A 56,988-nucleotide genomic window follows, 5' to 3' on the forward strand; every position below is an offset into this window, starting at 1 on the left:
GCAACAGGCGCTTCCCTCGGCGCGGGGTCGGGCTGGAACACGCCAAGAGCCAGAACCACCTCATCCGCTTCGATCTGTTTGCCATCCTCTGTTTTGATCCGAACCCTGTGCGGCGCAGCAATAAGTTCGGATGCCGAAGATCGGATATGCTGCAAAGTCGATCCGGCACGCGCCTGTGCGATCGCGCGGCTCAGCTCATCGCGGACGTAAGTGCCATAGAGATGGCGCGGCGGAAAGCTTGCGGAGATATCCGCAGGCAGCGTCCAGCCATAGCGCGAGGCATTGTCGGCGAGCCAGCGCGTCAGATGGTCCGGCTCTTCCGGATGAATTGAAAATGTGCCGGCCGGACCGTTGAGGAGATGGACAGCCTCGGGCGTGCTATAGGCGACGCCGCGTCCAAGCTCCTCCCGAGGCTCCAGGATCGTGATCGATAGCGGCACTTCGGTCCGGTCGAGTAGCTTCAACGCCGTCAGCGCGCCGGCAAAACCGCCACCGACGATGACGATCGAATAGTGTGAGCGTAAATCCGCGTGCATGGCTTAGAAGACCTTGCCTTCTTCCAGATGCGTCGTCGTGCCGTTGATGTAATAGTCGCCAACCACGCGTGCTTTGTGCAGCAGCGGATTATGGTTGAGCACGGTACGGATATTGCGCCAGTGCCGGTCGAGATTGAGATGACGAGACGTCGCCGAACCACCGCCCAGTTCGAACACGTTGGTCGCAGCCGCAAGCGCCAGCTGTGATGCGACGATCTGGGTGCGTGCCGTCGTCAGAGCGCTTTCAACCAGAGCCGCCTCCAGCCTTTGCAGGTCATCACTGGCGAAGGCTTCCGCTGTCCGATCGAGCGCACGGGCGCTTTCGCGGATCAGCGTATCAACGGCAAAGGAGCCGGCGGCGATCTCGCCCAGTATCTTTTGTACGAAGGGATCGGCATTGGCCGTTTCAGCGGGGCTATGGGCGGCCGAGCGCGCCTGTTTGCGCACATAGTCCGTGCCCTCCGCAAGCACGCCGCGAACCGCACCTGCCATCGAGGCTGCCAAGTGAAGCTGGCGTAGCGTCGATGTATGACGGCCAATCAGCGTGTTCAGGCCGCGCGTCGAGATTTCATGCGGCAGGACCTCCACGTCCTCCAGCAGGACGCCGCCGCTTGCCGTCAGGCGCTGCCCCATGCCGTCCCAATCGTCGAGGATGGTGATCCCCTTGCGATCGACGGGCAAAAGCACGCTCGCGAGCTGATCTTCATCATTCCTGGCGCTGAACGAGGCGAAATCGGCAAAGGCCGTGCCGGTCGCGTACCATTTGCGACCGTTGAGCCTGTAGCTTTCCCCTGATTTGGTCAGCCGCGCCGTCACATCACCCGGGCGCCTGGTTCCCTGCTCGGTATGGGCGCCACCAAAGAGCTTGCCTCCCAGGACACGGGAAAGCTGGGTGCGGTCGAGCGCACTGTTGGGATTGAGCAGCAAGGCCTCGGTAAAATTGAAGTGGCTTCTAAGCGCATGGGCAACGTTGGAATCGGCAGCCCCGATCGCCATGATCATGTCGATATAGTCGGCCACCGAGCCGCCTGGCCCGCCAAGTGCCACGGGAATGCGCAGCGCGCCGAGGCCGGCCTCCTTGAACAGCCGGAAAGCCTCGTGCGGCAGCTCCCGTTCAAGATCCCGGCGCCCGGCCTCCTTTGAAATCTCAGCGGCAAGATCGGGTATCTTCGCCAGAAGTGCTGCTCGATCATTCGCGGCGGGAGCGGTTGGAATGGCGGATGAGGCTGTGTTCGGCATAGGGGCTCTTTCGGCGCCAGGAGGAAACAGGCCCCACCGAGGTGGGGCCTGAGGCATAATCATTCAGGCAACGGCGCGCGCAAGCGGCACGACGTTTTCCGCGCCGGCCGCACCACTAAGGGGGACACGGCCTTCGACAGGATGGCTCGGATCGTTGAAGCCCGGCGTCGACGGATGACCGGTCGCAACCAGCCGGTCGACCAGTGCTTCATCCCTTGCGTCGAGCTTGACGTCGAGGGCGCGGATATAGCTATCCCAATGTTCCTCTGTGCGCGGGCCGGTAATGGCGGAGGTAATCAATTTGTTGTTGAGCACCCAGGCGATCGCAAACTCGGTCGGCGTAACGCCCTTGGCCTTGGCGTGATCGGCGATCTCCCTGGCGATCGCGATCGATTCCGGGCGCCATTCGGTTTCGAGAATGCGCTTGTCGCCACGGCCGGCGCGGGTATCGGCGGCCGGCGCCTGACCCGGCTCATACTTGCCTGTCAGCACGCCACGCGCCAGCGGCGAATAGGAGACGACGCCGAGGCCGTAGTGATGGGCTGCCGGCAGCTGTTCGGCCTCGGCCGTGCGGTTGACGATGTTGTAGAGCGGCTGGCTTGCAACCGGGCGATCGATGCCAAGCTGATCGGCCAGATGGGAGATTTCGGCGATACGCCAACCGCGGAAATTCGAAACGCCGAAATAACGCAGCTTGCCAGCGCGGATGAGATCGGCAATGGCGCGCACCGGCTCTTCCAGCGGTGCATCGAAGACGGCGCGGTGGAAATAGAGAATATCGATATAGTCGGTGTTGAGTCGGCGCAGCGAATTCTCGACAGTCTCGATCACCCACTTGCGTGAATGGCCGCCAAGGTTCGGGCCCTTCTTGTGCGAGTTGACGAATTTTGTCGCGAGAACCCAGTGATCCCGGTGCGCCTTGATGCCGCGACCGACCACTTCCTCCGACTTGCCGTCGTGATAGACATCGGCCGTGTCGATGAAATTGATCCCCTGCTCGCGGGCCTTGTCGATGATGCGGAAGGCAACATCATCCGGTGTCGGACCACCGAACATCATCGTTCCGAGATTGAGCGGCGACACCTTCAATGCGCTGCGTCCGAGATAGCGATAGTCGACCATGATTATTCTCCAGTTCTATTGGGCGTGATGGCAGGCGACTGAGTGACCGTCGCCGAATTGCGTGTAGGTGGGGTCATCACTCCGACAGATGTCGGTCGCGAGCGGACAACGGGTGTGGAAACGACAGCCGGTGGGCGGATTGTGAGGGCTCGGCAGATCGCCACTAATCGGTGCTGCCTGCTTGCGCCGTGACGGATCGGGTACGGCGGCGAGAAGCGCCCGCGTATAGGGATGCTTGGCCTCGTTCCAGAGCTTTGCCGTCGGAGCGCTCTCGACGATGCGCCCGAGATACATGACGAGGACACGATCGGCGAAATAACGCACAACCGAAAGATCGTGAGAGATGAACAGGTAGGAAAGCGATAGTTCGGACTTCATCTCGACCAAGAGATTGAGGATCTGTGCCTGAATGGAGAGATCGAGCGCCGAGACCGGCTCGTCGCATATCACCAGTTCCGGCTGCAGGATCAGCGCCCGGGCAATGCCGATGCGCTGGCGCTGGCCGCCGGAAAATTCATGCGGATAACGATCGAGAGAATCGGCCGGCAAGCCAACATGGACGACCATCGAGGCAGCAATGGCCTCTCGGCTTTTGCGATCGCCGATGCCATGAACGGCGAGCGGCGCCGTCAGGATGGTCCGGATCGTCTGGCGCGGATTGAGAGAGGCAAACGGATCCTGGAAGATCATCTGGATATGCCGGCGAACAGACCGCAATTCCTTGCCCGTCATCGCGGCAACGTCACGCCCCTTGAACGTCACCTGACCGGATGTTGGATTGACGAGACGCATCAGCGATTTGCCGAGCGTCGACTTGCCACAGCCGGATTCGCCGACAAGCGCGACCGTTTCGCCCTCGACGATCTCAAGCGAGACATCATCCACGGCACGCACGGTTCCATCCATCGCCGGATAATGCGTCGAGAGCCTATCGACGGACAGAAGCGGCATAGGATGCCTCCGCAATGGCTGGAACATAGGGACAGGCAACCTCGCGCTCGGCCGAAAGCTGTACCAAAGCCGGGACGGAGGAACCGCATGCGGATCGCGCGACCGGACAGCGCGGACGGAACGCACAGCCCTCTTCTGCTGCCGCCGATACGATCGAACCCGGAATTTCCGTCAGCGGCCCATCGCGGTAATGATAATCGGCCTTCAGCCGCGGCGACGCCGCCAGCAGGCCTTGCGTATAGGGGTGGTATGGCGTTTCGAAGAGCACGTCGGGCAGGCCCTGCTCGATCTTGCGGCCGGCATACATCACGACGACCCGATCGGCCCATTGCGCGACGATGCCGAGATCATGGGTGATCAAAATGACAGCCATGTTCAGTTGGCTGCGCAGGCGATCGAGAAGCTGTAGCACCTGGGCCTGGATCGTCACATCGAGCGCTGTCGTCGCCTCATCGGCAATCAGCAGCCTCGGGCTGCAAGCAACCGCGATCGCGATCATCACGCGCTGGCGCATGCCGCCGGAAAGCTGATGCGGATAGTCGTCCACCCGCTTTGCCGCATCGGGGATGCTGACGAGATCGAGCAATTCGATCGCGCGCAGGCGGGCCTGCTTACGGCTTAGCCGCTCGTGGATGCGCAGGACCTCAACGATCTGATCGCCAATCCTCATCACCGGATTGAGCGAGGTCATCGGCTCCTGAAAGATCATGGCGATGTCACGCCCGCGAATGCTGCGCAGCTCTTTCTCGGGCAATTTCAACAAATCGCGCCCATCGAAGAGGATTTCGCCGCCTGTCTTGGCATGCCGTAGCGGGGCGAAAAGCCCAGGCTGAAATGGGCGAGATTGTTGAGATAGTTTGCAAGCTGCACCAGGATTGGATTGTCGAGGCCGAAACGCTCCCTTAGCGCAGCCATGGTCTCCACAGTCGCCGACCCTGCCTCTGCCGCCATGACATCAGCCGCATCTCCCGGCGCCAGCTGCAGCAGGAAGAAATTCAGGATGACGATGCCAAGCACGGTCGGCACCGCCTGAATGGCCGTTCGCCGTATTGTTTGTCCTATCCGCTTGTAAGCTGACATCGCAACTTCCCGGGCAGCGCCATGAAATTTGTAGACGCTGCATCGCAATAGTAGTTGACTAAATCTGTAGCTTTTGTCAAATCAGTATTGGTAAATATTTCCAGAAACCATCATTTCCGCCGTATGTATTAGTAATTTTTACCGACAAATATCCCATATGCACGTCAACTTTCCAAGTTGCCGGTGAGACGAGATAAAAAACCCTAAAGGATCCGCTTCTTCGGGAACATAAAACCAGGGACCGCCGCACAAGCAAAAGACGGTTCCATTTTGCTAGGCCAGACCCAGATGAAAAAATTTCCGGCAATCACCCGCCGCAATCTTCTGCTTGCTTCCGCAGCCTTCGGCGCGACCATCGCAGCCGGTCTGCCGGCCCTTGCCGCCCCTGCCCGCGGTGGCACGGCTGTCTTCCTTCTCTCGGCAGAGCCACCGGTCCTGACGACGATCGCCCATACGGCATTCAACTCGGTCTATGTCTCGCCCAAGACGACCGAAGGACTGCTCACCTATGATTTCGATCTCAATCCGCAGCCATTGCTCGCCACGCAATGGAGCGTGAGCGCTGATGGGTTGCGCTATACGTTCAAGCTGCGCGAGGGCGTCAAATGGCATGACGGCAAGCCGTTCACCTCCGACGACGTCGCCTTCTCAATCAAGACCCTCAAGGATGTGCACCCACGCGGGCGCAACACCTTCCTCAATCTTGTCGAGATCGAGACGCCCGATCCGCTGACCGCGATCCTGGTTCTCTCCAAGCCCGCGCCTTATCTGATCACGGCCCTGGCCGCATCCGAATCCCCGATCGTGCCGCGCCATCTTTACGAAGGCACAAAGATTGCCGAAAATCCGGTCAATCTGGCGCCCGTCGGCACCGGTCCCTTCAAGTTCAAGGAATGGGTGCGCGGTAGCCATATCGTTTATGAGCGCAATCCCGACTACTGGGATCAGCCTCGGCCCTATCTCGACCAGCTGATCGTCCGCTTCATACCGGATGCGGCCGCGCGGTCCATCGCAATCGAGACGGGTGAAATCGATCTGGCGCCATCGACACCGGTTCCTCTCAGCGATCTTGAACGTTTCAAGGACCTGCCGAATCTGGCGTTTGAGAGCCGCGGCTACCAATATTCCAACGGCGTCAGCCGTATCGAATTCAACCTGGAGCGCCCGGTCTTCAAGGACATCCGTGTGCGGCAGGCCTTCGCACACGTTATCGACCGGAAGGTGATCCGAAACACCATCAACTATGGTTATGGCGAGCCGATCCCCGGGCCGATAAATCCCAATCTGACGAAGTGGTTTGTCGCCGATTTGAAGACCTATCCGATCGATCTTGCTGCCGCCGAGAAGCTGCTCGACGAAGCCGGCCATCCCCGCGGTTCGGATGGCGTGCGCCTGCGCGTCAGCCTCGATTACGTGCCGAGCGGCGAACCCTACAGCCGCGGCTCCGAATATATCCGCCAGGCCCTCGCGAAGGTCGGAATCGACGTTACCGTGCGCAGCCAGGATTTCGCCACCTACACCAAGCGCATCTACACCGACCGCGATTTTGATTTTGCCTATGAGGGCATGAGCAATCTCTTCGACCCGACGGTCGGCGTGCAGCGGCTTTACTGGAGCAAGAACTTCAAGCCCGGCGTGCCGTTCTCGAATGGGTCGGCCTACAGCAATCCGAAGGTCGACGCCCTGCTCGAAGCCGCCGCAATCGAAGTCGATCCAAAGAAGCGTGTCGAGCAATGGCGCGAGATCCAGCAGATCCTGGTCGAGGATCTCCCCGCGATCGACATCGTCAGCCAGCCGGAATTGACCATATACAACAAGCGCATAGCCGACCACACGCTGGGTGGCGAGGGCGTCGGTGGCAGCCTTGCCTACGCTTACATCGCCTCCGCCTGAGGGCAGCAGCCAAAGCTCGAACCATCGAAAGCAAGCGAACGCCATGTCCATCCAACACGCGCCCGGCTCCATCGTAGGGCTTCCGAAATTTCCCGCACCGACGGATTTTCCGGACAGTCCTTTGTCGCAGGCTCTGGCGACGCAACCGGTTCTGCTCGGCCTGTTTCTGCCGATCCAGGCCGGCGGCTGGACGCAATCGACGCTTGAACGCTCGACCGACTGGCGCTTCGATTACAACAAGGCGCTGACCTTGCGGGCGGAAGAGCTGGGTTTCGATCTGGTCTTCGCGCTGTCGCAATGGCTCCCGAAAGGCGGCTACGGTGGCGTGTTCGATGGACAGGCGCTCGACAGCTTCGTCTCGACGGCCGCCCTTGCGGGCCTCACGAAGAAGATCATGCTGATTTCGACCATGCATGTCCTTTACGGACCATGGCACCCGCTGCACCTTGCCAAGTTCGGCGCCACCCTCGATCACATCACCGGTGGCCGCTGGGGCATCAATGTCGTCACCGGGCACAGAGCCGTCGAACACGAAATGTTCGGATGGCCGCGCATCGAGCATGACAAGCGCTATGAGCTGGCGGCGGAATTCCTCGAAGTCGTGCAGCGCTTGTGGGGCGACAATGAAAATTACTCCTTCGAAGGTCAGAGCAGCTGGAAACTCGGCGGCGGCTTTGTCACACCGAAGCCGAATTTCGGCCGGCCGATCCTGGTGAACGCCACCGGCTCGGATGCCGGCATCGCCTTTGCCGCCCGCTATTCGGACATCGTCTTCATCACCAGCCCGACGGGCGCCGATATCGACAGCGCTTTAGCCTCCCTGCCCGCCCATACGAAGAGAGTGAAGGATGCAGCCACGGATATCGGCCGCACTGTGCGCACGCTCTTGAACCCGATGGTCATCTGTCGGCCAACCGAGAAGGAAGCCTGGGAGCTCGCCGACCGCATCGTTGCCCATGGTGACCAGCGCTCACCGCAGGGCTTCCAGTCATTAAGTTCCGACGCGCACGCCTGGAAGGGCCGCGACGCGCAAGACCCTTATCGCTTCATCGGCGGCAATATCCGCGTCATAGGCTCGCCGGAACAGGTGGTCGATCAATTCGTCAAATTGAAAGCCGCCGGCGTCGACGGCCTGCAGCTCAGCTTCTTCGATTTCCGCGACGATCTGGAATTCTTCGGCAGCGACGTGCTGCCGCTGATGAAACAGGCCGGCCTGCGCAACTGAAAGGGACGATCATGACCAGCAATGCCATTTCCGAAATCTGGTACACGCGTTGCCCCGTGCCGACGCCTGTCGGTCTTGCGGCTCAGCTCGGCTATCTCGAAGAGGGTTTCCGCGCCGAGGGCGTGACGCTGAAATCGATTATCGATTCACCTGACCGCAACATCCGCCAGAGCCACTTCAACCATACGCTCGACTGGTCCTTCCGCCATGGCGGCAACGTGCCACCCATTCGCGCCCGCTCGGAAGGCCGCCGCACGCGCCTTGTCGGCATCACCTGGACGGACGAGTTTCAGGCGATCATCACCCTGCCGGGAACCGGGATCAAGACGACGAAGGATCTGAAAGGCCGCCGCTTCGGCATCGCTCGCCGTCCGGAAGGGATCGTCGATTTCATGCGCGCAACCGCGCTGAAAGGCCTAATCTCGGCGCTATCGCTCGAAGGCCTGTCTCAGACGGACGTGGAAATTATCGAGATAGCGCTTGCCGATTCAGTGCTTGCGAGCCAGGAGGGGCCGTCGCTCTTCGGCCTGAAACGCCGGCAGGCCTACGGCGAGGAAATTGCTGCCCTGCTGCGCGGCGACGTCGATGCCATTTATGTCAAGGGAACCGCTGGCATCAATGTCGCCAATCTCATCGGCGCTGTTCAGGTTGCCGAGTTCGGCTTTCATCCCGATCCGAAGATCCGCATCAATTCCGGCTCGCCACGCGTGCTGACCGTGGATGAACTGCTTGCCGAGGAGCGTCCCGATCTCGTTCGCAAGCTCATCGAGGCGATCTTCAAGGCCAGCGCCTGGGCGCAGGCCCACCCCGAAGAAACGAGACGTTTCGTGGCACGCGAATCCGGCGCGACGGAAGAGCAGGTCCTGGCTGCCAATGGTGCGGAGGTTCACCGACATCTGGGCCTCGGACTGGAGCCGGAGCTTGTCGATGCCGTCGAGCACTACAAGAACTTCCTGCGCGACTTCGGTTTTCTGGCCGCGGATTTCGACATCGCGGATTGGGTGGACCGCCGGCATATCGATGGCTTTGCGGCTCGCGCAGTTGCCTGACGAAAGGCGACACGACCGATATGACTGAAGAGCTTCACCATGTGATCGGCAGGGCGAAGCGCCTTGCCGATGATTTTTCGGCGACAGCCGCCCATCATGATGCGACCGGTGCCTTTCCGTTTGAAAACTTCGACAGGCTTTTCGAGGCCAGTCTTCTGGGATTCGTGAGCGCGCGGGAATACGGCGGCCTTGGCGAGGGCCTGACCGCGGCCCAGGCCGTTATCAGCGAGATAGCCCGCGGCGAGCCCTCGACCGCCCTCGTGCTTGCCATGCATTACAACTCGCATTTTACCATCCGGCGCTTCGGCGAATGGCCGCCCCATCTTGCGCAAAGAGTGCTTTTAGCCAACCAACGCGGGGTCGCGCTGATCAACAACGCACAGGCAGAACCGCGTATCGGCTCTCCCGCCCATGGCGCCCTCCCCGAAACGATCGCCCGCCGCGATGGTAATCGCTGGCGCATCTCCGGTCATAAGAGCTACGTCACCGGCATCCCCGTCTTGAAGTGGGTCTCGCTGCTTGCCGTCACCGACGAAGAACAGCCGCGCCGCGCCTCGTTTCTGGTGCCAACGGACGCACCCGGCCTGCGTATTGAGAAGAGCTGGAATGCCGCCGGCATGCATGCAACAGCAAGCGATGATATCATTCTCGATGACGTGTCGATCCCGTTGGATGACCTCATCGAAGGCCAACCGGCCGCAGAGCCAATCCGGCGCGACGAGCACGCGGCCGCCTTCTTTTTCGGCCTGATCGGCGCCGTCTATCACGGTGTGGCAAGGTCGGCGCGCGACCGTCTGATCAGCTTCGTCAGCCAACACGCCCCGGCCAGCCTCGGCGCACCCATTGCCACGGTGCCACGCATCCAGGATGGACTTGGCGACATAGAGGTGCGGCTTGCCACCAATGCACGCTTGCTGCGATCGCTTGGAGAGGATGTCGATGCCGGCAGGCCTGTGGGGATGGACGGCATGAATGTTCGTCACGTCGTCATCGACAATGCCGTTGCCATCACCAGCCTGGCGCTCGACCTTGCCGGTAATCCAGGCCTCAATCGCGACTTCCAGCTTGAACGGCACCATCGCGATGCGATCACCGCCCGCTCCCACGCGCCGCAAAGTCACATGATCCGCACGATCGCGGCAAGGAATGCATTGAGCCGGCTGAATGTAGCCGGCTCCTAGTTCCACCGCTTAGGCGCTCGGGCTAAGCCAGATCTGGCCAAAACTGTTGTTGATCCCCTGCGCACCCGGCGCAAAATTCTTCACACGCTTGTTGGCGACGATCTGCGCGCCTGCCGCGACCAGATCAACCGACACCACGTCGTCATGAATGACGTGCTGGAATTTGTACCAGATCTGACGGCGCTTGGCTTCATCCGGCTCTGTCGCGGCTGCCTCCAGCAGCGCGTCGACCTCCGGGTTCGAGTAATGGCTGGCATTGGAGAACACCAGGCCGATCTTGAAGTTCTTCGACCAATAGGCTCGCTGCACCCCGAGCGTCGGGTCAAAGGTGTTGGACAGCGACTCGATGACCAGATCCCAGGCACGATCCGTGTAGACGGTCTTCAGGAAGGTCGCGAGATCGAGCTTGAGGATTTCGGCATCGATGCCGACAACGGCAAGCGACTGCTTGATGAAATCGGCATAGGAGGGCTGCAGGAAGGAATTATAGGCGAGCCGCAGCTTGAACCGCGTTCCGTTGGCACCGCGCGGATAGCCGGCATCGTCCAACAGCTTGTTGGCAAGCTTCGGATCGGGCTCGCGCGCCTTGATGCTCGGATCATACCATTTCGGCAGTGCGGTGCTGATCGGACTGGGCGAGACCTGGCCGTAGCCAAACAGGGCGATATCGACAAGCTTCTGCAAATCGATGGCATGCGCGATGGCGAGGCGCACGTCCTTCTTGGTCAGGATCTCGTTCTCGTAGTTGAAGAACAGCTGTTGCTGCGGCCCCGAATAGGCATAGGTCGTGGTATCGACCACAAGATTGGCATTGGCCTTCAATCGCTCGATGTCCGATAGAGGAACCGGGTTCGCCCCGATGTCGATCTCGCCGGTTTCCAGCGCTGCGGCTCTGGCCGCCGGATCAAGGATAACCCGCAGGACGATGCGGTCGAGATAGGGCTTCGGCGCATCCCAGTAATCCGGATTGCGATCGAAGATCAGATGGCTGCCGGGCACCCATTCCTTGAGAATGAATGGACCTGTGCCGATCGTCTGCGCGAGGGTCGGCTGCTCGGTCGGCTTGAAGGTCTCGTAGACATGTTTCGGCACGATCGGCGATTCCGAACTGCCGAGCGCCGAGATCAGATAGGGCGCCGGCTTGGAAAGCACGATGATGGCCGTTAGCGGATCGGGTGTCTCGACCGATGTGACGTTCTGATAGGTGATGCGCCCGCGCGGATGCGCTTCCTTCAGGCGAAAAATCGTGAACTTGACGTCCTCTGAGGTGAAATCCTTGCCATCATGCCACTTGACGCCTTTGCGGAGCGCGAAGGTATAGCGCAGTCCGTCGGCACTTGCAGACCACGACGTCGCCAGGAGCGGAGTGGGATTGAGATCATAGTCGAAATCGAGCAACCCCTCGTTCACCTTGGGCCCGATCGCCTGGCCTGTGCCTGAAGAGGTGTTGATGGCAATCAGCGCGGTGGGGTCGGGGTAATAGGCCCAGTTGAGGGTTCCGCCACTGACCGGTATGTCTGCGGCATCTGCGAGTTGCGGAATACCGAACGCCAGGCCGGCGCCCCCGAGCAGCAGCAATTGGTGAAATTGGCGGCGATTGATCGACATTGGCTTTGCTCCGATGGATTGGCATAGGCTTTGGGCTCAGCGTCCCATTCCCTGCAGGATTCTTGGGAAAGTCCGAAATCCAAAGGCAGTTTTTCTAGCGCACGACGAAAGCAATCCTTCGCGCGGCGCAAGATATTTGCCTGAAGGTCGGAACGGCTCCGCGCCATGCTCCCTCTCATCGAAAGGCTGGAAGTTAATTCCCTCTGCTCCAGTAATATTAGTCTACAAATTCTGTAGGGAATTGATGTTACGCACTAGCGTGCATGGCCTTCCAGAACGAAAGCCCAGCCGCATGACAATTTCGAAACGACAGCTCAATCTCAATGTCGGCATCAACACAACAGGCTATCTTGGCAATGCCTGGCGGTATCGCACCGGCAGCCGACATGACATCAACGATCCCGGCTATTATCGGCGGCTGACCGAGCTGGCGCATAAGGGGCTGTTCGACGCGGTGTTCTTCTCGGACCACCCCGCATTGATGACCGATCCGAACGGGCGCCCGTTCCATACCATCGATCCCCTGATCCTATGCACGGCCCTGGCCGCACAAGTGCCCGACATCGGCTTCGTCGCAACCATGTCATCAACCTATAATTCGCCCTATAATCTTGCCCGGCGCACCCAGTCGACGGACATCATTTCCGGCGGTCGTCTGATCATCAACATCGTCTCCTCCTTCAACCCGAATGTCGCCGCCAACTTCGGAGCAGAGCCATTGCCGCCGCGCAGCGAGCGCTATGCGAAAGCATCCGAATTCCTCGATGTCGCCAAACAGCTCTGGTCGAGCTGGGACCCGGCACGCGAGGGCGATATTCCCGAAAGCTGCTTCTGGGATGCGGCAAGCGCACAGGCAATCGACCATGCTGGAGATTATTTCACGGTGAAGGGACCACTCAATGTCCCGGTCGGCCCCCAGGGCCATCCCGTGATCGCGCAGGCCGGTGCTTCTGAAGGCGGCATCGAACTTGCCGCCCGGCATGGCGAGATCATCTATTGCAACATTCTCTCGCGCGCAGCAGGCCAGGCTTTCGGCAGGAAAGTCAGACATCGCGCCATCGAACTTGGACGAGATCCCGCCGGGATCCGTATCGTCCCGGGTCTTGTCGCTATCCTGGGGGAAACCCGGGCCGAGGCGCTGCGCAAGCACGAGCTTTTCAGCGGCACCGGCTCGGAAGACGGACTGCTCGCCCGCTTTGTCAAAGACAACGGCATCGATCCGCATGATTTCGATCCGGACGCCGTTCTGGAGGCCGAGCGTTTCATCCCCGATCCCAACCGTATCCAGGCTGTCGGAATGGGCCTTGGCCTGTCCGATCTACTCGCGCATGAAAAGCTGACGGCGCGCCAGGCCGTGCGTCGCTCCGAAGGCCATCACCGGCTGGTGCTCGGCACGCCGGAAGAGGTCGCCGACGCCATCATCGATCTATGGGCAGACGGGACAGTCGATGGCTACACTCTGCAGCCGCCGCGCGCACCCGATGATATCGAAGAGTTCGTCGACAAGGTCGTCCCGATCCTTCAGGAACGGGGTGTCTTTAGAACGTCCTATGAGGGCAGAACGATTCGAGACCGCTATGGTTTACCCCATCCTTTCAAAAGCAACAGCAACCGATCTGATCACGCATCTCGAGAAGAGTCCGCAATGGCCGCATATGCTCGTCGTCGTCAACTATGACGAGAATGGTGGCCTATGGGATCATGTCGCACCGCCCAAGGCTGACCGTTGGGGTCCCGGTTCCCGTATTCCAGCCATCATCGTCTCGCCCTATGCGCGGCATGGCTATGTCGATCATACGCCAATGGACACGACCTCGATCCTGCGTTTCATCACGCGCCGTTTCGAGCTGCCGACACTCCATGGCATCACCGTTCGCGACGCAGCCGTCGCCGCCCACAAGCAAAAGCCGCTCGGCGATCTGACCAGCGCACTCGCGCTCAAGGATAAGTGGGAACAGCGCTGATGTACGCAGAGGCGCTCTGTCCGGCAATACGAAGCCGTGCGACAAAAAAGCTGCGAGCAAGGGGTAGGACGCGATCAACAAAAGCGGAAGCTTCTTGGTGAGTGCCAGAAGAACTTTACGCGGCCTCTCGTTTCAGGCACACTGACCCTGTCACGCTTGGAATTTACTGATCCCATTTTTGTGAATTCACGCGGTTGAGCGTCGATGTGTGGCTCGGTCGCTATCACTCGCCCCGGAGGCTCCCCCTTGCGGGGCTTTTTCTTGAAGCGTGCTCTACGATTTCCACGCAATAAATTCTGGGAATCTGCCCGCAGACATACCAATGTTGAGAACGCTTGCGAAAATCTGAATCGTCAAGCAGCTCTTTCGCGGCTGCAACTGCGCATTGAGGCACAGGCCGTTCGCCAGAAGTCCAGCCGTTTCGATCGGCTCGGCGACTGGTGTCCGAAGGACCTCGGGAAGCGAAATTCGAAATCGCAGCGGAGTTCTACAATCGGGCCGGAGAACTGGGCAAAGCTTCGAGCGTGGACATCGCCGTGCATCCCAGTTCACACCACAATACGCTACTGTTCGACCGCGCCGACTATGATCGGATCTTTTCGCTCATCGACAGGAACCTCGTCGGCTGGGTGCCAGATTCCGGCCATATCTTGCGCGGCCATGAGGATATCCTCGATACGCTCCGCACCTACTGCGAGCGCATCCGCTATTTACACCTCAAGGACGTGGATGCAAACGGGAAATGGGCCATGCTTGGTAAGGGTATATGCGATACCGCCGCAGTGATCGACATCGTCCGAAGCGCACCGCATTTCAATGACTGGTTGGTCCTGGAAGAAGAATCAGACATGGCTGCGGCCGACCCCGCGATCGCAGTAAAGACAAATCGTGAAACAATGCGCCGATATGGTGTCTGAGGAAGGGTAAAGTCCGGGAGACAAGCGGGTGCGCAGGGCGGGTGGGGCAAGAGCGGCCAGCATTGTTTGCCGATCTTAAATGCTGCGTGAATACCGCCTACTTCCAGGGAATATGGTTGCCGGTGATTGTTGGAAGCGGCATGGCTTCCACCTTTGCGCCTGCCTTGTTCGGAACGATCTGGCTGACGCGTGAAAAGCCTGCTCGCGATGCGGCTGTGTCGAGGCCCTAACCGAGCGCCTGACTGGCAAGAGCATATTTAGCCATCATACTGGCAACAGCCTTGTTTCTATCGGAGGGATGCGTTCCAAGCGACATGGTCAGGACGGTATCGCAGACGATCATGCCACTCTGGGAGACGTAAGATGCAAAGTCGCCGCTCTCCATATGGGTATCGAGGCGCAGAAACTGACCGGAATGGCTGCTTACATGCGGCGCGACCACGGCAATCGCGTCGGCGTCATTGGACGCAACGACCGGGCCGACGACATGGCTGCGTCCGAAGGGGCGGCACAATGCGAAAGCCTGCAGATCCGCGCCGCGGAACAGACCATACCCGATCGATTGCTCGTTGAGACGCCTGACCAGCTCCGAGCGGTCGACACCGAAGGCAATGGCATCAAGCCGAAGGATCGCAGCAAGATCGCCAGGGCCAAGCTGCCGCACCGTGCCTTCCGAAGTCAACGGTGCAAAATCCTTTGCGATCCGTGCCTCCCCCTGACATTGGTAAACCGTCTTTTCCGGCTTGAAATCCAGCGAAAGATACAGGCGGCGCGCCGCCTGGGTCGCACTGAGGCTAAGGCGGCGTCCCGCTACTTTGTCCAGGATCCGGCTCATAAGCCATTGGCCGGTACCATTGGTCTGCAGCCGCGGAGAGGTAATCACCATTCCGACGGTGGCAAACTCGTCTCCGTGCGGAAACCACATGGCAGATCCCATGACGCGACCGATCTCGTCGAGCGCGACGATGCCTCTACCCGTCTGCCGCAGAAATTCCCAGTCCTCGGCTCGATGCGGCCACCGCACCGAGATCGACAGCGCGTGCAACTGATCAAGTTCCACGTCCTTAATGTCGCCGATATGCATGGAGAAAGCATCGACCCGCAAGCTGTCTGATACCTTCACTGGACCACCTCAAAACTTGCTATCCATAGTCATACGCCAAAACAGAGGCGCTCCCCGCCGATAAGGATAGGCGACGCCCGTCGATACAATTAGCTCGAATTGCCTGTGTCCGCACAACAATCGACTGAAACACCTCGACATTCGGCATGCAATTATGAATGCAGCCGCCATGCTATGGGGGAAATATCCACAATTTGCCGCAGCCGCTGAGGAGCATATGGACACGGTTGAAATCCTCGCTCGTCTTGTCGCCTTTCCGAGCGTCGTCGGCACGCCGAATGACGGCATAGTCGACTGGATCCGGACGTATCTGCAAGATCTCGGAATCCACGTCACCGTGCTTCCAGGGCCTGAGGGCGACAGGTCCAACATCTTTGCCACGATCGGCCCCAGGGATGTCGCAGGTTATATTCTGTCCGGACATATGGATGTCGTTCCCGCCGGAGAGCCGAGCTGGACCTCGGAACCTTTCGCGCTCAGACGGGAGACAGACCGGCTCTACGGGCGGGGAACGACGGATATGAAAGGGTTTCTTGCCGCCGCACTCGCTGCCGCGCCGGAGCTAGCCAGGGCAAACCTCGCTCGCCCCATTCATCTGGCATTCTCCTATGACGAAGAAGCGGGATGCCGGGGCGTACCGCATCTTCTGGCGCAGATGAAGGCGCTTTGCGCACATCCGCAAGGTGCCATCATCGGCGAGCCAAGCCGCATGCAGGCCGTGCGCGCCCATAAGGGGAAAGCGGCAGCACGCGTCACGATCGGCGGACGGGCGGGCCATTCGTCTCGTCCGGATCTGACACTCAATGCCATTCATGCCATGTCGAAAGTGCTCAGCTCGGCGGTCGATGAAGCTCATAAACTGACGCTCGGCCCCTTCGAACCCGCATTCGAGCCGCCCTATTCGACGCTTCAGGCTGGTATTATCTCCGGCGGACGGGCGCTGAACATCGTTCCCGACAATTGCCGTCTCGACCTTGAGGCACGCGGTATTGCCGATGTGGCTCCTGAAGAGCTGCTTGCGCCGATCAGGCACAGCGCGGAGATACTTAGGCAACAGGGCTTCTCCGTGGACTGGACCCCGCTCAGCGCCTATCCCGCGCTCTCGCTTGCCAAGGATGCGCCGCTCGCAAGCCTGCTGGAGGAGATCACCGGCAAGCCGTCGCTTGCCGCGGTCAGTTACGGAACCGAGGCTGGCCTATATCAGGCAGCCGGCATCGATGCGATCATCTGTGGGCCTGGTGATATCGAGCGCGCTCACAAGCCGGACGAATACATCCTGGACGGCGAACTAGAGGAATGTCGCCAGATGATATCGGCGCTGGCTGCGCGATCCTGATGGAGCAATTGCCGTGACGTTTCTCTTCAATTCGGATGCCAAGCGCGGAGCGATCTTCGCGCGCGCCTTCGCCGAGGAACTGCCGGATCTGGCATTTTCCACGGATGCGGCGAGCGTCGATCCTGATGAGGTTCGTTTCCTGATCACCTGGACAGTGCCGGACGACCTCGCCCGCTATCGCAATCTGGAAATCCTGTTTTCGATCGGTGCCGGCGTCGACCAGTTCAAGACGGATCTCGTGCCCGAGCATGTGAAGATCGTCCGCATGGTCGAGGATGGCATCGTCAGGATGATGCAGGAATATGTGACGCTTGCCGTGCTCGCGCTGCATCGCGACCTCCTCTCCTATCTTGCGCAGCAGCGCGTCGGGGAATGGCGCGGCCTGCCTCAGCGTCAGGCACATGAAAGACGGATCGGAGTTCTGGGATTGGGAGTTCTCGGAACAGCCGTGCTCGAGCGGTTGAAGCCCTTCGGCTTTCCGCTCGCCGGCTGGAGCAGATCGCCCCGGACGATCGAGGGTGTCGAGTGCCATCACGGTGAAACCGGCCTCAGAACCATGGTGGCGGCGACGGACATTCTCATTTGCCTGCTGCCTCTGACGCCGGAGACCACGGGGTTCCTGAACGACACGCTTCTTGGCAGCCTTCCCGCGGGAGCCATGCTCGTGCATGCCGGTCGCGGCCCGCAGCTCGATGCGCACGCGCTGATCGAAGCGCTCGATACCGGCCGTCTGGCAGCTGCGGTGATCGATGTGACCGACCCTGAGCCCCTACCCTCGGAGCACCCTTTGTGGAGACATCCTAGGATCATGCTCACCCCGCATATCGCCAGCGTGACACAGCCCGATACCGCCGCACGCGCGGTGATCGACAACATCCGTCGTTATCGCGCAGGCCTGGATCCCATCGGGCTGGTCGACCGGCGGCGCGGATATTGAAATCATAGAAACGAAAGGCTCGACATGACCCTCCTCAAGACCGTTATCACCAATCCCGGTTCGACTCCGCGCGAATCCAAGGCCTTGCCGGAAAGGCTGATCGCCGGCGATCCATCGTTCAAGACCTGGGCACAGGATGAGGCGAAAGACGGTGCGGTGCGCACTGGCGTCTGGGAGGCAACGCCCGGCGAGACCCGGTCGATCAAGGGCGAGACCTTCGAATTTTGCCATATCCTCTCGGGTGTTGTCGAAATCACCCCCGATGATGGAGAGCCGGCGGTCTACAGGGCCGGTGACAGCTTCGTGATGAAGCCGGGCTTCGTGGGCAGGTGGAAGACGATCGAGACCGTTCGCAAGATCTACGTGACGGTGGGATAAAAGCTGCCGGCCGCCGCAACAGAAATCACTGTTCGCTCTCGCTAAAACGCAAGATTCGTCGGCACGCCCGCCGGCATACGAAGCAAGCTGCTCGTAAGCCGGCGCTAGGCTTTGGCAAATGCCTCAGAAAGAGCTTCCCATGAGCTTGAGTTTCGATCCTGACACATTGCCATTGCCGATCGGCCACTTCATCGGAGGGGAACTCATTGAAGCTCCCGGCGCGATAGAGATGCACAGGCCGTCCGATGGCAAGCCCTACGCAGGCTGCCCGATTGCAGGCCCCGAGATGGTGGACCGTGCCGTCGAATCGGCCAAGGCGGCATTGAAGGCAAGCAACTGGAGCGGCCTGCGCCCACGCGAACGTGTCCGCGTAATGCATGCCTGGGCAGACCTGATCGAAACGGAGACGGAGACGCTCGCTCGAATGGAGGCTCTATCCTCCACCCGGTTGATCAGTCAGTTGGCGGCCGGCGACATAGCGGTCACCGCAGAACAGATCCGCTTCTTTGCGGAATTCGCCGACAAGGAGGGCAGCGATGTCGTCCCGACCGATGACAAGACCTTCGGCATGATCCTCAGCGAACCCTATGGCGTCGTCGGCGCGATCACGCCCTGGAACTTTCCGGTCTCCATGGCCGGCTGGAAACTGGGCCCCGCGCTTGCAGCCGGCAACGCAGTCGTCCTCAAGCCTTCCGAAATGACGCCATTTTCGACGGTCTACCTGGCCGGGCTCGCCGTGAGGGCAGGATTGCCGGCCGGTCTCTTCAACGTCGTCCTCGGCGACGGGCTCGCCACCGGTACGGCGCTCACCGGCCATCCCGAAATCGCCAAGGTCAGCTTCACCGGCTCGACCCGAGCGGGATCTGCAATCATGGAGAATATCGCCCGTACCGGTATCAAGCCCGTGACCTTAGAGCTTGGCGGCAAGAGCCCGCAGATCGTCTTCAAGGATGCCGATCTCTCGAAAGCGGCCGATGCGATCGTCGGCAGCGTTCTCTTCAATGCCGGCCAGGCTTGCGTCGCCGCGACGCGCGTGATCGTGGAGGCAAGCGTTGCCGGCCAATTTACGGAAGCCCTCATCGCGCGGATGGCGGATATCGGGCCTGGCCCCACCTGGGATGAGGCGGCGCGCTATTCGCCGATCATTTCCGAGCGCCAGCGCGACCGCATCGACGCGATCGTCGCCGCCGCGATCAAAGAAGGCGGCCGCTGTATTGCCGGCGGCAAGCCAATGGACAGGCAGGGCTATTTCTACGAGCCAACGCTTTTGACTGATCTCGATCCGTCGTCTCCGGCCATTCTTGAGGAAATCTTCGGGCCGGTCCTGACGCTGCAGACCTTCGAGGACGAGGAGGAAGCGATGGCGCTTGCCGATCACCCGACCTATGGGCTTGCTGCGGGCCTGTTTACATCGGACCTGTCGCGCACCATCCGTCTCAGCCGGCAGATCCAGGCAGGCACAGTCTGGGTCAATCGCTACAGCCGCTCGCGGGATCACATCTTGCCGACCGGCGGCTACAAGCGCTCCGGCATCGGCAAGGACCTAGGGCGCGAAGCCTATCTTGCCAATCGCAAAACGAAGAGCGTGCTCATCAGCCTTTGAGGGACCCATATCATGAAGACCTACTCCATCGCTCTGATCCCCGGTGACGGCATCGGCAAGGATGTGACGGACGCCGCCTGGTCGGTGCTGCAAGTTGCCGCCAAGGCTGGCGGCTTCGCACTGAATGGCACCGAATTTCCGTGGTCCTGCCAATTCTACAAGCAGACGGGGCGGATGATGCCTGAAGACGGGATCGAGACGCTGAGAGCGTTTGACGCCATCCTGCTCGGCGCCGTCGGCTGGCCGGCCGAAGTACCGGATTCGGTCTCCCTGCACGGCCTGTTGCTGCCGATCCGCAAGGCCTTCGTGCAATATGCCAATATCCGGCCGCACCGGCTGCTGCCGGGGGTGCAGGGACCGTTGCTGGCGAAGACATTCGACATTCTCTGCATCCGCGAAAACACCGAGGGCGAGTATTCGGGCGCCGGCGGCCGCGTCCATCAGGGCACGGCTGATGAAGTCGCGGTGGAGACGTCGATCTTTACCCGCACGGGTGTCGAACGCATCCTGCGCTTCGGTTTCGAGCAGGCACGTGCGCGGCGCGGCAAGCTCGCCTCCGTCACCAAGTCCAATGCCCAGAAATATTCCATGGTGTTCTGGGACGAAATCACGTCCAGGCTTTCGGCCGGGTATCCCGATGTCGAGGTTACGAGCTATCACATCGACGCCATGGCGGCCCGCATGGTGATGGCGCCGGAAAGCCTCGATGTCGTCGTCGCCTCCAATCTGTTCGGCGATATCCTGACCGATCTTGGCGCCGCCATTCAGGGCGGCCTTGGATTTGCGGCTTCGGCCAACATCAATCCGCAGCGCAACGCACCTTCGATGTTCGAGCCGGTTCACGGTTCGGCCCCGGACATTGCCGGGCGCGGCATCGCCAATCCGATCGCCGCCATCTGGTCGGGAGCAATGATGCTCGATCATCTGGGCGAGAAGGATGCGGCCACCCGCATCATCGCGGCCATGGAGGCGTCAACCGCGCGTGGCATCGGCACCGTTCCGGGCAGGGATCGGACAGAAACCATCACCGCCGGCATCATCGCCGCGCTTTCCTGATTGCAGAGGATCTCATGTTGGATTTGAAAGACACACGGCTTTTCCAAGACAAGGGATTGATCGACGGGGTCTGGATCGCGGCTGCCTCAGGCGCGACCGTGGATGTTCACGACCCGTCCAGACAGGCTGCAATCGGCACAGTGCCCGATATGGGCGGCGTCGAAGCACGCAATGCAATCGCTGCGGCCGAGCACGCGCAACGCAGCTGGAGGCGCAAGACCAATGCCGAGCGTGCCGCGCTTCTCGAAGCCTGGCACGGCCTCATACTTGAAAACGTCGACGATCTCGCCCTCATTCTGACGACGGAACAAGGCAAGCCGCTCGATGAAGCCCGTGGCGAAATCCGCTACGGTGCCTCATTCGTCAAATGGTTCGCCGAGGAAGCGCGCCGCATCAACGGCCACACGATCCCCTCTCCAACACCCGATCGCCGCATCATCGTGCTGAGAGAGCCGGTAGGCGTGTGCGGCATCATCACGCCCTGGAATTTTCCGAGCGCCATGATCACCCGCAAGGTCGCGCCGGCTCTTGCCGCCGGTTGCACGGTCGTTATCAAGCCCTCGGAATTCACGCCCTATTCCGCCCTTGCTCTCGCAGTTCTGGCCGAGCGCGCGGGCATCCCGGCAGGCGTCATCAACATCGTCACCGGCATGCCGACGGAGATCGGCAATGAGATCATGCGCAATGAAACCGTGCGCAAGATCTCCTTCACCGGCTCGACCCGGGTCGGAGCACTCCTGATGCGCGGCGCTGCTGACAGCATCAAACGCCTCAGTCTCGAGCTCGGCGGCAACGCGCCCTTCATAGTCTTCGACGACGCCGATCTTGATTTGGCCGTCGAGGGTGCGCTCGCCTCCAAGTTCCGCAATGGCGGCCAGACCTGCGTCTGCGCCAACCGGCTCCTCGTGCAATCGGGCGTCTATGACGCTTTCGCAGCGAAACTGAAGGCAAAGGTTGATGCGATGAAGGTTGGTCCAGGCACGGAAGCCGGCGTATTGATCGGCCCGATGATCAATCGGGCGGCCATCGAGAAAATCGATCGGCATGTCCGCGACGCGCTGTCGAAGGGCGCAACGATCATCACCAACACCCGGCAGCTGCCGGACGGCGGCCAATATACGGCGCCCATCATCCTGACCGGAGCGACGACGGAGATGGAGCTTGCCGGCGAAGAGACCTTCGGACCGGTGGCGCCGCTCTTCCGTTTCGAGACCGAAGAGGAGGCGATCGCGATCGCCAACGGCACGCCCTTTGGCCTCGCCTCCTATTTCTACACCGACAATCTCAAGCGCGCCTGGCGCGTCGGCGAGGCTCTGGAATTCGGCATGGTCGGGCTCAATACCGGCTCCGTTTCCATGGAAGTCGCGCCCTTCGGCGGCATCAAGCAATCAGGCATCGGTCGCGAGGGCGCACAGGCCGGCATCGAGGAATATCTCGAGATGAAGAGCTTTCACATGGGCGGGCTCGCTTGAGGCCGCCGGCTTGCCTCTCTCCGATCAATCATGATTGCGATGCAACGAAAGTGGTGCATAGATCGGGATCGGGCACCGGCTAACAAAATCCACCAGCGGATGTCGGGCGGTCTCGGAATAGGGAGTCGACATGATCATTCGGTTTTGGCGGGCGGTAGCGGGTTCTGACGACGTGCTGACCGCCTATGCGACACATCTTGAAACGACGACTTTCGTTGAAATGGCGCAATTGCCCGGCCACCTCGGCGCAACCCTCACCCGTAAGGTGCGAGGTGAAAACAATGAACTGGTGGTCATGAGCTTTTGGGCCGACATGGCCTCCGCCGGCCATTTCGGCAAAGGCGATTTTGACGATGCAGTGGTGAAGCCGAGCACGCAGAAACTGTTGCGCTCCTTCGATCTGAAGGTCGAATATTTCGAGACTGTGGTTTCGACCGGGCTCTTCGCCGGTCAGGATTGCCCGCCTGCCGACGCATAGGGCAGGCACCTAGGGCCTGACGACTTTCATCACCCTAACCTGTCCAGCATCTTGTAGTAGAGGCCCACCAGCGGCAGGAACCACGGCTTGCCGAAATGGCCGGGCACGGCCGGCCAGTCGACATCCTTCATGGGATTGCGATCTTCGCGGCCAAGCATGGCATCGGCCATGATCATGCCGAGATGGGTCGACAATTGCGCGCCATGGCCGGAATAGCCCATCGCGTACCAGGCACCGTCATGATAGCCGGCGCGCGGATAGCGGTCTTTCGTCATGTCGACGAGACCACCCCAGCAATAATCCACATCGATGCCGGCAAGCTGTGGAAAGATTTCAGCCAGACCCGCTTTCAGGATCGCGCCGCTCTTTGCGTCGGAACGATGGTCTGACGCGGCGGAGAATCGTGCCCGACCGCCGAACAAGAGCCGATTGTCGGGCGAGAGGCGGAAATAATTGCCGATATTCATCGAGGTGACGCAGGTGCGGTTTCCAGGCATGACCGACGCGATCTCATCCGCCGTCAACGGCCGGGTTGCGATCAGGAAGCTGCCGACCGATATGATCCGTCGGCGGAAATAACCGAAATTCGGGGTCGTGTAGGCGCCGGTCGCCACCAGCACGTTGTCGGTGGTGATTTCGCCGCGTGAGGTCATCAGCCGATGCTTGCCCTTCTCCTGGATCTTGTTCGTTACCGGTGCTCCTTCGTAGATGATCGCGCCGTGACGGGCAGCCGCATCCGCAAGGCCGACAGCGTAGCGGCCCATGTGCATCATTGCGCTCTTCTTGAAAAGCATGGCTCCATGGAAGGATGAGCCGACCTCCTGTTTGAGATCGCCTGGCGTAAGCAACGCCGTATCGGGATCGACCTCGGTATGGACCTCTTCGAAATTACGGGCGATTGATGCGAAATGCTGCGGCTTCGAGGCCAGTTTCAATTTTCCGGCCCGGCGAAAATTGCAATCGATTCCCTCCTCGGCAACGAGGGTCTCGATCGTGTCGATGGAGGCGTCAAGCGCCTTATAGAGTGCGATCGCCCTGTCCTTGCCAAGTTCGGCTTTGGCGGCCGGATAACTGTGGGCGAGACCATTGTTCAGATGGCCGCCGTTGCGGCCCGAGGCACCCCAGCCGACGCGCTCGGCTTCAAGGACGACCACGCTCGCACCCGCCTTTGCCAGCTGCCGCGCTGCGGACAGTCCAGTGAACCCGCCTCCTATGACACAAGCATCATATCGCCCCTCGACCGGGCCTTGATGGCCTCCCGCAAAGGCCGGTGCGGTATCGTGCCAATAGGAGACGAATTTCATGAGGCTATCCTTCCCTTATAGCCCAACGACGCCGGGCAGCCCGGATATGTCTGCTATCTCCACATAGCCGTAATAGGGATTGGCGGGCTCATGGCCGCGATTGACCCAGACCTTGTTCTTGATGCCGAGATCATGCGCCGACATCAGGTCGTAGCGGAAGGAGGACGAGCAATGCAGAATATCCTCCGGCCCACAGCCCAGCATGTCGAACATATATTCGAAGGCCTTGAAGCGGGGCTTGTAGGCATTGGCCTGCTCTGCCGTATAGACGGCATGGAAAGGCGCACCGAGCTTGTCGACATTCGACATGATCTGGCTGTTCATCGCGTTGGAGAGGATCACCAGTGGGATCTCCTTGGCAACTTTCGCGAGCCCGGCTGGCACATCCGGATGCGGCCCCCAACCGGGTACACGCTCATAGATCGCCCGGGCGTCCTCCGCGCGAAACTTCACGCCGTTTGTACGGCAGGTCCGCTCGATCGAGTTGTGAACCACATCGGCGTAGGGCTTCCAGTCACCGAGAATCTCATCCAGCCGATAGGCGGCGAAATTCTTGGTGAACTGCTGCATCTTCGCGTCATCGAGCTGCGAACCGTAAATATCGCGCGCCGCCTCGGCCATCTCGAAATTGATGAGCGTGCCATAGCAATCGAAGGTGATGTATTTCGGCCGGAAAGGCGCCATGTCCGTTCGTCCTCTATCTAAAAGGCATCTGCGTTCTGAACTGAAACGATCATAGGCTGAAGTCCTGCGGTGCACATGATCGAATTGGCAGCTCCGCGAAGCATATTCTTTCGTATGCGCGGCGTGCTTTGGCAGAGTGTTGCAACGGACACACATCGACATGCTGCTTGGACATCGTGTGAGAAGGCTCGAATAGATATCGACAGCATAAGATGCGGCCAATCGTATCCGCTACGGCGAAAGATATCACAACGAGAGGCGGCTTCAGATGATCTGTCGTGCGGGGATCGCCGAGACTTGAGGCAAGGAAAGGGTGCCTCATGCCAACGGATGACATCAAACTGGTCAGCTTCACATTGGAGCATATAGACGGTGCACTCGCTCTGTCACGTAAGGCGCAATGGCCTCATCGCGCTGAGGACTGGCGCGTGGCACTGGACTTGAGCCGTGGCCTTGCGGCGGTCGACAAGGCCGGCCGTGTCGTGGGTACGACCCTGATGACCCCTTATGGAGAAGATTGCGCGACGATCAACATGGTGATCGTCGATGAGGCGCTGCGCGGTCGTGGCCTTGGCCGCAAGCTCATGGATGGAGCAATGGCGCTCGCAGGCGATCGATCCATAAGACTTATTGCGACGGCTGACGGATTGCCGCTCTATCGCAAGCTCGGCTTTGTCGCCGAAGGCGAGATCTTTCAGCATCAGGGCCATCTCGCCGATCTTGCGCCGCGTGGAGAGGTAGAGACTGCAGAGGCCGGTGATTTTTCAGTCATTACGGCGCTTGATCACGCAGCCTTCGGCGCCGACCGCAGCACATTGATCCACACGCTCTCGAACATCGCGGAAATGATTGTCATTCGGCGCAATGGCCGCATCGAAGCCTATGGCGCAATGCGCGCGTTTGGTCGCGGCCATGTCATCGGGCCTGTGGTTGCAGCGAATGCCGACGATGCGACGTCGTTGATAACGACGCTCGCGCTTCGCAGGCCGGGCGACTTCCTGCGCGTCGATACAAACGAAGGCTCGGGGCTGACGGGGTGGCTCGCCAAAATCGGCCTTAGCCATGTGGGTGGCGGCATCGCGATGCGGCGGCCGGCCAACAAGGCGGCGGTCAGCCAGGACGCAAGAATATTTGCATTGGCCAATCAGGCTCTCGGATAATCTGGAGATCATCATGCTCGCCAACTCGCTCGTCGAACTCGATCGCGCGCACCTCATCCATCCGGTTTCATCCTATCGCGGCCATGAAAGGCTGGGTGTGCGGGTCTTGCGATCGGCAAAGGGTGCGACGGTCACCGATGCGTCCGGCCACCAGCTTGTCGACGGGTTTGCCGGCCTCTGGTGCGTGAACGCGGGCTATGGGCATGAGAGCATCGTCGAGGCTGCTGCCCGTCAGATGCGGGAGCTACCCTATGCGACCGGCTATTTCGATCTCGGCTGCGAGACGGCCATTCGTCTCGCCTCCGAACTCGCCGATCGCGCGCCAGGCGACCTTAATCACGTCTTCTTCACACTTGGCGGATCGGATGCCGTCGACAGCACGGTGCGCTTCGTGCGCTATTACTGGCATGCCAAGGGGAAGCCGGAGCGCGACCAGTTCATTTCGATCGAGCAAGGCTATCATGGCTCTTCGACCGTCGGCGCTGGTCTCACGGCGCTGCCCGGATTCCACGCAGGCTTCGGTGTCCCCTTCGATTGGCAGCACAAGATCCCCTCGCCCTATCCTTATCGCAATCCGGTCGGCGAAGATGCCGACGCCATCATTGCTGCGTCGATTTCGGACCTGAAGGCGAAGATCGAGGCAATCGGCGCAGAGCGCGTGGCGGCATTTTATGCCGAACCCATCCAGGGCTCCGGCGGCGTCATCGTGCCGCCAACAGGTTGGCTCAAGGCGATCCGCGATCTCTGCAGCCAGTACGGCATTCTCTTCGTCGCCGATGAGGTCATCACCGGCTTCGGCCGGACCGGTCCCCTCTTTGCCTGTTCGCACGACGAAATCGTCCCCGATTTCATGACGACCGCCAAGGGCCTGACCTCCGGCTATGTGCCTATGGGTGCTGTGTTCATGTCCGAGCGCGTCTATAATGTCATCGCAGACGCCGCCGGAGATGCGGCGGTCGGCCATGGCTATACCTATTCTGCCCATCCCGTCAGTGCGGCGGTCGGGCTTGAAGTGCTGAAGCTCTATGAAGGCGGCCTTCTGGAAAACGGCATTAAGGCAGGCGCGCGTCTGATGGCAGGGCTCGAAAGCCTCCGTGTCCATCCTCTGGTCGGTGATGTCCGCGGTCGCGGGATGCTGGCGGCCGTCGAGCTTGTCGTCGACAAGGTCAAGAAGACACCGTTACCAAGTGCTGCCGCGCCGGCTCGCAGGATTTTCGATCGCGCTTGGGATAATGGCCTCGTCATCCGCGCATTCGCCCATGGCGTGCTTGGATATGCACCGCCGCTTTGCTGCACGGATGACGATATTGACGCGATCCTGGAGCGCACGCGAAAGACGCTCGACCAAACCTTGGATGATCCGGACGTCAGGCAAGCCATGCGTTGAAGCGGCACATGCCGGTCTCATTGCCGAAATGTCGGACGGAGCCAGAAATTCGAAATTTTGTGCTGTGGCACACCATCGATTCGGCGAATCCGCCATTCAGGAACTGCCAAACTGCTTCCTAGAGCGGCTGAAAACCGGCTTTTCCAGGTCTTGGCAGGACAATTTCCGCCCTTTGGGCCAGAATTTTATGCTGCGAGCGGTTCGGCCGCCGGCAGATCATGAAGGAGAGCATGACTTGGCCAGAGATTTTCAGGACTTCAAATATCTTACCTTCGACGTCGTCGGCACGCTCATCGACTTCGAGGGCGGCATCAAGGCTTGCCTTGCCGAGATTGCCGCGGAAGCCGGCATCTCCATCGATGGCGAAGAAGCGTTGAGGCTTTATCGCCAGGCACGCTACAGCGAGGATGCGGAGCTTTTTCCGGACGATCTCACGCGCGTCTACATGGCTATTGCACCCACACTTGGCCTGCCGGCGGAAGATCGCTACGCGCGGCGGCTGCGCGATTCCGTGGCGAGCTGGAACGCGTTCGACGACAGCGCGGCGGCACTTGCCGAGCTCAAGAAAACACATCGCCTCGTCGCAATGACAAATGCTCGCCGCTGGGCGCTCGATCATTTCGAAAAGAAACTGGGCTCGCCGTTCTTTGCGACTTTCACCGCAGACGATACCGGCACGGAAAAGCCAGATCCCGCCTTCTTCGAACAGGTATTCGAATTCGTCACCGACAAAGGGGCAAGCAAGAACGATATCCTGCATGTCGCGCAAAGCCAGTATCATGACATTGGCATTTCTCGAAAACTTGGTCTCGCCAATTGCTGGATCGAGCGCCGTCATGCGCAGGACGGCTACGGTGGGACGATAGAGCCCGAGACCCTCACCCAGCCCGACTATCATTTCACATCGATGGCGGCCTTCGCCTCGGCAGTTAAGGAAGGGCTGGTCGACAGAGGTTAATGCGAACCCGGGAAAGCTCGCGGAAAAGACGGGCACCCATCAAATCAATAGAAAAGGGGAATGAAATGATCGACAAAATCCTAAACTGGACCAGCGCGGATGACGCAATGGTAGAAAATGCGATCAGGCGTGGCGCAACGCGGCGCGATCTCCTGAAGCTGATGCTGGCAGGCGGCGTTGCCGCATCGTCAGCCGGTATCATCCTCGGCCGCGCCTCGCAGGCCGTGGCCGCAACGCCCGTTTCGGGTGGAGTCTTCAAGGCGGCCGGCTGGTCGTCGTCAACCGCCGACACGCTGGATCCCGCAAAGGCCTCGCTGTCGACCGACTACGTACGCTGCTGCTCGCTCTACAATCGCCTGACCTTCATCGACAAGGCCGGCGTGACACAGATGGAGCTTGCCGAGAGCATCGAAAGCAAGGACGCCAAGACCTGGACGGTGAAATTGCGCAAGGGCGTCACGTTCCATGACGGCAAGGATCTGACGGCGGATGACGTCGTCTTCTCGATGAAACGTCATCTCGATCCCGGTGTCGGCTCGAAAGTGGCCAAGATTGCCGCGCAGATGACCGGCTTCAAGGCCGTCGACAAATCGACGGTCGAAATCACGCTCGCCGACCCGAATGCCGACCTGCCGACCATTCTCGCCCTGCATCACTTCATGATCGTTGCCAACGGCACGACCGACTTCTCGAAGGGCAATGGTACCGGAGCCTTCGTTCTTGAAACCTTCGACCCGGGCAACCGCTCGGTCGTCGTCAAGAACAAGAACTACTGGAAGTCTGGTCAACCCTATCTCGACTCGTTCGAATTCTTCGCGATCAGCGATGACAATGCGCGCGTGAATGCCTTGCTTTCGGGCGACATCCATCTTGCCGCCGCCATCAATCCTCGCGCCGTGAAGCTGGTCGACGGCCAGTCGGGCTTTGCCCTGTCGAAAACAACGAGCGGAAATTACACCAATCTCAACATGCGCCTCGACATGACGCCGGGGAACAAGAAGGACTTCGTCGACGGGATGAAATCTCTGGTCAATCGCGAGCAGATCGTCAAGTCGGCGTTGCGCGGCTTTGGGGAAGTGGCCAACGACCAGCCCGTCTCTCCGGCCAACATCTATCACAACAGCGATTTGAAGCCGAAAGTCTTCGATCCGGACAAGGCAAAGTTCCATTTTCAGAAGGCGGGCGTGCTCGGGCAGTCCATTCCGGTCATCGCCTCCGACGCGGCCGGTTCGTCGATCGACATGGCAATGATCATCCAGGCTGCCGGCGCAGACATCGGCATGAAGCTCGATGTCCAGCGCGTTCCGTCCGACGGCTACTGGGATAATTACTGGCTGAAGGCGCCGATCCATTTCGGCAACATCAATCCACGGCCGACGCCCGACATCCTGTTCTCGCTTCTTTATGCCTCGAACGCACCGTGGAACGAGAGCCAGTACAAGTCTGAAAAATTCGACAAGATGTTGATCGAAGCCCGTGGCTTGCTGGATCAGACCAAGCGCAAGCAGATCTACAACGAAATGCAGGTGATGATCGCCGACGAGGCGGGCACCATCATCCCGGCCTATATCTCGAACGTCGATGCCATCTCGAGCAAGGTACATGGATTGGAAGCCAATCCGCTCGGTGGCATGATGGGTTACGCGATGGCGGAGTATCTCTGGCTCCAGGCCTGATCGCTGCCGGACACTCCTTCCCGGGACTGCCGAGGCTGTCCCGGGAGACCTTCGTCCCGCAAACGCCATTCGTTTCGAAGAACGCCGCAGGAGCACTTTGTTTGAGATCCGAGGTTTCCCTTCTTGTCCTAAACCGGCTCTTCATAGCGATCATCACCTTGCTGATCGTGTCTTTCGCCGTGTTCTTTGCAACCAGCATGCTGCCAGGTGACACCGCCTCCATCCTGCTCGGTCAGGCGGCCACACCCGAGGCGGTTGCTGGCCTTCGCAAGGCCATGCATCTCGATGAACCTGCAATCCTGCGGTTCATGGGCTGGCTAATCGGCCTGATGAAAGGCGACCTCGGCACGTCCTATGCGAACAACATGCCCGTGACGAAGCTGATCGGCAGCCGCCTGGTGGCAACGCTGGAACTTGCCGCTATCACGACGGTCGTTTCGGTACCGCTCGCGCTCCTGCTCGGCATTACCTCGGCCATGCTGCGCGGCTCCTATTACGATCGGCTTGTCACGATCATTTCGATCGGCGTCATATCGGTACCTGAATTCATGGTCGCAACGCTTGCCGTGCTACTATTCGCCGTCTATCTGCGCTGGCTGCCGGCCCTGTCTTCCATCAACGAAGCACATACATTCTTCGACCTTCTGAAAATCTATGCCATGCCGGTCATCACGCTCACTTTTGTCATATCGGCGCAAATGATCCGCATGACCCGGGCGGCGCTGATCGAAACGTTGAAGACGCCTTATGTGGAAATGGCTCTTCTCAAGGGCGCCTCGCGCAGCCGCATGGTGTTCAAACACGCATTGCCCAATGCGCTTGGGCCGATCGTCAATGCCATTGCGCTGTCACTCTCCTACCTTGTCGGCGGCGTGATCATTGTCGAGACGATCTTCAATTATCCTGGCATCGCCAAACTGATGGTGGACGCGGTCTCGACGCGGGACCTGCCGCTCATCCAAAGCTGCGCGATGATATTTTGCCTTGGTTATCTCTTGCTGATCACCGCCGCCGACATCATTGCAATCCTGTCGAATCCGAGGTTGCGATGACGACGAGAACTTTGCTTCGCCGCACTCCATCCATGCTTGGCTATAAGGTCAGCCCCGTCGGCATCGTCGCCTTCGCCATCATCCTCTCCTGGACGATCGTCGCCCTCTTCGCGCCCTATATTATTCCATATTCCGTGGGAGAAATCGTCGATACAGACTATTTTGGCCCGATGAGCCACCAACTATGGCTCGGCTCGGATTATCTCGGCCGTGACATGTTTTCGCGTGTTCTCATGGGCGCGCGCTATACGGTCGGCATTTCATTGGCTGCGGTCGCGCTGTGTTGTTTCTGCGGCGTAACGCTCGGCATGCTGGCCGCCGTTATCGGCGGATGGTTTGACACGGTCCTCAGCCGGTTTCTCGACGCTCTGAACTCCATCCCAAGCAAGCTTTTCGGCCTGGTCGTCGTGGCCGCCGTCGGCTCCTCCATTCCGGTGCTGATCATCACACTCGCCGTCGTCTATACGCCCGGCGCCTATCGCTTTGCCCGGGCGCTTGCCGTCAATATCAACACGATGGATTTCATCACGGTTGCGCGGACCCGCGGCGAGAGAGTCGGCTATATTATCGCCTCTGAAATTCTGCCGAACATTATCCGGCCGGTTCTGGCAGACTTCGGCCTGCGTTTCGTCTTTGTCGTACTTCTCCTGTCCGGTCTTTCCTTTCTCGGCCTCGGGCTGCAGCCGCCCTACGCCGACTGGGGAGCCCTGGTCCGCGAAAATATCGGCGGCCTTCCCTTTGCTGCACCTGCCGTAATCGTGCCCTCATTTGCCATCGCCAGCCTCACCATCAGCGTCAACCTGCTGATCGACAACTTGCCACGCAAGATCAGAGACAGGAGCGTGTGACGATGGCCAATCTCGTTGAAATCAGCAATCTCAAGGTCGAAGCCAGGACGGATTCCGGCCGCATCATCGAGATCATCAAGGGCGTCAGTTTCGATATCGCCAAAGGCGAAATTGTTGCTCTCATCGGCGAAAGCGGCTCCGGCAAGACGACGATCGCGTTGACCCTGCTGGGGCATGCGCGAGAGGGCTGCCGCATCTCCGGCGGCAAGATTGAGGTGGACGGCCAGGACATGGCCGCTCTTACGGAGAGCGAACGCTCGAACGTAAGGGGTACCACGGTTGCCTATATCCCGCAAAGCGCGGCAGCGGCGTTTAATCCAGCCACGAAGATCATGGAGCAGGTGATCGAAGTCACCCGCATTCATCGCCTGATGCCTCCTGAAAAGGCGCGCCAGCGCGCAATCGAGCTCTTCCGGGCTCTTTCCTTGCCAAATCCGGAAACGATCGGCGAACGATTTCCGCATCAGGTCTCGGGCGGCCAGTTGCAGCGATTGGCCGCCGCCATGGCTTTGATCGGCGAACCCAAACTTGTCATTTTTGACGAACCGACCACCGCACTCGACGTAACGACGCAGATCGACGTGCTGAAGGCATTCAAATCCGTCATCCGTGCAGGCGACATTGCCGGCGTTTACGTGTCGCACGATCTGGCGGTCGTGGCGCAGATCGCCGATCGCATCGCCGTGCTCAAAGGCGGTGAAATCCAGGAATTGGCGAAAGCCGAGGCGATTCTGACGCGGCCGAGCCATCCCTATACGCGCGAGTTGTTGGCGGCCTTCGAGCCGAAGCAGGCTATCCGCGACAGCAAAACAGGCGAGCCGATTGCGCCCGTGTTGAGGATCGACGGCCTCGTTGCGGGCTATGGCGATATCCAGGCCAACGGCCTGCCGGCGGTCTGTGCGGTTCAATCCGTGAGCCTTGAGGTGGAGAAAGGCAGAAATCTCGGCATCATCGGAGAGTCCGGATGCGGAAAGTCGACGCTCGCGCGTGCGATTGCAGGAATATTGCCGGCCGTGTCGGGCACCATCGGCTTCAATGGCAGCGACATGAATCGCACCGCCAAATTGCGCACGCGCGATCAATTGCGGGAGATGCAGATCGTCTTTCAATATGCCGATACGGCGCTCAATCCGGCCAAGTCGATCGCCGATATTCTCGAGCGACCCTTGGTCTTCTATCACGGTATGGATCGCAAGGCGCGGGAGGCAAGAGTCGATCAGCTGCTTGACATGGTGCGATTGCCCCGCGCGCTTCGCTATCGCTATCCCTCGGAATTATCGGGCGGCCAAAAACAGCGTGTGAATTTCGCCCGCGCCCTTGCCGCCGAACCACGCCTGATCATCTGCGATGAAATTACCTCTGCCCTCGATACTGTCGTTGCCGCCGCGATCATCGATCTCCTCAAGGAGCTGCAGCGTGAGCTGCATCTGTCCTACATCTTCATCAGCCATGACCTCTCGGTTGTCGAGGCGATCTGCGACGAGATCGTCGTGATGTATGGCGGTAAAAAGGTGGAACAGATCACGCTCGAGACCACGAATGCGCCTCGTCACCCCTATTCGCAACTGCTGTTCGGGTCCGTTCCCAAGCTTGATCCGACCTGGCTTGACAATCTTGTCCAGGATCCGGAGCTCAAGCGCGAATATGGTCACGGCTAGCCAATGCCGTGATGCTGGATGCCGCTTACATCGGAAACAGGCTAGTGAGCGGCATATGCGACTTGACGATCGGTGATTTGAGCACGACGAAGCTGAAATACTTGTCGATGCCGATATCCATGTCGGTCAGCCGTTCCATGACGGTCTGGTACTCGCCGATCCCGGCGGTGACGAACTTGATGAGATAGTCGTAACCGCCCGACACGAGATGGCACTCGATCACCTGGTCGATTTTCTCGACCACGTTCAGAAAGCGGGCAAAGTCGATCTGTCTGTGGTTCTTCAGGGTGATTTCAGTGAAGACGGTCAGTGTCTGGCCGAGCTTGGCAAGATTGATCTGGGCCGAGTAGCCTTCGATATATCCTTCCGTCTGGAGCCGCTTGACACGCATGAGGCACGGGCTGGGTGAAAGAGCGACGAGCTCGGCCAGTTCGACATTGGTGATGCGGCCGTTTTTCTGAAGCTCGTAGAGGATTTTGATGTCGATCCGATCCAGTTTCATAAGAGAAGTCCGCCGTTGAAAGGGTGCCAGAAGCACGGCACAAAATGCTGTTGTCGAGGAAGACAAAGCCTAACACATCACTCGATCATGTCTATCCGGAAGACAAATCTGCTTTGCAGCACAATAGTTTATATCACGGGTCATTCGCGGCATAAAATTCGGCAGCCGGGCAATCTCCAGCAACGTTTGGCCAATCAATCCATTAGATTTGAGAGGAATCTGGAGATCGCCTATGCCCGCACCGCTTTGCCTCATCGAAAGCTCGACCGAGTTGCCGAAGTTCGCCGACGCAGTGATCATCGGCGGCGGTATTGTCGGCGTTTTCGCTGCATATTATCTGGCGAGATCAGGCTTGCGTGTCGCTCTCGTCGAAAAGGGGCTGATCGGCGCGGAACAATCCAGCCGCAATTGGGGATGGTGCCGGCAGCAGAACCGCGATAGCCGCGAGCTCCCGATCGCCACGAAGAGCCTCGATCTCTGGGAAAAATTCGCGGCCGAAAGTGGCGAGAATGTCGGCTTCCGCCGCTGCGGGCTATTCTATCTCAGCAATGACGAGCAGGAGATCGCCGACTGGGCACGCTGGCACGATTTTGCCAGAACGGTCGGTGTCACGACCCATATGCTCGACAATGCCGCTGCGACCGAACGCGGCCGCGCGACCGGACGCATCTGGAAAGGCGGCGTCTTCTCGCCGACCGATGGGATTGCCGATCCAGCCAATGCGGCACCCGCCGTCGCGCGCGCGATCACGAAGCTCGGCGGTACCATTCATCAGAACTGCGCCGCGCGCGGTCTGGAAACGGAAGCGGGGCGCGTCAGCGGCGTGATCACAGAAAGCGGCTTAATCCGCACCAAGACCGCGATCCTCGCCGGCGGCGCCTGGGCGTCATCCTTCTGCCGGCAATTGGGGATCCGCTTTCCCCAAGCCTCCGTTCGTTCGTCCATACTGGCCGTTTCCGCCGGCGCCGGGGAATTGCCGGATGCCTTGCACACCAGCGGCGTATCGGTCACGCGCCGCGGCGATGGCGGCTATACGCTGGCAATCAGTGGCCGCGCCCGGGTGGATGTGACGCCACAACAGCTGCGCTTCGCATCGCAATTCATTCCGATGTTTCTCAAACGACGGAAAAGCCTTTCGCCGGGCGGGGTCGAAGGTTTCCGCTCGGGCCACGAAACCTTGAAGCGCTGGCGGCTCGATCGACCGACGCCGATGGAATACATGCGTATCCTCGACCCCAGACCGGACCAGGCCACGATAGAACTGACACACGCGCGGGCTCTGGAACTATTGCCCGAGCTGCACAAGGCCGAGATCACAGCCGCTTGGGCGGGATATGTCGACAGCACGCCGGACGGCGTCCCCGGTATCGGCGAAATTGCCACGCTGCCGGGCTTCATTCTCGCCGCTGGATTTTCCGGCCACGGCTTCGGCATCGGCCCCGGAGCGGGGCATCTGATTGCGGATATCGTCACCGGCGCCAGGCCTATCGTCGACCCCCAGCCCTATCATCCAGATCGCTTCACCGCTTCCGTCTGGGGCAAGGTTGCCGATTTCTGAGGGCAAAGATGGAACAGGTGGCTTATCTGCAGCCCAATAAATATGATAAATATACTCTTGTTTTCCGTTCGCTTGCAGGGCAATACCGGCGCGGACATTTTCGTCCGAGTTCGTCTGACTGCAAACGATCAGGGTATTTTCCGTGACCATATTGAAATCACTTTTGGCAATCTCAGGGCTTTGCGCCGCCATTGGACTTGCCGCGGCGCAGCCGGCCGCAGCCGCGACGAGTTATCCTTTGACCATCGATAATTGTGGCGCAAAGGTCACGTTCCAGAAAGCGCCGGCACGGGCGATCGGGCTTGGCCAGAACAGCGCGGAAATTCTCCTGCTGCTCGGTCTTGAAGACAAGATGGTCGGCACCGCCTTTTGGCCAAGCAAGGTCCTGCCGCAGCTCGCCGAGGCGAATTCCAAGGTCAAATTGCTGACCGTCGAATTTCCGACCTTCGAATCCATTCTTTCGGAAAATCCCGATTTCGTGGCCGCCGCACTGCCGAGCCTGATGGGTCCTAACAGCAAGGTCGCGAAACGCGAAGACTTCGATAAGGTCGGCATTCCAACCTATCTTTCGCCGAGCACCTGCCTCAGCACGGCCGTGGTCAAGGATCAGTACGGCAGCCGTGGTCAGCTGTGGAATATGGATCTCCTCTACAAGGAGATCGACGAACTCTCCCAGATTTTCGATGTGCCTGACCGGGGCCAAGCGTTGGTCGCCGATTTCAAGGCACGCGAGGCCGCTCTTCGCTCAAGTGTATCAAAAGACGGCAAACAACTCTCCTACGTCTTCTGGTTCTCCAGCCAATCGCCCTCCTCCGACGCCTATCTCGGCGGCAAGAACAGCGCGTCCGGCTTCATCGCCGATCTGCTTGGCGGTCGCAATGCCATCACCGCGGAAGCCGAATGGCCAACGCTTGGTTGGGAGAGCATCATCGCAGCCAATCCGGATGTCATTGTCGTCGCCAGCCTCGATCGCAATCGCTGGGAGCTCGACAAACCCGAAGCTAAGATCAAGTTCCTGACCACTGATCCCGCCGTCAGCCAACTTCCGGCGGTCAAGAACAAGGCCATCGTCATTATGGACGGCCAGGCGATGAACCCGGCGATCCGGACGATCTATGGCGCCGAACAGGTTGCCCAGCAGCTCAAGGCTCTTGGTCTGCTGAAGTGACATGCAAACACCGCAACCTCCGGCAGCTGGCCATCTTCGGCCTGCTGCTTTTGGCCTCCCTTGCAGCGATCAGCTTGATCGTCGGCATCAGCGTTGGCATTGGCGATCTGCCCATCCCGCTTTCGACGACATTCTACGCCATCACCAATCGGGTGGGATGGACGGCCGTCGAGCTCAACCGCATCCACGAGACGGTTATCTGGGACTATCGGCTCAGCCGGGCATTGGTAGCGGCCTTCTGCGGCGCGGGCCTTGCATTGTCCGGGGCGATCATGCAGTCGCTTCTGCAAAACCCGCTGGCGGAACCCTATGTGCTCGGCATTTCGGCAGGCGCCTCGACCGGTGCCGTCGCGGTCGTCATTCTCGGCGCCGGCGCCGGCGCGGTTTCCCTGTCGGCAGGGGCCTTTGCAGGGGCTTTTGTGGCCTTTTTTCTGGTAGCACTCCTGTCCAATGGCACGCGCGGCGGCGCTGATCGAACGATCCTGGCGGGCGTCGCCGCCTCGCAGCTGTTCAACGCCGCAACGTCCTATGTCGTGACGACATCGGGAAGCGCACAGCAGGCGCGCGATGTGATGTTCTGGCTGCTCGGCAGTTTCGGCGGCGTCCGGTGGCCCGAGTTTATGCTGGTATCGATAGTGGTCGGCGGCGGGTTGATTGCCTGCCTGCTCTACGCGCGCGTGCTGGATGCTTTCGCTTTCGGGGACGAGGCCGCCTCGTCTCTTGGCGTCAACGTCGCGAGAGCGCGGATCGGGCTGTTCGCCCTGACTGCGATGATGACAGCGACGGTCGTCAGCATGGTGGGTTCGATCGGCTTCGTTGGTCTTGTCGTACCCCATGCGGCTCGCTTTATCGTCGGGCCGCTCCATGTTCGGCTGCTGCCGGCCTGCGCCGTGGTCGGAGCCATCTTCATGGTGCTGGCGGACATCGCGTCGCGTGCACTTGTCCCCCAGCAAGTCCTTCCGATTGGGGTCGTGACGGCATTGGTGGGCGTCCCCGTCTTCTCCATCATCCTCTACCGGTTTCAGCGCGCGTCATGAGTATCAGGGCCGAGAATATCATCTGGAAAATCGGCACGAAAACCATACTCGATCGTGTCTCCCTCGATATACCTCAGGGCAAAATGCTGGGTCTGCTCGGGCCGAACGGTTCCGGCAAAACATCACTGCTACGTCTGCTGGCCGGGCTGAAGCAGCCGCACGCCGGGCATATCACCCTCGGCCAGACGACGCTCAACACCATGTCTCGCCGCGCGATCGCGCGTCGCGTCGCTTTCGTCGAGCAACACAGCGCGACCAACGCCAATCTCAAGGTGATTGACGTCGTAAAACTCGGCCGCTTTCCACACCGATCGATGTTTTCCGGCTGGACATCAGCGGATGACGAAGCCGTCGAAAGTGCCCTCTCAAGGGCCGCCATGAAGGAGAAGCGTCATGACCGCTGGCAGAGTCTGTCCGGCGGCGAAAAGCAGCGGACACATATCGCCCGAGCTCTCGCCCAGGCTCCAACGGAGCTTATTCTGGACGAGCCGACCAACCACCTCGACATTCAGCACCAGATCAGCCTGCTCCGGCTTGTCTCCGGCCTACCGATCACCAGCGTCATCGCGCTTCACGATCTCAACCACGCCGCCATGTTTTGCGACCAGTTGATTGTCATGCAGCGCGGCGCGGTTGTCATCTCAGGGCCACCGGAAGACGTGGTGACGGAAGATTTATTGAGAGACGTCTTCGCCATCGAGGCGTGGGTGGAGATTTCGCCTCATCATGGACGACCCCATATTCACTACCTTCGATGACAAAGGCGATTGTCGCGCTACACCCTTTCACGCAAGACGCAGCCAGCTCTTCATGCTTCTGCCGACTGCCCCTAATGCTTGGGGGTGAAGTTCGAGGCGACGCGCGGAATCCGCTGGTCTGGCAGGCAGATATGGCGTGGATGTCATGTGCCGGTGCGAACTCTGCAGAATGGCTGAGACGATACCCCCAATCTCGTGTCTGCCCATGTGAAGGATCGTGCACCTGAGGATGCCAATACGGATAAGGACGGATGGGCAGATGTCGGAGCCGGAATCCTGACATGGACATCTCTTTGGCGGCTGGTGCCGGCGAATGGCACCCAAACCCTGGTCGCTGACCGTAACAATCCGCGCTAGCCGTTTGAGTTTGCTCAGGCGAGTGTTGCCTATCGCAACAAGCTCATGCCTCATTCGGCGTAAGGTCAGTTTTTGGACTTAACCATCGGTCGAGCCCATTCCTTAGCGCAGAAACTGCAGAGCTGCTGGCGACGTGAAGAGATCACGGCAATCTCATGTTCAAAATCGCAGCTCTACAGCCTTCTCAGATCTCAATTTCGACAACGGAAGCGAGGCCGGCATATCGACTGCAAGTGGGAAGAGCTCTGACTCATATCCGTGGTCTTGACAGGACTCGAAGCTGCGATCGACCAATTCGAATTCTAGTTTAGATCGCATCCATGCGAAACGTCGCGAGATCCCAGCACCGATAAAGGAATAGGTTGCGGTCCTCGCTAATACGACCTTGGCGAAATGTTTATTCACGTTGAAATCGCCGTGGCGCGCTCAATGTCGTTTATCCAAGGGATTCTTGCAGTTCGCGAACTGCGCTTTTTGCTCGACTTGAGACAGAGCCCCAGCGGACGTATTTCACAGTCGGATCAGAATCTCATTCAACAGCGGCAATCAGGCAGCCGAACTGGCGCGTGTGAGCTTGGCAATCCTCTTCACGTGGTTGACCGCAGCGGTACCGCCATCCGTCTTGGTGAAGAGATCAAGCTTTTCATCGTCATCATTGGCGACAGGCGTCAGGGCCTTGTCCATATAGGTCTTTGAAGACGGGTCTCTTGCGATGAAATAGGCCGATACTGCCAATCTTGCGATGGTGCCCGCCAAGCTCACATGCTTGGCGAAAGTTTGCCAGGCAAAGCGGGGCCAGAAAAGAACGGCATGTTCCCGCCGCATGGCAGGGCGCCGCTCCGAGGGGTGCTTCAGCCGCAACAGACCGCTTTGCAACGGATGAACGTTCTCCAATGGAACGGTTGTGGCAAAGGAGACCAGCACCTTGACGAGGCTCGCCAGCGGCACGCCGGTCGCGATCGCCCGGCGCAGCAGCGTCTTCATGTGCTCCGGCGAATAGTAGAGCGACCACGCTTCGTGATAGATGTCTTCCCATTCCTGCTTGTTCATTTTCGGATGAGCGGTACAAACATGCTCGACATCGTAGATGTTGAGGTCGGGCTCCATTGCGACGCCCGTCTTCCACAGCGTCTGATGATCCTCCGAGCCGGGCAGCGGCGTCAAAATGAAGAACTCGATGACGTCGAGCGGCAGCTCTTCCTGAATGATGGCGATATCGCGCCGGATCGTTTCAGGCGTATCCGCCGGGAAACCTAGAATATAGCCGGCCAGTGTCATGATGCCTTGCGCCTTCCAGGCGAGCAGCATCTTGCGATACTCGGTGATCTTGTTCTGGTTCTTTTTGGCGGCGGCAAGATTGTCCGGATTGACGTTCTCCAGCCCGATGAAAACGCGGGTCACACCGGCACGTTTGGATTTTTCGATGAAGTTCGGGATCTTGTGGCAAAGCGTATCGACCTGGATCATCAGGCCGAGCGGAATACCATCCCTTTCCTTAAGCTCGATCAAGCGATCAAAGATGGCCTCCCAATCCTTGTTGCGGGCGAAATTGTCATCTGTGATGAAGAATTTGTGGATGCCCTGCGCCCAGTTCATCCGCACCAGCTTTTCGACGTCGTCGGCGGAACGGAATCGGGACTTACGCCCCTGGACGTTGATGATGGTGCAGAAGGAGCATTGGTATGGGCAGCCTCTTCCCGCGTCAAAGCTCGTGCTCAGACCAAGGGTGCCGTGGATATTGTCTTTAGGCAGGAAAGGAACGGGCGTTCCGCCGATGCCAGGTAAGTCGTTCATGAAATTGTAGAGAGGTTCCAACCGATTTGACGCAGCATCCTGAAGCAAGCGATCAAGCCGGCCTTCTACTTCGCCGGCAAACATGGAAATGCCCATGTCGCGGCAGGCGTCGAGCCCCACGGCTCGTCCGTCGAGCATCGACAGACAGCCCGAAACATGAAACCCGCCGATGGAAACCTGGATCTTCGCCTCACGGAAAGGCTTGGCTATGTCGAGTGCACGAGGATACTGATTGGATTGGACGCCAACGAGGGCAACCATGCCGAAATTGGCGTTGCGGCGAAATTTGTCGATGAGTGCCGACACATTGACGCGGGTATTGGTTTCATCGATGACCATGATGTCAATGTCGATATCCGGCCCGAGCACCTGGCGCTCGACGCAATCGCTTGCGATGCCATAGATCGCGGCAAGGGAATTCGACGGGATCATGGCCCGCCACCAGCGGATCACATATCCATCGTCGTCATAATGCGACGGCTTGATCAGAACCAGCTGAAAGCGTCGGTCGAAGGCCTGCCTGGGATGGGGCAATGTTTATCGTCCTGTTGAGCGGCAGTTTTTGGCCACAGCCAAGTTCATACACAGATGGCGCCAAAGGAGATGCTGTTCAGCAGGTGGCTTCCGACCTAAACGTTGCGCGACGTTCGAAGCATCCGTGTTCTGGATTTATGAATGCCAATTAAGATGCTATTGTGAATAGGTGGAAAAAAATTCCAGAATCAATAAAATAAAAATATGGATTAACTGCGATAAAACTCTGATTTTACACCCAGATTAAATCAAGATTTCCAAATTATTTCTGAACTTATATTTTTCAATGATCCTTATGAACGGTAATAATTCTTAGCACTCCTATCAACCGAGTGCCATAAGTGCTATATGAGAATACCAGCCGCCCTATGCACCGGCTGCAGAAAGAACCCCTATGAAATTCCGTCCACTCCACGATCGCGTCGTTATCCGACGCGCCGAAGGTGATTTCAAATCCAAGGGCGGGATCATTATTCCAGACATCGCCAAGGAAAAGCCGCAGGAAGGCGAAGTGATTGCCGTTGGTCCTGGCATACGCAACGAAGCCGGCGTGTTGATCCCACCTGACGTCAAGACCGGCGACACGATCCTGTTCGGAAAATGGTCCGGAACCGAGATCAAGATCGATGGCGAGGAACTCCTCGTCATGAAGGAAGCCGACATTATGGGCATCGTCGGAAAGACCGACGCAGACGCCCAAAAGGTCGCCTGACGGCCCGATTTCCAATTCTCCAATCCTATGACCGAACTGGACGAATATCATGTCTGCCAAAGAAATCAGATTCTCCGCCGATGCGCGCGATCGCATGCTACGCGGCGTCGAGCTGCTCAACAACGCCGTCAAAGTCACGCTCGGTCCCAAGGGCCGCAACGTCGTGATTGCCAGTGCCTATGGCGCGCCGCGTATCACCAAGGATGGCGTCACCGTCGCGAGGGAAATTGAGCTAGCCGACAAGTTCGAGAATATGGGCGCACAGATGGTGCGTGAAGTCGCTTCCAAGACCAATGACCTTGCCGGTGACGGTACAACGACCGCAACGGTACTTGCTGCTTCCATCCTGCGTGAGGGTGTGAAACTTGTCGCCGTCGGCATGAACCCCATGGATCTCAAGCGTGGCATCGATCTTGCCGTAGCCGCCGTGGTCAAGGAAATCAAGGCGCGTGCCAAAAAGGTGCAATCCTCCAGTGAGGTCGCGCAGGTCGGCACGATTGCTGCCAATAGCGACGCGAGCATTGGCGAGATAATCGCCAGGGCGATGGACAAAGTCGGCAACGAGGGCGTCATTACGGTCGAGGAGGCGAGGGCCGCGGACACCGAACTCGACGTCGTCGAGGGCATGCAGTTCGATCGCGGCTATCTGTCGCCGTACTTCGTCACCAATGCCGAGAAGATGTGTGTGGAGCTCGAGGAGCCCTACATCCTCCTGCACGAGAAGAAGCTTGGCAATCTGCAGGCGATGCTGCCGATCCTTGAGGCCGTGGTGCAAAGCGGTCAGCCGTTGCTGATCATCTCGGAAGACGTGGAAGGCGAAGCGCTTGCGACCTTGGTCGTCAACAAGCTGCGTGGTGGCCTGAAAGTTGCGGCAGTCAAGGCTCCCGGATTTGGCGACCGCCGCAAGGCGATGCTGGAGGATATTGCCGTTTTGACTGCCGGTCAGGTGATCTCAGAAGATCTCGGCATCAAGCTCGAAAATGTCACCACCGAGATGCTGGGACGTGCAAAGCGCGTCTTGATCGACAAGGACACGACCACCATTATCGACGGCTTGGGCGAGAAGGTGACGATCCAGGCGCGTATCCAACAGATCAAAATGCAGATCGAAGATACGACCAGCGATTACGACAAGGAAAAGTTGCAGGAGCGCTTGGCCAAGCTTGCAGGCGGCGTCGCCGTGATCCGTGTCGGCGGTGTGACCGAGATCGAGGTCAAGGAAAAGAAGGATCGTATCGATGATGCTTTGAATGCCACCCGTGCGGCGGTCGAGGAAGGCATCGTGCCCGGCGGCGGCGTGGCGCTGTTGCGCGCGCGGTCGGTGCTGACAGGACTGACTGGCGAAAATGCAGACATAACAGCCGGCATCTCGATCGTGCTGCGGGCGCTTGAAGCGCCCATCCGCCAGATTGCCGACAATGCAGGTGTCGAAGGCTCGCTCGTCATAGGCAGGCTCGCCGATAGCGCGGACTACAATCAAGGCTTCGATGCGCAGACGGAAACCTATGTCGATATGGTCGTGGCTGGCATCGTCGACCCCGCTAAAGTTGTCCGTACCGCCCTGCAGGATGCTGGCTCGATCGCAGCACTTCTCATCACAGCTGAAGCAATGATCACCGATATCCCGACAAGGGATTTCGCTACAGCGAGCGGAAATGGTGACATGAGCGGCATGGGATATTGAAACCAACACCCGTCCCATAGAGCCAATGTGGCTAGCGACGGAACCTCAACAACCATAGAGAGAGAGAATCACGATGATCCGCTTCGAAAAGAAACCCGATCCGCAACCGTTGCCGAAGGACGCCGAGGACAAGCGCTCTGCGCAAATCCAGGCGCCTGCGGCGGAAGTGAAAAAACCCAGGGCAAAAGCTGCCGATGGTCATTCGCCGGTGGTGGCGGAAGACGAAGATCGCCTCATTTGAAAGCATGATGGGCTGTGTGCTCAATATCCTCGGATATAAATATAGGTCTCGCCGAGTGGCGGGACCATTATAAATGAACGGTAGATTTGCGATCTCGACACGTGCAGCGACGGCACGCACTTTATTTAACAGTCAGAGCGCTAGAGGAAGGCGTAGGGTTGCGCGTTTGCGAGACAAATCATCCCGGTGCGCATTGAGATTTTGTCGATCAAGATAGCCGTGATCCCACGCACGAGCTTCTCTGCTTTGGGGTGGATATGGGGTGGCTACAGCGCCCTGCCCGGCATTTCCACAGGCCTTGGCTCCGGCCCTTCAGCTTTCCACGTTTGCCGTTTTCTTTTTCACTATCAGTTCCCGTCGTTATACGACGGCTTGATAAGGGCCGTTGTGAAGCATTTGTGAGAATGTTCGTATTCTGTTGCAATTGGGCCCAGAAGCAGCGTGGAGGGCCTGCAGAGGCGACTATTTCGCGATTTCGGTTGCAGCGGGAGTTGTTGACGCGGGCGGCTTGTGAGAACCGCTTAATCCATAGAGAATAGATAGGGCCAATCCGACAATCATGGCTGTAGCCATCACTCTTTTGCCAAAGCGCGATTCCATCCTGGTTCTCCTGCAAAAATGTATGGACCGTTTCTAACCCTGCAGCCGCGTGCTTCGAGATACTGGATACGTCGATGGTCTGGTCCAAAGTGATCTCGATAAGAATCCTTCGGAATCGCAGCCCAAGAACGATACGCTAGTGAAAATCTGCCAATTTCAGGACAATCGAATTCTTCCGTTTTGAGGCATAAACCCGTTTCGCCACGTCCAAAACTCTGCTTCGCAAATTGTCGAATGCATTGAGATAATCGCGTTCCGACTCCCCGGCAGAAAGAAGCCCATTCGTCAGGACATCGATTTCCACGAAGAATCGGACTTCGAACATGCCGTCATGCCCGAGGAAGCGGATATGTTTGGCCTTAGCGTCATAGCTTCTGGCCCTGTTCGGAAATGCGATCGTCATGTCACGAGCTTTTCATAGTTGGGGTCCTGGCTCGACTTACCAATTGCGGGTAGCCCCCGAACAGGCTTAATCACCAGCTCTTGCGTCTTTAGCCAGGGCGGTTTCGATTTCTTGCGAAGAGACGCGCAGGCGTTGCCTGGTTCCGATAGATGTTTCTATCGACGGTATCTCAAGCTGCGTCGACGTTCTTCTAAATGCCGAGAACGACAGGCCTTCGATTTCCTCCTCATCGACAATCAGCCGATAGGTTCCCGCTTCAAGCGGTACAATCAACGAGCTCAACACAAACGGATGGGCAAAGGTGATTTCTGTTTCTGTGGTGCGTTCCATGATGGATGACCTCGAATATGATAAGAAATTCTCTTTGGTACGACTTGCCGCTGTCACGAGAGTCAGAGGGCCTACGAAGGCTGGGCTTGAACCGCCAAGCGCTACGAAAGAATACCCTTAAAGGTAACGTATACTAGAAAGGCGAGGCCTATCAGCGGGGTGGATTTTATGAACAATTCCATAAACCGGAACCGGCGAGCGGATTGCCACAAACTTTGCCGGATATATACGCCGTGAATGGAAGACATGCTGTCCTCCTTCTTTGGGGCTGAGGCACATTGTGCACCCACACTCGGCGACGCCCGTTTCAGATGTCTCCGGTACCGTCCATATGGTGCCTGCCCACCTGAGATTCAATGCACAATCGCTTCTTGAGAAGTCTTTGCCGCGGACGTCACAAAATTCCTTCGAAGGGCTGGTTTGCTGAATTTCATGCGAAACTTATCCCGCGCTCGATGCGATGCCGAGGTAGTTTCCCAAGGCCTACGATTTCGCTGTCCGACAGCAATAACTCGAAGACGAGCCTGCGGCCGATCCGGGCCTCCAGCCAACGGCGGTGACGACCGGACCGACAGCTTTCTCACCGATCATTCAACCGGCTTGATCGATGCGATGATAGCCTGAACTTCGGCGGCATGCTTGTCTTCCTCTCCCTTGGTTCCCCAATAGGTTACGACGAGGGCGTTGTCACCGGATGTTTGCACGAAGAGCAAACCAACGCTGACCGGGCCGTCTTCATCGCTGCCGTCCCACTCGAGGGTCGTCATCTGCATCCCGTTGACGTCGGTGACAGGCGTCTCCTTTCGGGTCGAGGGATCAACCGTGATTTTGTTCTTCGCGAGGAAATCGATGGCGTCGGTGACGACCTTGTCCATTGACTTGCTGCTGGCAACGTCAGCGGAAAGATAGATGGCAGAATCCGCCGATGTTCCTTGGACGCCGCTGTCTGTTTCCTCCGGCTTCCAGCTATCCGGAATGGTAATACTGGCAACGGGTTTTTCGCTGGGGAACTTGAGGGTCGCAGCGTGTACGGCCAAGGGAGATGCAAAGACAAGCAAGGCCAAAGCGATAATTTTTTTCTTCATGACAGAATCCTCAAAGGTTGGAAGCAATGTGGCGGCATGGCAACCAAGCTTCTAAAAGTAATATATTAAAATCATGCCCTTTGATCCGTAAATGACCAATGCAGTAAGCCTGAGCCCATCAGAAATCCGCCAAGAGCTGGAGCTCGCACGGAACGAGACCTTGAGATCATCCGACGCGCAGTAGGAAGGCGGACGCGAAGATGAAGTCCTGACTTCCACCGCAGATCGTAAACTATTGGGCCAATGGCGGAAGCACCGACCCTTCGCGTGCTGCCCTCATCGATTTGGCAACGCTGAGGGCTTCAATGTGAGGCGCCCGCGTTATCGTTGAAAGGAGGGCCGCGGGCTCGCCAGGCATCTCGAAGGCCGCTGCGATCTCCTCGCTGCACAATTCGACGAATTAGCCCAGCGGTTTGCGCTGCGGGGAACTATTCAAAGCTGCGCCCGTTAAAGCTGCGCGAGTCATTGATCTCTCCCGGTCTGCTCGCTCCCACAACTTTGGCCCGGCATCAGACCGGGCCATTTTTTTAGGAAGAACTTCGTTCGGTCCGTTCCGGCTTACCCATGGCGGTGGCGACCATCGCCTGATAGTCGCGCGCCTTCTGTTCCGTGCCCGCAGGAAATGAGCATGCGGGAAGACCGGCATTGGTAATCGGCTCGACGATATTGGCACCGTACTCGGGCCATTGCACCACGAGGTCAGGATTGGTGGCAGCCAGTTCCTCGACATTCGGAATGAAGTTCGGTGCGGTGATGCCGGAGGGGATATTCACGGCCTCCGTCTTGAAGGCCGATTTGAGAATGAATGTGAACCATGAGCCGAGGCGAGCTGTTAAGTTTCATGAGATTATGCATTGATTACAATCTCACGAGCACCTCAGAGATAAGGTGTTCTCGAAGGGATCAGAGCAAATCATCTGCTACTGGGAATTCCCGCTGTAAAGAATTCGATGGGCAAGCCGAAAGCTGGCACGGCTGGCACGATTGGTTCGGGGCCTTAGCGATGGATGACCGATCTGGCCTTAATCAGCCTGCGAGATTGTCTACATCTCAATCTTGGCGTTGGTGCCCATGTCCGGGCGCGAGTGGCTGACAGCCGCCGCGGCCATTTTTATATAGCTGATCACTGTGCCAGGACTATCCCAGTATTCCGCGAAGGAAGGGGTCACTCTGAGGACTCGGATGGACGGGTCGTCGGCATTGTTCCACCACGCTTTGGCAGGTGTGGCCCATAGTTCCTTAACCCTCTCCCGATCGTTCAAGACTTCAGCGGCACCAGAAATCGAGACGTATTTTTGACCCTTCGAATCGGCAAAGGCAAGGCAGACGCTCGGAGCGCGAGCTATCTCGTCGTCTTTATGACTGGCGGCATCTGTCAGGAAGTATATTGCGTTCTCAATACGCTCTGCGTGCGCCGCCATCGGCCGTGCCCGCAGATCGCCGTTAGTCTTCGTCGTGAGCATGCAAAATCCGATCTTGTCGACCAGATCCCATACTCTGCCAGTATCGTCACTTTTGTCTGCCATCATCATCTCCATCATTGAGCGAGCGAAACCGGTCGGCAGCGACAATGTTCCAATCAAAAGACGGTCGTGGCTCAGCCGGCGATCTCACATCAGCGATTTCAAAAGCGGAGGTAGGACGGGCTCGACGCGTCCGCCGACGGCCAGTCGGCGGCATAAGTGTTACCGCGGTGGCGGCGTGGCCGAAACAGCGGCTTCCGACGCGATCGATCAGTCGGTCACGCGTAGACATAACTATCATGTCTTCCACTATTCAGGGGCATGCAGTCGTGTTCTCACTGAACTACCTCGACGATTGTCCGTGTGTGCGGATCAACGAGAACGATGTGGTTGTTCAGAACGGTATAACGATATTTCGTCACCCCGTATTCTGGTGGGACGTCATAGTATTCCACGCCGTCCTCTGGAAGCACGGCGCCGACGGCAACGCTATCCTGATATACAATCGACGGTCGGTTCTCGCGGACGACATAGTCGTGAAAACGGGGGCGTTGATCGATTCCCAGCAGCCCATTCACGCCGCCGGTTACTGCGCCTACCGCGCCGCCAACCACGGCACCGACCGGCCCGGCCTGACGATTGCCTTGGTCTGCACCATTTTGTGCTCCTCCCACCACGCCCTGAGCGTGAGCGGCCAGCGGTACCAGCGCACCGATTGCAAGAGCACCGAACAATATGCTGATTTTACTTGTCATTGTTTCGTCTCCTTGACGAACTTGTGAAAGTCCAGCGACGTTGGACCATGATTACCGAACGCGATCGTTCCGCGATTGTTCCGTTGGGCAGGCAATGGGACGTTGACATCTCCAGCTTCCAAAAACGCCGACATGCGGAGAGTTCGGAGCAGAGACCACTTTTGCCACCAGAAAGGCCGAAATGCCGAATTGAGCTGATTGCGAAAATTTCCGCTTCATGCGACCCCGATATGCGGTGACGAGCGAAAGGGGCAGTCCTCGCCGCTCATCACCGAAGTCACTTAAGCGCGGGGATCTATCCGATCGCGCCCACGCTCTGCGGCAATCTGATCGGACGTGTATGGATCGGCCGCATCATCGAAGCGCAACCATCCATCGGCGCTATACTTGGCCCGAAGGTCATCAAGATCGAGCGCTCGTGCGTCGTTAAGGATCGCCTGTGATGCCGCAACCTGGTCATCAGCCACTTTTGCAATGACGACGGAGCCACCGCGACGCAAAGCTTCGGCATATAAGTGGGCATCCTTTTCGGGAACGCCCGATGAGATCATTGCGCCGACGATCCCGCCTGCAGCGCCACCGACCACGGCGCCCGCAACGGCGCCGGCCGCTGTCGCGACGAGCCAACCGGCCGCAACCACGGGGCCAACGCCAGGGATGGCTAGCATGCCAAGCCCTGCCAGCAAGCCACCAGCGCCACCGGCGACAACACCAATTCCAGCGCCTGTTCCGGCACCTTCGGCGGCATTGTTGCCCTGCCCTTCGACCTTTTCCTTACCGTCCTTGCGCGAGACAATACTGATCTGATCGGAAGGCACACCTGCATCTTCCAAGGCCTTCACGGCGGTTTGCGCGTCGTCGTAATTGTCATAAAGTCCACTAACGATGGTCATCGGCATTTCCTCTTCATTTTTATTGTGGTTCGATCGCTGAAAGCGATCACTTTGCCATCACGACATTGCCTTGGAAGTCGACAGAGACGCTTCCCTGCTTTCCATCCTTGCTGGCCATCGCCCGCCATACGCCCTGGTCATCGAGTTTGAGACCCGACACGTCGGTGTAGCCTGCGTTTTCGATCCGCGATTTTGCTTGGGCCTCGGTAAAACTGTTCTTGCCGGCGACCGGTGCGCCGGGATTGGTTTCGCCGGAGGTGGACATTGCAGGAGTCGTCTGCGATGTCTTGGGCGTCTCGCTCTGGGCGAACGCGACCGGGGCCGCCAGACATATGGCAGCAAGGCTAAAAGCCAACTTTTTCATGGAGTTCCTCCGAATTTTGCATCCAGTTTCGGATACTTGGAGGAAACACGTCAGACCCTAGATTGTTCCGTCGACTGCAAACGGCTTTATGTCCGTCAACGAAGGCCACACGAACCCAAGCGTCCCTTCCGACAAATGGTCGGCGCTACCGACGAGGACGCTGAACATCTCGCCAAAGCGATGCAAAGCAAATTTGGCTCTGCCGAACGTTGTCGAGATTGCCGATGGACCGGCCAAGACGGAACTTCCTGGAGCCAGGCGGATTACCCTGGACACCGGAGGAACATCAATGCCCAATCGCAAGTCGCCAGCAGTCGAATCCATGAGACAGGAACAGGCCGAGCAGCGCAGAAAGACCGCCAAGGGCTCACTCGAGAAAGGCCTGGAAGACACCTTTCCAGCATCGGACCCTGTATCGACCACTTCCCCAGGAATCCCATCGGGACGCGCCGATGCGGATGAAGCCGATCGCGTAAAGAAGAATTTGGATCCCTCCGCGAAGCGATAGTGGTTGAGGATATCAAACCTACGCAAGAGCAGAGTACGCTATCGTATCGATATAGTTCGAATACCGCGCGATGATGCCAGCGAACGGGGCCACGGATCAATGACCATGGCCCCCTCAGGATCTGTCAGTTGATCGAAGACCACTGGCTACGGACATCGTCCGAATTTTTCGTCAGATGCACATGGGCGTCGACGTGGTCGACCCAGTCGATCGGGATCAGATGGTGCCGACCATCATCGGAACCGCTTTTGGTGAGCTTGATACGGCTTTCTCCGTCCATGTGGTCGACGGTCCCGACATGGATGCCGTCTGCGGCGATTACTTCCATATGTTCGGCAATCTTGTCTGCGGAAATCATTTTAGCCTCCTCTTGTGTTGGCCTTACCCGAACGCCCGCAACAGCCTATAGTTCCCAACATTGGCGGGCGTCTCATCCGCACAATGACGGCCGCTGAACTCCTGATCGCCTCAGGAAATCGGAAACAGGTCCCAATCGGCATCATGATGCCCAAGGATCTCGCCCGCGATCAGCTCGGCTGCGATCTGACTGAATGTGATGCCATTTCCCCCGAAACCCATCGTCACGAACACGTTCTTCATGTGAGGGACACGGCCAATCATAGGCAGGCCATCAGGTGTGACGGCAAAGGCCGCCGACCATTCGAACTCCGGCTTCCCGATCGCTATGCCTGTGAGGTCCGCTAGCTTTTCGACCAGCGCCTTCGTCTTGCGCGCGCGCTTCGCCTCGTCCTTATAGGCGTCTTCACCGTTTTCGTCTTCTCCCCCAAGAATGATCCTGCCGTCAGGTGTGGATCGAAAATAGAGATACGGATCGGATCCTTCCCAGACGAGATACTGATCCAGCCAATCTGGCCGTTTGAGCTTGGGGCGGCTGGCGAGAGCCCAGGTGGAAATCACCTTCTGGCTTTTGTTCGCAAGCGATTCCAAGAATTCATAACCCGTGCAGAACACGACATGTCGCGCCGACAGCAGGACTCCTTCCGACGTCGAGAGCACGACGTCCTCGTCAAACGCCCTGACATCCTTGATGTCGACACCGGAAACGATCTCCGTGCCATGCATCCCGACCCGCCGAAGAACTCCCGCTGTCAGTTGTGCGGGATTCGCAGAGGCGGAGATCGTGCTGTCGATCGCCGCTGTGCGAACGATCTGGAACTGTTCTCGTAGCATTGATGCACCTAGCAGGTCTGCACCGATGCCCGCTTCGTTCCTTGCCTCCCATTCTGCTTTCAATGCGCGGGAGCCGTACTCCTCACCGGCCAAGAACAGGGTCCTCTTTCTCTGGAACGAGCATTTGACATTAAGATCGTGTACAATTCTAGCGAGTTGCTCCACCGCACTGGCCGAACGCTGCCACACGCGCTGAGCTTCCCTGACCCCCATCTTTTTCTGAAGCACATGCAGAGGAACATCGATTTCATGCTGGATCATCGCCGTGCTTGCCAGGCTGCTTCCCTGCACGGGTGACCGCCGATCGACCACGAGGACGCGCAGGCTTTTTCCGCTCAGTGCATGCGCCATAAGGGCACCGCTTATGCCGGCACCGACAATGATCACGTCATAGGCGCTGTGAGCAATGGTTCGGCCCGTCTTGATCGATCCGCCGCGGATGGCAGCCCAGAGTGGCTGGTCGCGGCGCAAGGCATGTCGTTGCGTCAATGGCGCGGAATTGTCCAAGGCAAGACCTGTTAGTGGAAGACATATCAAACTACTGCCGTTAACGGCGCAGGGTTGCGGAGGTTCCCGAGAAATAAATTCCGAATATTTCGAAACAACTTCATGGCCGGCGAGTTTGAACATGACAACAGAAGAGAGGAAAATCCTATGTTGACGAAGATGATCGCCGTGTGTGCCCTTTCGATCGGCATGGCTACTGCCGCCATGGCGCAGCAGTCCGGCTCCAGCGGCTCGGGCAGTGGCAATGGCGCAGGTACAGGGTCGCAGAGCAGCGGCACGTCCAACGGAAACGGAAGTACAAACGGCAGCGATACGTCCGGCAGCCACGCCAATTCCAACGGTCAATCCCAGGACTGCAACGCTATGAAGACCGGTAAAAACACCACGCAGAGCAATAGCGCGCAGGACAGTCAAACGAACGACAAGACCTCGACTACAAAATGCCAGTGACGAAACCTATGGGAGGGTCCACACAACCCTCCCGATCGTCGTTGCAAGCCATTTCATGTCAGCAAACAGACAATGGATTGCAGACGCTATCGATCCTTTTCGAGGAATAGAATGATGAACAACAGCGCTCAGGACCTTGCAAACGAATACCTGCGACTGGGTGGACGCCGACTCCTGATGATGGATGATAATATTCTGTCGACCAAGAGCTGGGAGCCCGATCCGGTGGAAGCCGAAACCTTCTGGAAACAGGAAATAGAGGGGCTTGCTCCCAGACGCCGCAATGAAGTCATGTCTTTTTTGCCCTCAATCAATTTCACCTAGAGCGGCGGCGGCTAGGATTCAGAGCTATCATCTTTGACGATGCCGACCGGCGCCATTCTCCTGAGTTGAGCATTCAGGATTTCGTATAATGATCAGCGTTCGGCGATGTTACCGTTCTTCCGTTTAGGCGGCGACCGGCCAAAATCTCCGCTTTCGCCAGCGGCATGAAGCATGGCTTCGTCATCACGGTCGTCCTCATCAATCAGATCCGTAAGTGTCTCGTGCTCATTGTCTTCCTCCAGTTCATCGGCGGCTTGCAGCCAATGCCGCATTGCCGCTCCCTCCGGGCGGCCTTCCTCCTCCCATAGCTCGTAAGCGCGGCGGCGGATCTGCTCGTGTTTGTCAGTGGCCATCGTTCCTCCTCACCCAAGCGGGTTATCTGCCAATCCATTCTGACTTGGTAGTAACTCGGCCTTCTGGCCTTTGTTCCGACTATCATCGCCAATAACGAAGACTTCAAATCCAACGTCGGCGGCGGTCGCCAGCGGGCCTGTTCGAACGGGTCGCCAAGCATGAGTACACGCCTCAATATCCTTGTGATTCAATCAATTAATAGACCTCCTGTTCATTGCGAGGAACCAAGCGTGGTTTGCGTCGTTGTCCCATCGTAACAACTGTGGAGGCAAAGATGCTCTATTACGCGCTGGTATTTCTAGTCGTGGCTCTTATAGCAGGCGCGCTCGGGTTCGGTGGCATTGCGGGTGCATCGGCGTCTATCGCTCAAATCCTTTTCTTCATCTTTCTCCTATTGTTCGTCGTATCGCTCGTCATGCGCCTGGCAAGACGGTAAGCGCCAGAAGGCGCCATAATGGAGGATAAGGGGATGACTGTTACCTACCATGTTGGAAAGCACGATGGCGGATATGGCTACCGCCTTGGAGACGTTTGGTCTGAGACCTTCCCGGACCACGACACCGCGCTTGCCGCGGCCAAGGCGGCGGCCGAACGCCAGCATCTCGAAGGTCGCGACGCCGAGATTGCCTATCAGCTTCCCGATGGCGGCTGGCATACGGAACACGCCGATGGCGGAGACCGCCCCGATACCAACGTTATCGATGACGAAGACGGACGAGCCTCATGAGCAGATTGGCGGCATCATGCCCCCTGCAGGCGCGAATTGCGGACCGAAACCAGTCCAAGCGGATTTGCCGATTGCCCAATCCCATGACGCCAATATGGCAAGGAATTCCTCATGAACTTCAAAAAAATCAGCGAGGTAGACGGCCCAAAGACCTACGTCGTCGTACTCGACGCCAAAGAAGAAGCCTACTCCGCGCTCGCAACATTTGCGACGGAACAAGGATTGACGGCAGCTTCGATCAGCGCCATCGGTGCTTTCGAAAAGGCAACTGTAGGCTGGTTTGATTTTGCCGATCGCAGTTACCGCAAGATTCCCGTTACCGAGCAATGCGAGGTGCTGAGCCTCATCGGCGACATTGCTACGGGTGATGACGGCAAGGCGAGCCTGCATCTCCATGCTGTCCTTGGCCTGAAGGATGGCTCGACCCGCGGAGGCCATTTTCTCGACGGAACCGTTCACCCGACATTGGAGGCAACGATTGTCGAAGCGCCAGGCCATCTTCGACGCCGCCATCAAAAGGATCTCGGGATTGCCCTGATCGATATCTGATTTCCTTTCGCGCCGGTGCCGCCAAGCCAGGCGCCCTCTGCCGCCCGAGGAACAATGCTCGGCGTATCTCGTTTGATTCGGAGTGTCGATCTGGAGTTGTCATATGGCCCCGCGCGCGCAATGGAAGGGATTTCTGAAATTTGGCGAGGTGAGCTGCGCGGTCGCCCTCTACACCGCCGTTTCGACGTCTGAGCGGATCTCCTTCCATACCCTCAACCGGGAAACCGGCAATCGCGTGAAGCGGGAGTTCGTCGACAGCGAGACAGGGAAACCAGTCGAGCGCGACGATCAGGTCAAGGGCTATCAGATCAACAAGGACGACTACATCATCCTTGAACCCGACGAGGTCGCCGCTGCCGTTCCGGAAAGCGACAAGATCTTGCACGTGACGGCGTTTCTTGCGTGCTCCGATATCGATGACGTTTATTTTGATCGGCCTTACTATCTCGCTCCTTCAGCCGCCGCCGGTGAAGAGGCCTTTGCGCTGATCCGCGAAGGCATGCGTAAGCAGAAGGTCGCCGCGATCGCCCGGACAGTTCTTTTCCGGCGCCTGCGGACGCTCATGATCCGCGCGCATGGAAAGGGCTTGATCGCCACGACCATGAACTTCGACTATGAGGTTCGCCCGGTGGACGAGGCCTTCGAAGATGTGCCGGATATCAAAATCAAGGGCGAGATGCTCGATCTCGCCAAGCACATCATTGCCACGAAGAAAGGCACATTCAACGCGAGCGCGTTCGACGATCGCTACGAGGCGGCGCTCACCGAGCTCGTCAAGGCCAAAGTCGAAGGCAAGCCGATCCCAGTACGCAAGCCCACCAAAGCGACCGATGTCACCGATCTCATGGCGGCTCTGCGAGAGAGTGCCGGCTTGCGCAATGGCGGCAAATCGAAACGGGCAGCGACGAAGTCGGGTTCTGCGCGTGGAAAGACAGCGAAATCGAACCCGCGGACGCCGTCACGGCGTGAGCGCAAGGCGAGTTGACAATGGCGCTAGAGGATTACAACCGTAAACGCGATTTCGGCAGAACAGCAGAGCCGAAGGGCCGGGCGGCCAGAAAGCGAAAGCCTGCCGGCAACAGCTTCGTCATTCAAAAGCATGCGGCGCGCCGGCTTCATTACGATTTTCGCCTTGAGATGGATGGCGTGTTGAAAAGCTGGGCCGTCACCAGGGGACCGAGCCTGGTCGTCGGCGAGAAGCGGCTCGCCGTACAAACGGAGGATCATCCTCTGGAATATGGCGACTTCGAAGGCACCATCCCGAAGGGCGAATATGGCGGAGGCACCGTCATCGTCTGGGATCGCGGTTCCTGGACGCCGCTCGGCGATCCCCATAAGGGTTACGCCAAGGGCCATCTCGAATTCGAGCTGCATGGAGAAAAACTGCGAGGTCATTGGCATCTGATCCGCATGGCCGGAAAGCCACGGGACAAGAGAGAAAACTGGCTGCTGATCAAAGGAGAGGACGATGCGGCCCGACCGGAAGGCGCGCCCGACATACTCGATGAGCGACCGGAATCGGCCAAAACGGGCAGAGAGATCGACGAGGTCAAGGGAGAAGAGCCATGCTGGTCCTCCAGGACGGGCAGGATCGATCGCAGGAAACCCAAGCCGAAGAATAAGCCCGAACCCACCCCCCCGGATGCGGCGCCCGCCCTCGCCGAACCGTCTACCGTGAAAGGTGCAAAAAAAGCGGCACTCCCGACCTTCGTCGAGCCTGCTTTGGCAACTCTGGTGTCAAAGCCGCCGCTCGGAGCACGCTGGCTTCATGAAATCAAATTCGATGGCTATCGGCTTGAGGTTCGCATCGAGGCCGGCCGCGTCAAGTTGCTGACCCGCAGCGGCCTCGACTGGACGGCAAAGTTCGGCAAGGACATTGTCGGCGCCTTCAAGGGCCTGCCCGTCGGAGCGGCCATCATCGATGGAGAGCTGGTAGTGGAGCAGGCAGCCGGCGCTTCGGATTTCTCCGCGTTGCAATCGGATCTCAGCGAGGGCCGCAGCGATCGCTTCGTCTTCTACGCGTTCGATCTCATCTATCTCGACGGCTATGATCTCCGGGCTTGCCCGCTGGTCCAGCGTAAGGAACTGCTGCAGCAGATCATACCCTCAGAGACGGGAATTTTGCGCTTCAGCAGCCATTTCGATGCGAATGGTGACCTGTTGTTGAAGCATGCCTGCCGGCTGAGCCTCGAAGGCATCGTTTCCAAGGTGGCGAGTGACCCTTATCGATCTGGGCGCGGAAAGACATGGGTCAAATCGAAATGC

Annotated in this window: 53 protein-coding genes and 6 pseudogenes (2 of these 59 running past the window's edge); 36 read left to right on the forward strand and 23 right to left on the reverse strand. The window is 58.7% G+C overall.

What is annotated here, in order from left to right; translation table 11 throughout:
• The 6 genes and pseudogenes from ACQZ6F_RS27940 to ACQZ6F_RS27965 all read right to left on the reverse strand — a co-directional run.
• Positions 1-536 carry the start of an FAD/NAD(P)-binding protein gene (locus ACQZ6F_RS27940; protein WP_449095149.1) on the reverse strand. It extends 886 nt beyond the left edge of the window, so 536 of the gene's 1,422 nt are visible here — the first part of the coding sequence; it begins with the start codon at positions 534-536; the stop codon falls past the left edge of the window.
• 3 nt (positions 537-539) lie between these two features.
• Positions 540-1,775: an acyl-CoA dehydrogenase family protein gene (locus ACQZ6F_RS27945; RefSeq protein ID WP_449095148.1), complete on the reverse strand. Its 1,236-nt coding sequence runs from the start codon at positions 1,773-1,775 to the stop codon at positions 540-542.
• Positions 1,776-1,838: 63 nt separating this feature from the next.
• Entirely contained in the window at positions 1,839-2,897 is a 1,059-nt protein-coding gene (locus ACQZ6F_RS27950) for an aldo/keto reductase (RefSeq protein ID WP_449095147.1), read from the reverse strand.
• Positions 2,898-2,912: 15 nt separating this feature from the next.
• The gene (locus ACQZ6F_RS27955; RefSeq protein ID WP_449095146.1) at positions 2,913-3,848 is read right to left on the reverse strand and encodes an ABC transporter ATP-binding protein; all 936 of its coding nucleotides are present in this window, start codon (positions 3,846-3,848) and stop codon (positions 2,913-2,915) included.
• Positions 3,826-4,653: pseudogene (locus ACQZ6F_RS27960) on the reverse strand (ABC transporter ATP-binding protein); the annotation flags it as partial. The pseudogene ACQZ6F_RS27960 and the gene ACQZ6F_RS27955, both read right to left, overlap by 23 nt.
• Positions 4,647-4,928, reverse strand: a pseudogene (locus ACQZ6F_RS27965) (ABC transporter permease); the annotation flags it as partial. The pseudogenes ACQZ6F_RS27960 and ACQZ6F_RS27965, both read right to left, overlap by 7 nt.
• 288 nt (positions 4,929-5,216) lie before the next feature.
• Here ACQZ6F_RS27965 and ACQZ6F_RS27970 point away from each other — a divergent pair.
• The 4 genes from ACQZ6F_RS27970 to ACQZ6F_RS27985 are packed head-to-tail and all read left to right on the forward strand — an operon-like array spanning position 5,217 to position 10,276.
• Positions 5,217-6,821, forward strand: coding sequence for an ABC transporter substrate-binding protein (locus tag ACQZ6F_RS27970; RefSeq protein WP_449095145.1), 1,605 nt, complete (start codon positions 5,217-5,219; stop codon positions 6,819-6,821).
• A gap of 43 nt (positions 6,822-6,864) precedes the next feature.
• A complete protein-coding gene (locus ACQZ6F_RS27975; RefSeq protein WP_449095144.1) occupies positions 6,865-8,046 on the forward strand; it encodes an LLM class flavin-dependent oxidoreductase in 1,182 nt (393 codons plus the stop codon).
• A gap of 11 nt (positions 8,047-8,057) precedes the next feature.
• Complete coding sequence (locus ACQZ6F_RS27980) at positions 8,058-9,095, forward strand: ABC transporter substrate-binding protein (RefSeq protein WP_449095143.1); 1,038 nt, start codon at positions 8,058-8,060, stop codon at positions 9,093-9,095.
• A gap of 20 nt (positions 9,096-9,115) precedes the next feature.
• The gene (locus tag ACQZ6F_RS27985) at positions 9,116-10,276 is read left to right on the forward strand and encodes an acyl-CoA dehydrogenase family protein (protein ID WP_449095142.1); all 1,161 of its coding nucleotides are present in this window, start codon (positions 9,116-9,118) and stop codon (positions 10,274-10,276) included.
• Between the two features lie 9 nt (positions 10,277-10,285).
• On the opposite strand, the gene ACQZ6F_RS27990 is transcribed toward ACQZ6F_RS27985, so the two are convergent.
• A complete protein-coding gene (locus ACQZ6F_RS27990; RefSeq protein ID WP_449095141.1) occupies positions 10,286-11,884 on the reverse strand; it encodes an ABC transporter substrate-binding protein in 1,599 nt (532 codons plus the stop codon).
• Positions 11,885-12,176: 292 nt separating this feature from the next.
• Here ACQZ6F_RS27990 and ACQZ6F_RS27995 point away from each other — a divergent pair, with 292 nt between their 5' ends.
• The 3 genes and pseudogenes from ACQZ6F_RS27995 to ACQZ6F_RS28005 all read left to right on the forward strand — a co-directional run.
• A complete protein-coding gene (locus tag ACQZ6F_RS27995) occupies positions 12,177-13,562 on the forward strand; it encodes an NtaA/DmoA family FMN-dependent monooxygenase (protein ID WP_449095140.1) in 1,386 nt (461 codons plus the stop codon).
• Positions 13,498-13,848, forward strand: a pseudogene (locus ACQZ6F_RS28000) (alkaline phosphatase family protein); the annotation flags it as partial. The gene ACQZ6F_RS27995 and the pseudogene ACQZ6F_RS28000, both read left to right, overlap by 65 nt.
• 418 nt (positions 13,849-14,266) lie before the next feature.
• Positions 14,267-14,765: pseudogene (locus ACQZ6F_RS28005) on the forward strand (sugar phosphate isomerase/epimerase family protein); the annotation flags it as partial.
• A 226-nt stretch (positions 14,766-14,991) separates the two neighbouring features.
• Here ACQZ6F_RS28005 and ACQZ6F_RS28010 read toward each other — a convergent pair.
• The gene (locus ACQZ6F_RS28010) at positions 14,992-15,849 is read right to left on the reverse strand and encodes a GNAT family N-acetyltransferase (RefSeq protein WP_449095302.1); all 858 of its coding nucleotides are present in this window, start codon (positions 15,847-15,849) and stop codon (positions 14,992-14,994) included.
• 256 nt (positions 15,850-16,105) lie between these two features.
• On the opposite strand from ACQZ6F_RS28010, the gene argE reads away from it, so the two are divergent.
• The 7 genes from argE to ACQZ6F_RS28045 all read left to right on the forward strand — a co-directional run bounded on the left by argE (position 16,106) and on the right by ACQZ6F_RS28045 (position 23,148).
• The gene (argE, locus tag ACQZ6F_RS28015; protein ID WP_449095139.1) at positions 16,106-17,224 is read left to right on the forward strand and encodes an acetylornithine deacetylase; all 1,119 of its coding nucleotides are present in this window, start codon (positions 16,106-16,108) and stop codon (positions 17,222-17,224) included.
• 13 nt (positions 17,225-17,237) lie between these two features.
• Entirely contained in the window at positions 17,238-18,161 is a 924-nt protein-coding gene (locus ACQZ6F_RS28020; RefSeq protein ID WP_449095138.1) for a 2-hydroxyacid dehydrogenase, read from the forward strand.
• A gap of 24 nt (positions 18,162-18,185) precedes the next feature.
• A complete protein-coding gene (locus ACQZ6F_RS28025; protein ID WP_449095137.1) occupies positions 18,186-18,539 on the forward strand; it encodes a cupin domain-containing protein in 354 nt (117 codons plus the stop codon).
• A 139-nt stretch (positions 18,540-18,678) separates the two neighbouring features.
• Complete coding sequence (locus ACQZ6F_RS28030) at positions 18,679-20,142, forward strand: aldehyde dehydrogenase family protein (protein WP_449095136.1); 1,464 nt, start codon at positions 18,679-18,681, stop codon at positions 20,140-20,142.
• A gap of 12 nt (positions 20,143-20,154) precedes the next feature.
• Positions 20,155-21,198: a tartrate dehydrogenase gene (locus ACQZ6F_RS28035; RefSeq protein WP_449095135.1), complete on the forward strand. Its 1,044-nt coding sequence runs from the start codon at positions 20,155-20,157 to the stop codon at positions 21,196-21,198.
• Between the two features lie 14 nt (positions 21,199-21,212).
• Complete coding sequence (locus ACQZ6F_RS28040) at positions 21,213-22,670, forward strand: NAD-dependent succinate-semialdehyde dehydrogenase (protein ID WP_449095134.1); 1,458 nt, start codon at positions 21,213-21,215, stop codon at positions 22,668-22,670.
• A gap of 130 nt (positions 22,671-22,800) precedes the next feature.
• Complete coding sequence (locus ACQZ6F_RS28045) at positions 22,801-23,148, forward strand: hypothetical protein (RefSeq protein ID WP_449095133.1); 348 nt, start codon at positions 22,801-22,803, stop codon at positions 23,146-23,148.
• 29 nt (positions 23,149-23,177) lie between these two features.
• Here the strand turns inward: ACQZ6F_RS28045 and ACQZ6F_RS28050 are convergent, their stop codons facing one another.
• Positions 23,178-24,452 (reverse strand): NAD(P)/FAD-dependent oxidoreductase, encoded by a 1,275-nt coding sequence (locus ACQZ6F_RS28050; protein ID WP_449095132.1) that lies wholly within the window; start codon positions 24,450-24,452, stop codon positions 23,178-23,180.
• A 15-nt stretch (positions 24,453-24,467) separates the two neighbouring features.
• Positions 24,468-25,136 (reverse strand): haloacid dehalogenase type II, encoded by a 669-nt coding sequence (locus tag ACQZ6F_RS28055; protein ID WP_449095131.1) that lies wholly within the window; start codon positions 25,134-25,136, stop codon positions 24,468-24,470.
• Positions 25,137-25,456: 320 nt separating this feature from the next.
• Here ACQZ6F_RS28055 and ACQZ6F_RS28060 point away from each other — a divergent pair, with 320 nt between their 5' ends.
• The 7 genes from ACQZ6F_RS28060 (at position 25,457) to ACQZ6F_RS28090 (ending at position 33,875) form a co-directional block, all read left to right on the forward strand.
• Positions 25,457-26,296, forward strand: a complete 840-nt coding sequence (locus ACQZ6F_RS28060; RefSeq protein WP_449095130.1) for a GNAT family N-acetyltransferase — start codon at positions 25,457-25,459, stop codon at positions 26,294-26,296.
• Between the two features lie 13 nt (positions 26,297-26,309).
• Positions 26,310-27,683, forward strand: a complete 1,374-nt coding sequence (locus tag ACQZ6F_RS28065; protein ID WP_449095129.1) for an aminotransferase class III-fold pyridoxal phosphate-dependent enzyme — start codon at positions 26,310-26,312, stop codon at positions 27,681-27,683.
• 235 nt (positions 27,684-27,918) lie between these two features.
• Positions 27,919-28,641: an HAD-IA family hydrolase gene (locus ACQZ6F_RS28070; protein WP_449095128.1), complete on the forward strand. Its 723-nt coding sequence runs from the start codon at positions 27,919-27,921 to the stop codon at positions 28,639-28,641.
• A 65-nt stretch (positions 28,642-28,706) separates the two neighbouring features.
• The gene (locus ACQZ6F_RS28075; RefSeq protein WP_449095127.1) at positions 28,707-30,317 is read left to right on the forward strand and encodes an ABC transporter substrate-binding protein; all 1,611 of its coding nucleotides are present in this window, start codon (positions 28,707-28,709) and stop codon (positions 30,315-30,317) included.
• Between the two features lie 101 nt (positions 30,318-30,418).
• Positions 30,419-31,369, forward strand: a complete 951-nt coding sequence (locus ACQZ6F_RS28080; RefSeq protein ID WP_449095126.1) for an ABC transporter permease — start codon at positions 30,419-30,421, stop codon at positions 31,367-31,369.
• Positions 31,366-32,217 (forward strand): ABC transporter permease, encoded by an 852-nt coding sequence (locus ACQZ6F_RS28085; RefSeq protein WP_449095125.1) that lies wholly within the window; start codon positions 31,366-31,368, stop codon positions 32,215-32,217. Before ACQZ6F_RS28080 ends, ACQZ6F_RS28085 begins: the two co-directional genes overlap by 4 nt.
• Before the next feature lie 2 nt (positions 32,218-32,219).
• On the forward strand, positions 32,220-33,875 hold the full coding sequence (locus ACQZ6F_RS28090) for an ABC transporter ATP-binding protein (protein ID WP_449095124.1): 1,656 nt from the start codon (positions 32,220-32,222) through the stop codon (positions 33,873-33,875).
• A 25-nt stretch (positions 33,876-33,900) separates the two neighbouring features.
• On the opposite strand, the gene ACQZ6F_RS28095 is transcribed toward ACQZ6F_RS28090, so the two are convergent.
• Positions 33,901-34,377: an Lrp/AsnC family transcriptional regulator gene (locus ACQZ6F_RS28095; RefSeq protein ID WP_449095123.1), complete on the reverse strand. Its 477-nt coding sequence runs from the start codon at positions 34,375-34,377 to the stop codon at positions 33,901-33,903.
• A gap of 232 nt (positions 34,378-34,609) precedes the next feature.
• On the opposite strand from ACQZ6F_RS28095, the gene ACQZ6F_RS28100 reads away from it, so the two are divergent.
• The 4 genes from ACQZ6F_RS28100 to ACQZ6F_RS28115 all read left to right on the forward strand — a co-directional run bounded on the left by ACQZ6F_RS28100 (position 34,610) and on the right by ACQZ6F_RS28115 (position 38,898).
• A complete protein-coding gene (locus ACQZ6F_RS28100; RefSeq protein ID WP_449095122.1) occupies positions 34,610-35,935 on the forward strand; it encodes an NAD(P)/FAD-dependent oxidoreductase in 1,326 nt (441 codons plus the stop codon).
• Positions 35,936-36,077: 142 nt separating this feature from the next.
• Positions 36,078-37,103 (forward strand): ABC transporter substrate-binding protein, encoded by a 1,026-nt coding sequence (locus ACQZ6F_RS28105; protein WP_449095121.1) that lies wholly within the window; start codon positions 36,078-36,080, stop codon positions 37,101-37,103.
• Complete coding sequence (locus ACQZ6F_RS28110) at positions 37,100-38,140, forward strand: FecCD family ABC transporter permease (RefSeq protein WP_449095120.1); 1,041 nt, start codon at positions 37,100-37,102, stop codon at positions 38,138-38,140. The genes ACQZ6F_RS28105 and ACQZ6F_RS28110 overlap by 4 nt, the downstream gene beginning before the upstream one ends.
• Positions 38,137-38,898: an ABC transporter ATP-binding protein gene (locus tag ACQZ6F_RS28115; RefSeq protein ID WP_449095119.1), complete on the forward strand. Its 762-nt coding sequence runs from the start codon at positions 38,137-38,139 to the stop codon at positions 38,896-38,898. Before ACQZ6F_RS28110 ends, ACQZ6F_RS28115 begins: the two co-directional genes overlap by 4 nt.
• Before the next feature lie 903 nt (positions 38,899-39,801).
• Here ACQZ6F_RS28115 and ACQZ6F_RS28120 read toward each other — a convergent pair.
• Positions 39,802-41,583, reverse strand: a complete 1,782-nt coding sequence (locus ACQZ6F_RS28120; protein WP_449095118.1) for a B12-binding domain-containing radical SAM protein — start codon at positions 41,581-41,583, stop codon at positions 39,802-39,804.
• Between the two features lie 394 nt (positions 41,584-41,977).
• On the opposite strand from ACQZ6F_RS28120, the gene ACQZ6F_RS28125 reads away from it, so the two are divergent.
• The 3 genes from ACQZ6F_RS28125 (at position 41,978) to ACQZ6F_RS28135 (ending at position 44,220) form a co-directional block, all read left to right on the forward strand.
• Positions 41,978-42,295 carry a co-chaperone GroES gene (locus ACQZ6F_RS28125; RefSeq protein WP_449095117.1) on the forward strand — a complete coding sequence of 106 codons (318 nt, stop codon included), beginning with the start codon at positions 41,978-41,980 and terminating at the stop codon, positions 42,293-42,295.
• Between the two features lie 49 nt (positions 42,296-42,344).
• Positions 42,345-43,979, forward strand: coding sequence for a chaperonin GroEL (gene groL / locus ACQZ6F_RS28130; protein WP_449095116.1), 1,635 nt, complete (start codon positions 42,345-42,347; stop codon positions 43,977-43,979).
• Positions 43,980-44,052: 73 nt separating this feature from the next.
• On the forward strand, positions 44,053-44,220 hold the full coding sequence (locus tag ACQZ6F_RS28135) for a hypothetical protein (protein ID WP_449095115.1): 168 nt from the start codon (positions 44,053-44,055) through the stop codon (positions 44,218-44,220).
• 736 nt (positions 44,221-44,956) lie between these two features.
• Here the strand turns inward: ACQZ6F_RS28135 and ACQZ6F_RS28140 are convergent.
• The 8 genes from ACQZ6F_RS28140 to ACQZ6F_RS28175 form a co-directional block, all read right to left on the reverse strand.
• On the reverse strand, positions 44,957-45,223 hold the full coding sequence (locus ACQZ6F_RS28140; protein ID WP_077472276.1) for a DUF1488 family protein: 267 nt from the start codon (positions 45,221-45,223) through the stop codon (positions 44,957-44,959).
• 66 nt (positions 45,224-45,289) lie between these two features.
• Positions 45,290-45,556 carry a hypothetical protein gene (locus tag ACQZ6F_RS28145; protein ID WP_077472353.1) on the reverse strand — a complete coding sequence of 89 codons (267 nt, stop codon included), beginning with the start codon at positions 45,554-45,556 and terminating at the stop codon, positions 45,290-45,292.
• Between the two features lie 584 nt (positions 45,557-46,140).
• On the reverse strand, positions 46,141-46,638 hold the full coding sequence (locus ACQZ6F_RS28150) for a histidine kinase (RefSeq protein WP_449095114.1): 498 nt from the start codon (positions 46,636-46,638) through the stop codon (positions 46,141-46,143).
• Between the two features lie 527 nt (positions 46,639-47,165).
• The gene (locus tag ACQZ6F_RS28155) at positions 47,166-47,411 is read right to left on the reverse strand and encodes a hypothetical protein (RefSeq protein WP_449095113.1); all 246 of its coding nucleotides are present in this window, start codon (positions 47,409-47,411) and stop codon (positions 47,166-47,168) included.
• 270 nt (positions 47,412-47,681) lie between these two features.
• On the reverse strand, positions 47,682-48,176 hold the full coding sequence (locus ACQZ6F_RS28160; RefSeq protein ID WP_449095301.1) for a pyridoxamine 5'-phosphate oxidase family protein: 495 nt from the start codon (positions 48,174-48,176) through the stop codon (positions 47,682-47,684).
• Positions 48,177-48,436: 260 nt separating this feature from the next.
• Positions 48,437-48,856, reverse strand: a complete 420-nt coding sequence (locus ACQZ6F_RS28165; protein ID WP_068395035.1) for a DUF1236 domain-containing protein — start codon at positions 48,854-48,856, stop codon at positions 48,437-48,439.
• A gap of 281 nt (positions 48,857-49,137) precedes the next feature.
• Positions 49,138-49,749 carry a general stress protein gene (locus ACQZ6F_RS28170; RefSeq protein WP_449095112.1) on the reverse strand — a complete coding sequence of 204 codons (612 nt, stop codon included), beginning with the start codon at positions 49,747-49,749 and terminating at the stop codon, positions 49,138-49,140.
• A gap of 46 nt (positions 49,750-49,795) precedes the next feature.
• Positions 49,796-50,113 carry a PepSY domain-containing protein gene (locus tag ACQZ6F_RS28175; RefSeq protein WP_449095111.1) on the reverse strand — a complete coding sequence of 106 codons (318 nt, stop codon included), beginning with the start codon at positions 50,111-50,113 and terminating at the stop codon, positions 49,796-49,798.
• Positions 50,114-50,402: 289 nt separating this feature from the next.
• Here ACQZ6F_RS28175 and ACQZ6F_RS28180 point away from each other — a divergent pair.
• Positions 50,403-50,609, forward strand: a pseudogene (locus ACQZ6F_RS28180) (hypothetical protein); the annotation flags it as partial.
• A gap of 136 nt (positions 50,610-50,745) precedes the next feature.
• Here the strand turns inward: ACQZ6F_RS28180 and ACQZ6F_RS28185 are convergent.
• Together ACQZ6F_RS28185 and ACQZ6F_RS28190 are read right to left on the reverse strand one after the other, a co-directional pair.
• Positions 50,746-50,979, reverse strand: a complete 234-nt coding sequence (locus ACQZ6F_RS28185; RefSeq protein ID WP_077472282.1) for a DUF2171 domain-containing protein — start codon at positions 50,977-50,979, stop codon at positions 50,746-50,748.
• Positions 50,980-51,089: 110 nt separating this feature from the next.
• The gene (locus tag ACQZ6F_RS28190; RefSeq protein ID WP_449095110.1) at positions 51,090-52,283 is read right to left on the reverse strand and encodes an NAD(P)/FAD-dependent oxidoreductase; all 1,194 of its coding nucleotides are present in this window, start codon (positions 52,281-52,283) and stop codon (positions 51,090-51,092) included.
• A 183-nt stretch (positions 52,284-52,466) separates the two neighbouring features.
• Here ACQZ6F_RS28190 and ACQZ6F_RS28195 point away from each other — a divergent pair, with 183 nt between their 5' ends.
• Together ACQZ6F_RS28195 and ACQZ6F_RS28200 are read left to right on the forward strand one after the other, a co-directional pair.
• Positions 52,467-52,769 carry a hypothetical protein gene (locus ACQZ6F_RS28195; RefSeq protein ID WP_077472284.1) on the forward strand — a complete coding sequence of 101 codons (303 nt, stop codon included), beginning with the start codon at positions 52,467-52,469 and terminating at the stop codon, positions 52,767-52,769.
• 111 nt (positions 52,770-52,880) lie between these two features.
• Positions 52,881-53,093: a hypothetical protein gene (locus tag ACQZ6F_RS28200; RefSeq protein WP_449095109.1), complete on the forward strand. Its 213-nt coding sequence runs from the start codon at positions 52,881-52,883 to the stop codon at positions 53,091-53,093.
• A 134-nt stretch (positions 53,094-53,227) separates the two neighbouring features.
• Here ACQZ6F_RS28200 and ACQZ6F_RS28205 read toward each other — a convergent pair.
• Positions 53,228-53,446 (reverse strand): annotated as a pseudogene (locus tag ACQZ6F_RS28205) (DUF2934 domain-containing protein); the annotation flags it as partial.
• 275 nt (positions 53,447-53,721) lie between these two features.
• Between ACQZ6F_RS28205 and ACQZ6F_RS28210 the strand changes: the two are divergent.
• The 5 genes from ACQZ6F_RS28210 to ligD form a co-directional block, all read left to right on the forward strand.
• Positions 53,722-53,883: a DUF1328 domain-containing protein gene (locus ACQZ6F_RS28210; RefSeq protein ID WP_077472287.1), complete on the forward strand. Its 162-nt coding sequence runs from the start codon at positions 53,722-53,724 to the stop codon at positions 53,881-53,883.
• A 33-nt stretch (positions 53,884-53,916) separates the two neighbouring features.
• Positions 53,917-54,174 (forward strand): hypothetical protein, encoded by a 258-nt coding sequence (locus ACQZ6F_RS28215; RefSeq protein ID WP_449095108.1) that lies wholly within the window; start codon positions 53,917-53,919, stop codon positions 54,172-54,174.
• Positions 54,175-54,285: 111 nt separating this feature from the next.
• A complete protein-coding gene (locus tag ACQZ6F_RS28220) occupies positions 54,286-54,723 on the forward strand; it encodes a PPC domain-containing DNA-binding protein (RefSeq protein WP_449095107.1) in 438 nt (145 codons plus the stop codon).
• A gap of 103 nt (positions 54,724-54,826) precedes the next feature.
• A complete protein-coding gene (gene ku / locus ACQZ6F_RS28225; RefSeq protein ID WP_449095106.1) occupies positions 54,827-55,708 on the forward strand; it encodes a non-homologous end joining protein Ku in 882 nt (293 codons plus the stop codon).
• 2 nt (positions 55,709-55,710) lie between these two features.
• Positions 55,711-56,988, forward strand: partial view of a DNA ligase D gene (gene ligD, locus ACQZ6F_RS28230; RefSeq protein ID WP_449095105.1) — the 5' portion only. The gene runs 1,275 nt beyond the window's last position; the window shows 1,278 of its 2,553 coding nt (coding positions 1-1,278); the start codon lies at positions 55,711-55,713; its stop codon lies beyond the right edge, outside the window.

The organism is Rhizobium sp. A22-96, assembly GCF_053521805.1.

Coding starts and splice junctions, on each gene's coding strand:
- ACQZ6F_RS27945 (WP_449095148.1), bottom strand. CDS start 1,775: ATGCCGAACACAGCCTCATCCGCCATTCCAACCGCTCCCGCCGCGAAT.
- ACQZ6F_RS27950 (WP_449095147.1), bottom strand. CDS start 2,897: ATGGTCGACTATCGCTATCTCGGACGCAGCGCATTGAAGGTGTCGCCG.
- ACQZ6F_RS27955 (WP_449095146.1), bottom strand. CDS start 3,848: ATGCCGCTTCTGTCCGTCGATAGGCTCTCGACGCATTATCCGGCGATG.
- ACQZ6F_RS27970 (WP_449095145.1), top strand. CDS start 5,217: ATGAAAAAATTTCCGGCAATCACCCGCCGCAATCTTCTGCTTGCTTCC.
- ACQZ6F_RS27975 (WP_449095144.1), top strand. CDS start 6,865: ATGTCCATCCAACACGCGCCCGGCTCCATCGTAGGGCTTCCGAAATTT.
- ACQZ6F_RS27980 (WP_449095143.1), top strand. CDS start 8,058: ATGACCAGCAATGCCATTTCCGAAATCTGGTACACGCGTTGCCCCGTG.
- ACQZ6F_RS27985 (WP_449095142.1), top strand. CDS start 9,116: ATGACTGAAGAGCTTCACCATGTGATCGGCAGGGCGAAGCGCCTTGCC.
- ACQZ6F_RS27990 (WP_449095141.1), bottom strand. CDS start 11,884: ATGTCGATCAATCGCCGCCAATTTCACCAATTGCTGCTGCTCGGGGGC.
- ACQZ6F_RS27995 (WP_449095140.1), top strand. CDS start 12,177: ATGACAATTTCGAAACGACAGCTCAATCTCAATGTCGGCATCAACACA.
- ACQZ6F_RS28010 (WP_449095302.1), bottom strand. CDS start 15,849: ATGCATATCGGCGACATTAAGGACGTGGAACTTGATCAGTTGCACGCG.
- argE (WP_449095139.1), top strand. CDS start 16,106: ATGGACACGGTTGAAATCCTCGCTCGTCTTGTCGCCTTTCCGAGCGTC.
- ACQZ6F_RS28025 (WP_449095137.1), top strand. CDS start 18,186: ATGACCCTCCTCAAGACCGTTATCACCAATCCCGGTTCGACTCCGCGC.
- ACQZ6F_RS28030 (WP_449095136.1), top strand. CDS start 18,679: ATGAGCTTGAGTTTCGATCCTGACACATTGCCATTGCCGATCGGCCAC.
- ACQZ6F_RS28035 (WP_449095135.1), top strand. CDS start 20,155: ATGAAGACCTACTCCATCGCTCTGATCCCCGGTGACGGCATCGGCAAG.
- ACQZ6F_RS28040 (WP_449095134.1), top strand. CDS start 21,213: ATGTTGGATTTGAAAGACACACGGCTTTTCCAAGACAAGGGATTGATC.
- ACQZ6F_RS28045 (WP_449095133.1), top strand. CDS start 22,801: ATGATCATTCGGTTTTGGCGGGCGGTAGCGGGTTCTGACGACGTGCTG.
- ACQZ6F_RS28050 (WP_449095132.1), bottom strand. CDS start 24,452: ATGAAATTCGTCTCCTATTGGCACGATACCGCACCGGCCTTTGCGGGA.
- ACQZ6F_RS28055 (WP_449095131.1), bottom strand. CDS start 25,136: ATGGCGCCTTTCCGGCCGAAATACATCACCTTCGATTGCTATGGCACG.
- ACQZ6F_RS28060 (WP_449095130.1), top strand. CDS start 25,457: ATGCCAACGGATGACATCAAACTGGTCAGCTTCACATTGGAGCATATA.
- ACQZ6F_RS28065 (WP_449095129.1), top strand. CDS start 26,310: ATGCTCGCCAACTCGCTCGTCGAACTCGATCGCGCGCACCTCATCCAT.
- ACQZ6F_RS28075 (WP_449095127.1), top strand. CDS start 28,707: ATGATCGACAAAATCCTAAACTGGACCAGCGCGGATGACGCAATGGTA.
- ACQZ6F_RS28085 (WP_449095125.1), top strand. CDS start 31,366: ATGACGACGAGAACTTTGCTTCGCCGCACTCCATCCATGCTTGGCTAT.
- ACQZ6F_RS28090 (WP_449095124.1), top strand. CDS start 32,220: ATGGCCAATCTCGTTGAAATCAGCAATCTCAAGGTCGAAGCCAGGACG.
- ACQZ6F_RS28095 (WP_449095123.1), bottom strand. CDS start 34,377: ATGAAACTGGATCGGATCGACATCAAAATCCTCTACGAGCTTCAGAAA.
- ACQZ6F_RS28100 (WP_449095122.1), top strand. CDS start 34,610: ATGCCCGCACCGCTTTGCCTCATCGAAAGCTCGACCGAGTTGCCGAAG.
- ACQZ6F_RS28115 (WP_449095119.1), top strand. CDS start 38,137: ATGAGTATCAGGGCCGAGAATATCATCTGGAAAATCGGCACGAAAACC.
- ACQZ6F_RS28125 (WP_449095117.1), top strand. CDS start 41,978: ATGAAATTCCGTCCACTCCACGATCGCGTCGTTATCCGACGCGCCGAA.
- groL (WP_449095116.1), top strand. CDS start 42,345: ATGTCTGCCAAAGAAATCAGATTCTCCGCCGATGCGCGCGATCGCATG.
- ACQZ6F_RS28135 (WP_449095115.1), top strand. CDS start 44,053: ATGATCCGCTTCGAAAAGAAACCCGATCCGCAACCGTTGCCGAAGGAC.
- ACQZ6F_RS28140 (WP_077472276.1), bottom strand. CDS start 45,223: ATGACGATCGCATTTCCGAACAGGGCCAGAAGCTATGACGCTAAGGCC.
- ACQZ6F_RS28150 (WP_449095114.1), bottom strand. CDS start 46,638: ATGAAGAAAAAAATTATCGCTTTGGCCTTGCTTGTCTTTGCATCTCCC.
- ACQZ6F_RS28160 (WP_449095301.1), bottom strand. CDS start 48,176: ATGGAGATGATGATGGCAGACAAAAGTGACGATACTGGCAGAGTATGG.
- ACQZ6F_RS28165 (WP_068395035.1), bottom strand. CDS start 48,856: ATGACAAGTAAAATCAGCATATTGTTCGGTGCTCTTGCAATCGGTGCG.
- ACQZ6F_RS28170 (WP_449095112.1), bottom strand. CDS start 49,749: ATGACCATCGTTAGTGGACTTTATGACAATTACGACGACGCGCAAACC.
- ACQZ6F_RS28175 (WP_449095111.1), bottom strand. CDS start 50,113: ATGAAAAAGTTGGCTTTTAGCCTTGCTGCCATATGTCTGGCGGCCCCG.
- ACQZ6F_RS28185 (WP_077472282.1), bottom strand. CDS start 50,979: ATGATTTCCGCAGACAAGATTGCCGAACATATGGAAGTAATCGCCGCA.
- ACQZ6F_RS28195 (WP_077472284.1), top strand. CDS start 52,467: ATGTTGACGAAGATGATCGCCGTGTGTGCCCTTTCGATCGGCATGGCT.
- ACQZ6F_RS28200 (WP_449095109.1), top strand. CDS start 52,881: ATGATGAACAACAGCGCTCAGGACCTTGCAAACGAATACCTGCGACTG.
- ACQZ6F_RS28210 (WP_077472287.1), top strand. CDS start 53,722: ATGCTCTATTACGCGCTGGTATTTCTAGTCGTGGCTCTTATAGCAGGC.
- ACQZ6F_RS28215 (WP_449095108.1), top strand. CDS start 53,917: ATGACTGTTACCTACCATGTTGGAAAGCACGATGGCGGATATGGCTAC.
- ACQZ6F_RS28220 (WP_449095107.1), top strand. CDS start 54,286: ATGAACTTCAAAAAAATCAGCGAGGTAGACGGCCCAAAGACCTACGTC.
- ku (WP_449095106.1), top strand. CDS start 54,827: ATGGCCCCGCGCGCGCAATGGAAGGGATTTCTGAAATTTGGCGAGGTG.